Below are 57,671 nucleotides of genomic sequence, written 5' to 3'. Positions count from 1 at the left end.
GCGCGGCGCGGTCGCGCATCTGCCACTCCATGCCGAAACGTTCCGCGATCGCGGCAAAGCCGGTCTGGAGCGCCGCAAGCTCCACCGCGAGATCGGCCGCGGTGAACACCACCCGCATGAAGAACTTCTTTGTCTCGACGTCGTCGAACTGCTGGGCGTCGAGGATGTTCTGTCCATTGTGGGACAGAAAGGTCGACACCGCGGAGACGATGCCGGGGCGATCCGGACAGGACAGGGTCAGGACATATTGATGATCGGGCATGACTGTTGAAAAAATGGCTCTTGATGAAGGTTTGTGCAAAGGCCGCGGAACAACCCGCGATTTGCGCCCTGCTCTATCACCGACCCCACCCTTGCGCCAATCCCGGCGACAGAGTCAGGATGAACGTACGATTGCGATTTTGACTCACCGGAGCACGCCCATGGCCGACCGCTTGAACGGCACCCGCATCCTGATCCTGGAAACGCGCGAGGAGGCGCAATTTTCCAAGCTGCTGGCCGAGCAAGGCGCCGAGGTCGTGCAATGCCCGATGTTCACGATCCAAGATGCGCCGGACCCGTCTCCGGTCGAAGCCTGGATCCGCCGCGCCATCGACAAGCCGTTTGACGATCTCGTGCTGATGACCGGTGAGGGCCTGCGGCGAATGATGAAGCTCGCCATCGCGCGCGGGATCGACCAGGCTTTTGTCGTGGCCCTCGCCAAATCGCGAAAATTCACCCGCGGGCCGAAGCCCGGCAAGGCGCTGCGCGAGGTCTCGCTCGAGGCGCAGCAGACCACGGAAAAGCCGACCACCGAGGGCGTGATCGAGATGCTGGCGAAACTCGATCTCAGGGGACGCCGCCTCGGCCTCCAGCTCTATCCCGACAAGGACCACAGCGCGCTGACCGGCGCGCTCTCCGCGCAAGGTGCCGAGGTCGATTCCGTGCTGCCTTATGTTTACGACTCCAAGGCCGCGGACGCCAACATCGTCGCCGCCATCAACGACATGGCGGAGGGGCGGATCGATTCCATCGCGCTGACCAATCTCGGCCAGGTCCGCCGTCTGATCGAAGCCGCGAAGGCACATGGCAGCGAGGCAAAGCTGCGCACAGGGTTCGAGCGGACGCTGATCGCCTCGGTGGGACCGGCGGTCTCGGGCGAACTCGCCGCGCACGGCTTGCGCACGGACATCGCGCCGGCCGATGAAGCCTATTTCATGCGCCCGCTGATCTCGGCGATGGCGGTGGCGCTGGCAGAGCGCAAGCCGAAGACCGCGGCAAGGTAAGAGCCGAACGCGGGATCGGCCTGCGGCAGTTCCGATTGACACAGGCATCACTGGCGCTACGGTCCTGGATAGAAGAAGAAGCAACAAGGCAGGGAATCGCCGTGACACGCGTCATCGCGTCTTGAGCACAGACGCACGAACTTCCGCGCTCGCACCGTTCCACATCCGCAATTATCGCTTTCAATGGCCATCCGATCTGCTCACATCCTGGGCGTTCGAGGTGGAGACGCTTGTGCTTGGCTGGTACATCCTGGTCGAGACCGGCTCGGTGCTTCTGCTCACAGTGCTTGCGTCGCTGCAATTCGTCGGGACATTGGTCGCGCCGGTGTTCGGCATGATCGGCGACCGCATAGGTCATCGCGATCTCCTCGTGGCGATGCGCCTCACCTATACGGTGCTCTCGTCGACCATCATGATTCTAGCGCTGACCGGTCACCTGTCGCCACTGAGAGTCATGATCATCGTCGCGATCATGGGCCTGATCCGTCCCTCGGATCTCGGCATCCGCGGCGCGCTGCTTGCCGACATCATGCCAGCCAAACAGCTGGTGGGCGCCATCAGCGTTGCGCGCACGACGCAGGACAGCGCGCGCATCGCCGGAGCGTTGACGGGGGCGGGGCTGTTCGCCGTCCTCGGCATTGGCCTCGTCTATGTGGCGATTGCCTGTCTCTACTTCGTCGCCGCGCTTCTCATGCTCTGCCTGACCCGACCGGAGAGGTCCGTAACCACGAGCACTCTTCCGGCGAACGGCCATGCGGTCTCGCGATTGCTGGACGACCTCAAGGAAGGCATCGTCTACGCCTGGAATGGCCCGGGAATGCGCGCAGCGCTGTGCGTCGCCTTCCTGGCCAATCTCACCGCATTTCCTTTTACAGGCGGATTGCTGCCCTACATCGCGCGGGACATCTTTCACACGGACCAGACCGGTCTTGGTTATCTCTCGGCGAGCTTCGCCGTCGGCTCGCTGATCGGCTCGATCACGCTCACCCTCGTCAGCGGACTGCGCATTGCCCGGCTTATGATCGGCGCGACGCTGGCCTGGTACACCATGTTAGTGGTGTTCGTCGAAATCAGGACCATGCCAGTGGCGATGGCCTGTCTGGTTCTCGCCGGCATCGCCCAGAGCATGTCGATGATTTCCGCTGCCGTGATCCTGATGCGGACGGCCAGCGCACACCTTCGCGGCCGCGTGATGGGCGTGCGTATGATGGTGATCTACGGCATGCCGCTGGGGTTACTCGCGGCCGGCAGCCTGATCGACATCATCGGCTATTCCGCGACGGGCTCGCTCTATGCCACCGCGGGCTTCATCGCGATGCTGGCGATCGCGATCCGCTGGCGCACCGACCTCTGGCCGCTGCACGCACCCGCAAATACGCGCTAGAGCGTTTCATGTTTTAATTGAAGCGTATCCGGCGTTGGCGAAGTAGTTTGCGCATTCTGGCGGTTGGATCGCCTCGACGAGGTGACCGATGTGTCGCCATGTGTCCTCGATGGTGCGCTTCTGCGCGTGCCGCATCCAATGTTTGATCTTGGCGAAGGCTTGCTCGATCGGGTTGAGGTCGGGCGAGTAAGGCGGCAAGTACCAAAGCCTGGCTCCCACCGATTGGATCATTTACCTGACGGCTTTCGATTTGTGGCTTCCGAGATTGTCGAGAATGACGATGTCGCCTTCGCGCAGGGTCGGCAGGAGAAGGTGCTCGACATAGGCGCGGAAGCATTCACCGTTGATCGGCCCATCAAAAACGCAAGGCGCCGTGAGCTGATCGTGGCGGAGCGCGCCGAGGAAGGTCAGGGTACGCCAGTGGCCGTGGGGCGCGAAGCCTCGCAGCCGCGAGCCCTTGGGTCCCCATCCCCGCAACGGGGCCATGTTGGTTTTGATCCATGTCTCGTCGATGAAGACGAGCCGGCTCGGATCGAGCCCGGCCTGCCAGGATCGCCAGCGTTGACGCCTGCGGGAGACGTCAGCGCGGGCCTGCTCAAGGGCGAATAGCGTTTTTTTTGAACCGCAGCCCTTCGCGGCGCAGGAACATCCAGACCGCGTGGTGCGAGACCTTGACCCCGCGCGCCGCCAGTTCCGCCTTCAGCCCGTGCAGCGTCAGGTGCGGTGTCTGAGCGATCCGCTCGACGATGAAGGCCCGATGCAGATCCAGCACAGGCTTGCCGTGACCGCCCATTTTGCCTGGCGCAACCGAACCGGTCGCCCGGTGCCGTTGCGACCACTTCACGACCGACGAGACCGCAACGCCAAACCGGTCCGCCACCGACCGGCAGCTCTCGCCGGCCAAAATCGACGCCACTACACGCTCGCGAAGATCGAGGGAAAGAGGTCGGGTCATCCAGTGCTGGCCTCCGATCCAGCCAGCATCTTGAATCACAAATCGACCAAAACCGGAATCCCTTCGATTCAATCAAGTCATGAAATGCTCTAGTCCCCGTACCCACGCAGCCGCTCGACATCGAGGATGGTGACACCGCCGTATTCGAGCCGCAGCAGCCCCTCCTTCTCCAGCCGGTTCAGCGCGCGGTTGGCGTTCTGACGGGACATGCCCGAGAGCGCGCCGATCTCCTCCTGCGTGATCTCCAGATGCGCGGTCGATTCCGGGTAGAGGATCGGGTTGAACAGCGAGGCGATGCCGCGGGCGAGGCGCGCGGTGGCATCGAGCGTGCGGTTGACCTCGAGCATGCCGATGAACTGGCCGAGCCGCTCGTTGAGCTGCCGCACCAGGAAGCGGTTGAAGCCGACGCTGTTCTCGAACAGCCACATGAAGGCGGTGCGTTCCATCAGCGCGACACGACTGTCGCGCAGTGCGACCACGTCATAGCGGCGCGGCTCGTTCTTGAGCACGCTGCCCTCGCCGAACCAGGCACCCGCTGTCAGGCCCGCAAGGCTCGTCTCCTTACCGTCGCGCGAGACCCCACCCATGCGGGCAAGGCCGCTCACCATGCCCGCCCAATAATCGAACTTGTCGCCGCGCATGAACACGGTCTCGCCGGTGCCGTAGGACCGTTCCGTGATTCCCGCGCGGGCGACCTCGATCTCACGCTCGGTAAGCTCACGCGACCAGGCAGCGACGCGCTTCAGTTGATCCTCTGAAATCATGATCCCGAAGCCAGCCGCACCGTTTCGTCACTCCATTGTTCTGCTGCACTGCAACACAGCCGTTTCGGCCGCCATCCGACGAAAGATGGAGGCCGTCTTCGCCCGAAAAACTTTGTCGCAGAATTGTCAGGCCGGAGACATTTCAAAATAGCGCTTTCCCCTATTGAGAACCACCTCGGGCGATGCGGCTTTTGATCCGAAACGGGAACGAGAGCCGCGCGGTCCGGTCGAGACCATCTGCTGCATGGCCTCACCGGCACGACCGTACTAGGATCGACCGACAAGAACGGACGAAGAGCGCCAACCAAGCGCCATCACCGGGAGGGCTTTGTTTGGTGGCTACCAGTCTTGAAGTGCGCGGCGTGTCCTTGCGGTTCGGCGGCGTCCGCGCGCTGACCGATGTCAGCTTCGCCATCAAGGAGGGCGAGCTGTTCTCGATCATCGGCCCCAACGGCGCCGGCAAGACCTCGATCGTGAACTGTATTTCCGGCCGCTACAAGCCGACAGAGGGCCAACTGTTCTACCAGGGCCGCGATATCACCGGCCTCACGCCGAACGCCCGCGCCTCGCTCGGCATCGGCCGCACCTTCCAGAACCTGGCGCTGTTCCACCACATGAGCGTGCTCGACAACATCATGGTCGGCCGCCATCACCTCCTGAAGAACAATTTTTTCACGGGCTCGCTGTACTGGCTCACCGGTGCGCGCAAGGAAGAGCTCGCGCACCGCCGCAAGGTCGAGGAGATCATCGACTTCCTCGACCTCCAGTCGGTGCGACAAGCCCCCGCCGGCACGCTCTCCTACGGCCTGCGCAAGCGCGTGGAGCTGGCGCGCGCCATGGCGCTGGAGCCGCGCCTCATTCTCCTCGACGAGCCGATGGCCGGCATGAACTTCGAGGAGAAGGAGGACATGGCCCGCTACATCGTCGATCTCAACGAGGAGTTCGGGATGACGGTGGTGATGATCGAGCACGATATGGGCGTGGTGATGGACATCTCCCACCGCGTCATGGTGCTGGATTTCGGTCGCAAGATCGCCGAGGGCGATCCGGCCGCCGTGCTGGCTGATCCCCACGTCAGGCGCGCTTATCTCGGTGAGGAAGACGAGGTGCTGGTCGATCCAGACGATGCTCCGCCGGCGCAGGAGAGCGCGGCATGATGGATTACGCAGGCCGCGTCGCGCAGGCCGATACCTATCCGAAGATGCTTCGGCTCAACGCCAAGGAGCATGGCAACGAGATCGCGTTGCGTGAGAAGGATCTCGGGCTGTGGCGCGTGTTCACCTGGAATGATTACAACACCCGCGTGCGCGACTTTGCGCTCGGCCTGATCGAATTGGGCCTGGGGCGCGAGGACGTCGTCGGCATCATCGGCGACAACCGGCCGGACTGGGTCGCGGCGGAGGTGGCGACGCATGCGATCGGTGGATTGAGCCTCGGGCTCTATCGCGATGTGCTGGATGAGGAAGCCTCCTATCTTCTCAATTATGGCGAAGCACAGCTCGTCTTCGCCGAGGACGAGGAACAGGTCGACAAGCTGCTCATGCTTGCAGAGCGCGTGCCGCGGCTGAAGCACATCATCTATTCCGATCCGCGCGGGATGCGGAAATATGACGATCCGCGGCTGATGTCGGCGGAGAAATTCGCCGAGCTCGGCCGTGCACGAGCTACGCGCGAGCCGGAGCTCTACGATCGTCTCGTGGACGCGACCAAGGGCGGGGACGTCGCGATCCTCTGCACCACGTCAGGCACCACCTCACATCCGAAACTCGCGATGCTGGCCGCCGGCCGCGTGCTCAGCCATTGCGCCACCTATCTCGCCTTCGATCCGAAGGGGCCGGACGACGAATATGTCTCTGTGCTGCCGCTGCCCTGGATCATGGAGCAGGTCTATGTGCTCGGCAAAGGCCTCTTGTGCCGGATGAAGATCAACTTCGTCGAAGAGCCGGACACGATGATGAACGATTTGCGCGAGATCGCGCCGACGTTCGTGCTCTTTGCCCCACGCGTCTGGGAATCGATCGCCGCCGACGTCCGCGCCAAGGTGATGGACGCCACTCCGTTCAAGCAGCGCCAGTTTGATATCGGCATGAAGTTGGGCCTTGCCGCGCTCGAACACGGCAAGCGCTCGGGCTTTGCCGACGCGATCCTGTTCCGCGCCCTGCGGGACCGCCTCGGCTTCACGCGGCTGCGGTCAGCCGCAACCGGCGGCGCCGCGCTCGGACCTGACACGTTCAAGTTCTTCCAGGCCATGGGCGTGCCGCTGCGCACGCTCTACGGCCAGACCGAGCTTTTGGGTGCGTACACGCTGCATCCCGAGGGCAAGGTCGACCCTGATACGACCGGCGTGCCGATGGCTGACAGCGTCGAGATCCGCATCGACAACGCCGACATCCATGGCGTCGGCGAAATCGTCGTGCGGCATCCCAACATGTTCCTCGGTTACTACAAGAACCCGGAGGCAAGCGTTGCCGACATCAGGGACGGCTGGATGCTGTCGGGCGATGCCGGCTACTTCAACGATAACAAGCAGCTTGTCGTGATCGACCGCATCAAGGATCTGGCCGAGACTTCGCGCGGTGAGCGCTTCTCGCCGCAGTTCATCGAGAACAAGCTGAAGTTCTCACCCTATGTCGCCGAAGCCGTGGTGCTGGGCTCGGGGCGCGACTCTCTCGCGGCGATGATCTGCATCCGCTACTCCATCATCTCGAAATGGGCGGAGAAGAACCGGCTCTCGTTCACGACCTACAGCGACCTCGCCTCGCGGCCGGAGGTCTATGCCCTGCTCCGCAAGGAGGTCGAGACCGTCAATGCCACGCTGCCGCCGGCGCAGCGCATCTCGCGCTTCCTGCTGCTCTACAAGGAGCTCGACGCCGACGACGGCGAACTCACCCGCACCCGAAAAGTGCGCCGCAGCGTCATCAACGAGAAGTACGAAGGCATCATCAACGCTATCTACCGCGGTGACGCAGACATCCCCGTCGACACAATGATCCGCTTCCAGGACGGCACCACGCAGCGCGTACGCACGACACTGCGGGTGGTGGATCTGGGTGGGCATGGACAGATGGCGGAGGCTGCAGAGTGACATTGCTTCCGATACAGAGCGCACTGCCAATCGATCCACCCCTTCCTGCGCAAGCGGGGAGAGGCGAAGGATAGTATAGCATGAACACCGCCTTCCTCATCCAGCTCCTGGTCAATGGCCTCGTCGTCGGCACGCTTTATGGCGTGGTCGCGATGTCGTTCGTGCTGATCTACAAGGCGACGCAGGTCGTCAACTTCGCGCAAGGCGAGCTGCTGCTGGTCGGCGCCTGGGTGTGCTGGACGCTGCTGGCCAAGTATCAAGTGCCGTTCTGGATCGGCATGCCGATGACGCTGGTGTTCATGTTCGTGTTCGGCATCGCGATCCAGGTCCTGATCCTCAGGCCGATGATCGGCGAGCCCATCATCTCCGTGATCATGGTGACGATCGGCCTGTCGACCGTGCTGCAAGCTACGTTGAAATGGATGTTCGGCGTCAATCCGCAGCCGTTCCCGCGCGTGTTCCAGAGCCAGTCGATCGGTCTGTTCGGGCTCCAGATCCAGACCGTCTATGTCATGAGCCTCGTGGTCTCGGTCGCCATGATGATCGGCATGGCCTGGTTCTTCCGCGCCTCCAAGTACGGCCTTGCGATGCGCGCCACCGCGTTCAACCAGCAGGTGGCGCAGTCGCTCGGCATTTCCGTCAAAAGTGTGTTCGCGATGGCCTGGGCAATCTCGGCGACGGTGTCGGCGGTTGCAGGCGTCGTGGTCGCCGTGGTGAACGGTGTGTCGTCAGGCCTTGCGGCTTACGGCATCAAGGTGTTTCCGGCGGCGATCCTCGGCGGGCTCGATTCCGTCGGCGGCGCCGTGCTCGGCGGCATCATCATCGGCCTGCTCGAGAACATCGCGCAGTATGTCGACAGCGAGTATCTGCACTGGGGCAATCTCTACGAGGTCGCGCCGTTCTACGTCCTCATCATCGTGCTGATGATCAAGCCGTATGGCCTGTTCGGCACCCACGACATCGAGCGGATCTGATCCATGGCCGGCCCTGCCCTCATCCCTGCTGGTGACTTCCGCACCTCTTATGCGGCCGACACCACGATCTTCCCGACCACGACCAGCCGCAACTTTGCGATCGCCGGCGTGCTGCTGCTTTGTCTCATGCCGCAATTCCTCGGCGGCTACTGGCTCAGCATCCTGATCCAGATCGGCATCTTCTCGATCGCGGCGCTGGGGCTGAACATCCTGGTCGGCTTCACTGGCCAGATCTCGATCGGCCACGCCGCCTTCTTCCTGTTCGGCGCCTTCACCTCGGCCTACATCTCCAACAATGCGCCGATCCCGGTGTTCTTCGCCATCCCGCTGGCGGGTGTCGTCACCGCGCTGGTCGGGCTGGTCTTCGGCATTCCGGCGGCACGGCTGAAAGGGCTCTACCTCGTCATCGCGACCCTCGCCGCGCAATACATCCTGCTCGACTTCTTCTCCCGCGCGGAATGGTTCACCGGCGGCTCGGTGCCGGCCAGCGCCGAACCGTTTTCCATCTTCGGCCACGCGCTGCGCGGCGACAGGCAATATTTCTACGTCGTGCTGGCCTATGTGATCGCGAGCTACGTCCTCGTCACCAATCTGATGCGCACGCGCGACGGCCGCGCACTGGTGGCGATCCGCGACCACTATCTCTCCGCCGAGATCATGGGCATCAACCTCACCAAATACCGCACGCTGTCGTTTGGCCTCGCCGCCTTCTTCGCCGGCATCGCGGGCGCGCTCTACGCGCATTACCAGCTCGTGGTCTCGCAGGAAGGTTTTGGTATCGAGCGTTCGATCCTGTTCCTCGCCATGATCATCATCGGCGGCACCGGCTCGATCATGGGCACGCTGATGGGCACCGCCTTCGTGGTGCTGCTGCCGGAAACGATGGAGTTCATCAGCCTCTCCCTGAAGGGCGGCGCGATCGACAAGGCGCTCTCGCTCAACAACAACATCACCTTCCTGCGCGAGATCGCGATCGGGGTGATCATCATCGTGTTTTTGATGTTCGAGCCTGACGGGCTCGCGCATCGCTGGCGGCAGATCAAGGCGTACTGGAAGCTCTACCCGTTCTCGCACTGAGCACGGCAACGTCACTTAAACAATAACAGGAGGAGGCAACCCATGAAGACAAAATCCCTTTTGAGCACCGCATCGCTTGCGCTGGCGATCGCCGCATTCTCGGCAGGCGCACAGGCGCAGATCGCGATCGGGCACCTCGCCGATTATTCCGGCGGCACCTCCGACGTCGGCACGCCCTATGGCCAGGCCGTCGCCGACACGTTTGCGTGGGTCAACAAGAATGGCGGCGTCGGCGGCAAGCAGGTCAGCGTCGACACCAATGACTACGGCTACCAGGTGCCGAAGGCGATCGCGCTGTACAAAAAGTGGTCGGCACCGGACAGCAAGGTCGCGGCAATCATGGGCTGGGGCACGGCGGACACCGAAGCCCTCACCGGCTTCCTCGCCCAGGACAAGATCCCCGACCTCTCCGGATCCTATGCCGCAGCTCTCACCGATCCCGAAGGTGTCAGCGGTAAGGCCAAGCCCGCGCCCTACAATTTCTTCTACGGGCCGAGCTATTCGGACTCGCTGCGCGCAATGCTGATGTGGGCCGCCGACGACTGGAAGGCCAAAGGCAAGCCCGGCAAGCCGAAATTCGTGCACATGGGCGCCAACCATCCCTATCCGAACGCGCCGAAGGCCGCGGGCGAAGCCATGGCGCAGGAGCTCGGCTTCGAGGTGCTGCCGCCGCTGGTGTTTGCGCTCGCGCCGGGTGACTACAGCGCGCAGTGCCTGAGCCTGAAATCCTCCGGCGCCAATTACGCCTATCTCGGCAACACCGCGGCCTCGAACATTTCGGTGATGAAGGCCTGCAAGACCGCCGGCGCCGAGGTGCAGTTCCTCGGCAACGTCTGGGGCATGGACGAGAACGCCGCAAAGACCGCGGGCGACGCTGCCGACGGCGTGATCTTCCCGCTTCGCACCGCAGTGAGCTGGGGCGGCGATGCGCCCGGCATGAAGACGGTGATGGAGATCTCGAAGATGTCCGACCCCACCGGCAAGGTCTATCGCCCGGTGCACTATGTCGCGGGTGTCTGCTCGGCGCTCTACATGAGGGAGGCACTCGACTGGGCCGCCAAGAACGGCGGCGCCACCGGCGACAACGTCGTGAAGGGTTTTTACCAGAAGAAGGATTGGGTGCCGGCCGGCATGGAAGGCGTCTGCAATCCCTCGACCTGGACCGACAAGGACCACCGCGGCACGCTGAAGGTCGACCTCTATCGCACCAAGATATCCGGCGCGACCGATGGCGACCTCAACGACCTCATGACCAAGGGCGCCATCAAGCTCGAGAAGGTCAAGACCGTCGAGCTGCCGCGCAAGCCGGAATTGCTGGGGTGGTGAGCCAAGCTATTCCCTCACACACAACTGTCGTCCCCCGCGAAAGCGGGGGATGACAGCGGAGAATAAAAACGCATGTCGCAAGCCATTGAAGCAACGCGCCCCACTCCCACCGTTGTCGCGGCACCGCCCCTGCTCGCCGTGCGCAACATCGAGGTCGTCTATGACGACGTCATCCTGGTGCTGCGGGGCTTGAGCCTCGACGTGCCCAAGGGCGCGATCGTGGCACTGCTGGGCGCCAACGGCGCCGGCAAGTCGACGACGCTGAAGGCGATCTCGGGACTACTCAAGACCGAGGACGGCGAGGTCACGCGCGGCGAAATCTTGTTCGAAGGCGAGCGGATCAATGGCATCGACCCCGACAAGATCGTCCGCCGCGGCATCTTCCAGGTGATGGAGGGCCGCCGCATCATCGCCGACATGACGTCGCTGGAAAACCTCAAGCTCGGCGCCTTCACCCGCAGGGACCGCGAGGTCGATGCCGATCTCGACATGGTCTTTAATTACTTCCCGCGCCTGAAGGAGCGCACCGGCCTTGCCGGCTATCTCTCCGGCGGCGAGCAGCAGATGCTCGCGATCGGCCGCGCGCTGATGGCGCGCCCGAAGATGATTCTGATGGACGAGCCCTCGATGGGCCTGTCGCCGCTGCTGGTGAAAGAGGTGTTTTCGATCATCCAGAAGATCAACCGCGATCTCGGCGTCACCATCCTGCTGGTCGAGCAGAACGCGCGCGCAGCGCTGTCGGTGGCGAGCCACGGCTACATCATGGAGCAGGGCAAGGTCGTGCTCGACGGCACCGCGGACGAATTGCGCGACAACGAGGACGTCAAGGAATTCTACCTCGGCGGCGCCGGCGACCAACGCAAGAGTTTCAAGAACCTCAAAAGCTTCAAGCGCCGCAAGCGGTGGTTATAGCGTTTTCAAGCGATGTGGGGACCGGTTCGCGTGAAGAAAACGCGTCAAAGCAAAAGAGCTCTAACCCAATACCTGCTCCGCTTCCGTGACTGCGCAGAGAACATGATAGAACGACGACGCAGGAATGGTGTCGATCAGCGATGTGCCGTCGCGATCGAACTGATCGTACCAGCCGCCCCGCACGGGATGGCTGAGATAATGCCGTTCGAGCCTTACCAGCGCCGCGCGCGCTTCGTCGGCCGCGCCCGCCTCGCCGGATTCGGCCTGCGCAATCCACGCCTTCGCAATCTCAGTTTGCGGCCACAGCCGGCGCGTACCGCGGCGGATGTTGCCAATGTCGTCACCCTCGTCGATCAGGCAGCCGGTGGCCGCGTCGCGATAGCGCAGCGCGCTCGCCAGCAGCTCAGTGCGCCGCTGCCCGGTCGGGCAGCCCGTGATGCGTTCAAAACCCTTCAGCAGCCAGACCCATTCCGCCTGATGGCCCGGTTCGACGCTGACCGGCTCGATCTTCGACCAGTCCTCTTCGAAATATTCACCGAGCACGTGCTTCTGCTTGTCGTAGAGATTGCCGAGAAACAGCGCGAAAAACTCGCCGGCGCGATTCTGGAACGACAGATCATGGGTCGCGTCGAAACACGCGATCATCGCCTCGAACAGGTGCATGTGCGGGTTCTGCCGGCGCGGCAACGAGACCGGCAGGCTTTCGTGGACGCCGCCATGCGGCGAACGCAGATGGCCGTCGAGGAAGGCGAGCAGCGCGTCGATCTCGGCGCGGATCTGCGCATCCTTGTCGAGCGCATAGACGGTCGCCAGCGCAAACAGAATGAAGGCATGGTCGTAGGCGTCGCGCCGCGCGTCAAGCACCGCGCCGTCCGGCGTCAGCCGGTGCACATAGCCGGGCCGGCCGTCGGGCGCCTTTGCTTTGGCCAGCAGGTGCTCAAGCCCCTTCAGCGCGATGGCGCGGCCTTCCGGATACCAGCCCATCTGCGCCGCCTTGGCGTAACAATAGATCTGGCGCGCCTGCACCATCACGCGCCGCGGCGCGGCCGCATCCGCCGTGCCGTCGCGATGCAGCCGGTCGATGAAGCCGCCCGCGCTATGGTCCCAGCCGACGGTCGACCACAGCGGTATCGCATCCTCGATCATGCGGCGTTTCAGGCGCGCGACGACATCGGCTGCCTCTTCTGCCGGAATGATCCATTCGTCCGCCATCACGCCCTCTTCAAGCCTCGCCAATGGCCGTCTGATACCCATGCCGGCGGCGGCGTGCAATGGATGCCAACGCGGAAAGATCAGCCATGACCGCTCATTACGACGCCCGCGAGACGCGCGAGCAAGCTGCGCGCGAGGCCGAGCTGTTCTCCCGCCTGCCGGAGGTGCTGCGCAGCGCCATGGCCGCGCCCGCCTATGCCGAGCGTCTCAAGGGCATCGATACGGCCTCCGTGACCTCCAGGGCGGCGCTGGCGCGCCTCCCAGTGCTGCGCAAGTCGGAACTGCCAGCCCTGCACAAGGCCTCGGCCCCCTTCGGCGGCTTCGTGGCGGCAGCACCAGGGTCATTCGCCCGCCTTTTCACCTCCCCCGGCCCGATCTTCGAGCCGGAGGGGCGGCAGGCCGATCCCTGGCACGGCGCGCGGGCGCTGTTCGCGGCCGGGTTCCGCCCCGATGACATCGTGCTCAACACCTTCAGCTACCACCTCACCCCCGGCGGCTTTATCTTTGACTCGTCGGCGCGCGCGCTGGGCTGCGCGGTGATCCCGGCCGGCCCCGGCAATACCGAGCAGCAGTTCGAGCTGATCGAGGCCTACCGGCCGGTCGGCTACAGCGGCACGCCGGACTTCCTGAAGATCCTGCTCGATGGCGCCGCGACCTCGGGGCGCGACGTCTCATCGATCAAGCGCGCGCTGGTTTCGGGTGCCGCCTTCCCGCCCTCGCTCCAGGCCGAGATCAGGGCACGCGGCATCGACGCCTACCAGGCTTTCGGCACCGCGGACCTCGGCATCATCGCCTTCGAGACCGCGGCGCGCGAGGGCATGGTCGTGAACGAGGATTTGATCATGGAGATCGTCAAGCCCGGCACCGGCGATCCCGTGGCGCCGGGCGATGTCGGCGAGATCGTCGTGACCTCCCTCGATCCGCATCATCCCTGGATCCGCCTTGCGCTCGGCGACCTCACCGCGGCACCGCCAGGGCCGAGCAAATGCGGCCGCACCAACATGCGCATCAAGGGCTGGATGGGCCGCGCCGACCAGACCACCAAGGTCAAGGGCATGTTCATCCGCCCCGAGCAGGTCGCGGAGATCGGCAAGCGCCATCCCGCGCTCGGGAGACTGCGCTTGGTCGTCACGCGCCAGGGCGAGACCGACGCGATGACGCTGAAAGTGGAATCCGGGGCGGCGAGCGATGCGCAGCGCGAGGAGGTCGAGGGCACGTTGCGCGCAGTGACGAAACTCGGCGGTAACGTCGAACTGGTGAGCCCGGGCACACTGCCGAACGACGGCAAGGTGATCGCGGACGAGCGCTAGACGCAATCGGGCGTCTCGAGCGTAGCTACGCAACTTTCATGTCACTTAGCTCGATCATCGAAAGGACACTATCGTTAGAGAGCTCCAAGCTCCTCAGAAGTCTGCGAGTTCGTGCATAACGAATGATCGATCCAGCAACTGTTCAATCGTGGCCTAGCCCAATGTCCCACCAAATTGGGTTCGTTTTGCCAAATTTGGTCGTGCTCACCCAAGGCCTTCCATTGGTTCCGTGCCGTGGAGCCGGCTGGCTGCCCGAAGGCGTTCAATGATACGCCCGACGCCTATGCGTGGGCGGCCAAAGCAATTCCTGTGATCGGATCCGTGATCGCAGATGACCAGGTTGAATACTGCAAAACCGGGCGTCGCGTGGCGGGTGGCTCTCACTTGCCATCCGATGCGGTGGCTCTCGATATCGTACACGGAAAGCTACGGGGCTGGATGCTCTTCTATAGGGAAGGCTTTCGCGAACCGATGAGCAAGGAGGTTCTGATTCGCCAGGGCCCAGCTGAAAAGTTCATCGTGAATCTCCGTAGCGGCACGACATGGTGGCGGAACATCAAGCAAGCCTCAGAGCGGCAGATCTTTCACCTCAACTCGCCTTATCTGCAATCAGTCAATGACGTCGAAATCTCATGGGTCTCTGAGATTCTAGCTTTGCAAATTCCGCTGTTCGATCTTCCACCAGGCGTAAGTGGGAAGAAGTAGATGTCGTGCTCAATCAGATTTCCGCGAAGCCAGTCCGAGTTAGTAGAATTGCTGCTGGAGGGTGCCAGGGAGGCAAACAGTCGCGGCCCTGGTGCTAAGGGCCCGGGATCGCGTGCCATCATCTCCGAGACGCTGATGTTGGGGGCGACCAATGCATCAATCCAGTGAGCGTATCGGAGCCATCGCAGCGGCCCTCGCTAGAGCCCAGGCCGAACTGGTCGACCCGGAGAAGACACTGACCGCCGTTATTCGGTCGCCCTTCCCACGAGAGGACGACCGGACCTTCTGGTACGCTTCTCTTGCCTCAGGTCTGGACATCGTCCGCAAAACGTTGAGCCAGCAGGAGATCGCAACCATCCAGACGATACAGATCGACCAGACGACAGGTCAAATCCACCTCACCACGCTGCTCGCGCATGTCTCCGGAGAATGGATATCCTCCGATTTTCCGGTTCACCCAGAGATCAAGACGCAGCACCGGATAGGAGCGGCGCTGACATATGCCCTCCTCGCCATGGTAGGTTTCGTAGCAGAGGACGACGCGGTAGGTTTGTCGGATATAATCCCACACTCGTTGGCTTCTGCCAATTCAACGGATTCCCAAGACCGCAAGGGTACGCCGCGGAAAGCGACGAGCGAGAACGGTTGTACGCCTCTTCCCCTGTACGAAGGATACAGTGGTCTTGCCTTTCCCAAGGAGCCGCCGCGAAAAAGAAGCAAAGGTCACCTCGCCTTCATCCGCGGACAAGGGTGCCTTGTCTGTCAAAGGTCGCCATCCGATGCCCATCACTTGAAATTTGCTCAGCCGAGCACCTTAGGACGGAAAGTCAGCGATGAATTCACCGTTCCACTTTGTCGGCCTCACCACCAAGCTCTGCATCGGCATGGCAACGAACACGCGTGGTGGACCAATTTGCAAATCGAGCCCTTGCAAATTGCAAAGGAACTGTGGGCTACGAGCCCGATCCATTCAGTCTTCGCGGAGATGTCATCTCTTCCAGAGAAGCTGACCGTTGCAGGAGCGCGCAGCAAATGAACCGTGTTTCACGGAAGAGCGAAGCCGGCTCCTAAACGCACGCCCAACAACTCCATCCAGTTCTTCCGTATTAAGGCAGGCCCGATACGAGCAGAAGTTGGACGAGCACTCAGAATCTCTTGGGGAGACCTTTCGAAAACTGGAACATTGCGATACATGGCTCGACGCTGATCGCGCCAAAGTAATCGGCCGCGTCATTCGCATACCCTTTGAATTATTAGGATTTAGCTACGCGCCAGACGCCTAAGGATGGGCGGCAAAGGTACTTCCCGTCGTCGGGTCGATTGCTAGCGACCATCAAGTCATATTCCAGCAGACGAGCCGGTGGGTCGCGGGTGCCGCTCACCTTCCAGCGGGTTCGGTCGCACTGGACGTCAGGCACGGAAAAATGCGCGGTTGGCCACTGGTTTGCCGCCGACGCCGTCGTCGCTCTTGCGCTGGTCCATCACCTGGCGATCGGAAGGAATATCCCGTTCACCTCGTTGCTCGACTGGCTGCTTGGCCTGGCGCCACGGGGCGTCGTCGAGTTCGTTCCAAAGTCTGATCCGATGGTGCAACGGCAGTTCCGCGAGGATGTGTTCGCGGAATATGGCAAGGAGCAGTTCGAGGCAGCTCTGCGCTCGAGAGCCGAGATTGTCCGCGTTCTCGAACTCGCTCCCGAGGGCCGAACGCTCTACGAGTACAGGCGTCGGCCATGATGGCAGGTGAACGACGGACCTTCGCCGGACAGCTCTGGCCGCTTGCCGGAGCACGAACCGCGTCGACAGTTCTGTCGACCGTGGCGCTGGTCGACTTCTACGCGCAGAACGCCGACAAACTGGACGGGCCAACGCGGGTCATTCGTTATGCCAGCATACTCTGTTGATCGTGGCCTTCGTCGCAGTTCTCATCAAGGCCTGCTTCAGGAAGGTTTCCTTATGGCGCGTGATCCTCTTAGCCGGACTGGGCACGTTCACCTTATAGGGGCCTGCGCAAGCTGAAGATCAATGACCGTCTTCGCGATGGGGAAAGGTCGCACGGGTCAGTACCGCCGATGGTAGTTCTCGGGCCGATCCTGGAAGCGATCTGGCACCGTCCCATTGGGGTAGCAGCGACCATCGCGAATATCCACGTCGGCGCCGTCGCCGCATGGCACTGGGCGCCTGCGGGTTCCATAGTAAGGCCTTGGGCGCGCGTAATTTGCGGCCATATCCTCCGGACGCAAATAGCCGCTCGGATAGCACAGGCCATCGCGGGCACTCTGGTCCCAATGGTCTTCGCACGGCGGCGGATGCCTCGGCACGCCGCGATACTGTATTTCAAGGGGGCGTATACCGGCGGTTGCCGGCGCTGTTCCGCCAGAGTGGAGTGCAAGAATTGTCGCGATAGTGGTGATCAACATTGGCGGTTCTCCCAGATCGGAAAAGTAGCCGGACCCCGCTGAACGACGGGTGAACGAGGCGATCATGATGGATGTTGGTGGTCCGCCAGCGTGGATCGGCGGCACCGGCTCGTAACAGGGCACTGCTGGATGGATCGAGGCTCCTAGCCCGATTTCGACAGCCGATAGTTGCCCAGATACAACACGTCCAGCCCCGAGCAGAAATAGGTGTGCAGAGCTTCCAGCGGCGCGTTCACGGTGGGCTGCTCGTTGATGTTGAGGCTGGTGTTGATCAGGACCGGCAACGAGGTCGCTTTCGCGAACTCGCCGATCAGGCGGCTATAGAGCGGATTGCTGTCCGCGTGGACGCTCTGGATGCGCGCGGTGTTGTCGACATGGACCACCGCAGGCATCGTCTCGGCAACTTTCTGATTGACCGGGAACGTCACCACCATGAAGGGCGCGTCGAACGTATCCTCGAAATACTCGGCCTGGCGCTCGTACAGCACCGAAGGGCAGAACGGGCGGAACTCCTCGCGATATTTGATCGTGAGGTTGATGCGGTCCTTCATGTTCGCATGGCGCGGATCGGCCAGAATCGAGCGGTTGCCGAGTGCGCGCGGACCATACTCCATCCGCCCCTGGAACCATCCCACGGTCTTCTGCTCCGCGAGATCCGTGACGCAGCGCGACACGGGATCATCCAGCAGCTCGAACCGCGCGCCGATCTTGTCCAGTGTCTCCCGGATCGTGTCGTTGGAATATTCCGGACCCCAATAAGCGTGCGTCAACGACGCGATTGCATGGCCCGCCTCCGCACATTTCATCATCGCGGCGCCCAGCGCCACACCGGCATCGTGCGGCACCGGCGGAACGTAGAGACGCTTCACGGATGGCTCGGCTGCGATCTCCATATTCATCTTGCAGTTCAGCCCGACGCCGCCGGCGATGCAGACATCGCCGCAGCCGGTCTCGGCTATCGCGGAGCGGATCACCTCGGTGGTGACGATCTCGAGCTGCTTCTGGCCGCTTGCGGCGATGTTGGTCAGGCGCTGGTCGAGCGGCTGGCCGCGCAGCCGGCGCGGCCCCAAAATCTCCTCCATCTTCTCGGTGAAGATGCGTTCCTGCCGCGTCGAGAAATCGCTGGTATAGATGTCCGCGTCGCGCCGGCGCTTGTCGAGCTCGGGATCGAGCTCGTAGCTGATGCCGTTGGGACGCAATAGCTTGGCGAACTTGTCGAGATAATCGGGACTGCCATAGGACGACAGGCCCATGACCTTGTATTCGTCGTTGGTCATCTGGTAGCCGAGATACTGCGTCAGCATCCCGTAATACAGCCCGAGACTGTTGTGGCGGCCGAACCGCGTCAGCACGCGGAAGTCGTTGCCGCGCGCATGCGCGACGAAGCCGGAGCTGGAATCGCCCGAGAAGTCGAAGCAGGCAACCGTCGCCTCGGAGAAGCCGGATCCGTAAAACGAGCTCGCGGCGTGGCAGAGGTGATGGTCGTAGAGCTCGATCTTCGGGCTGTGACCGAACTGGTACTTGAAATACTCGGTGAGGCGTTGCGTGAAATTGGTGTAGGTCTTCAGCGGCGAGCAGATCCAGTCGACGTCGCGCATGGTGATGCCGGCCTGCTTCAGGCAGAACCCGATCGCGCCGCGCGGCAGCTCGCCGCGCGCATGCTTGGCGAGCGTGAAACGCTCCTCCTCGGCGGCTGCGATCAACTCACCGTCTCGAAGCAGGACGGCCGCGCCGTCATGATGACCGTGCTTGATACCGGAGCTGATCCCAATCACATACATTCGTCCATACCTCCGGGGAGGCCTTCTATAGGAACTGAGGGCAATGTAAATCTCGCTTCGCCGGCGATTTTACCATTGCACGTCCCGTCCCGCCGGCCGCCCTCACTCGGACACGACGCCCGAGAACAGCGATCAAGTGCCCTAACGGAACCTTCGATTACAGTGCGGTAAGCGGATCTGGCGCGCGGTCTGTGCGGCCGGGTGTCACGCCGAGAGGCCCCCGCTCAAACGGCCGAAGAAATCCGATTGCCGGATCGTTGCGATTATCGGACGCAGCCTATCGTCCCCGACGTGACCCGTCGGACCCGCGATCTCGGCCGCGTCCAGGATGAGGTCCGTAAGCTCCCGCCTCTCGTTCTCGGTGCGCGGCTCCCGGACATCCAGAAGGGGGGCGATGTTGTCTATGACCCAGGCCGAAACATCGGGATCCCTCATCGAGCCGCCGCACGAAAGGCGCGCCGCTGCGGCCCCCGCCTCTTCCGCGACCAATCGGGCCCGCACGGCTTCGGCCAATTCGACGGCTCCAATGCAGCGGGATGCCGATTGGGGAGACGACCCAGCATCCTGAGAAAGCCGCACAATGTCCAGAAAGCCGGCAAGTTCGACGGCGAGCGGACCGGTCTTACCGTCCTTTACGAAGCTCGATTGCTGAACTCCGTCGACGATGATCGCGCCGGGCTCTTGTGTGAAGTCCAGCTCGGCATACCCTCCATTGCGAAATACGAGTCTGATACGCCGCTTGCGCGCCAGAGCTCTTCGTCCGAACCGCAGAGTTGCGCGGGCTTCGCCCAGACCAGCCTCCACCTCGACGGCGCCCTGCGCAAATGGCTTCACCGTGCACGGTTGCGGCTCTGCGCTGTCGTTGACCAGATGGAGCAGCGACCACAGATGAGGCATGATCTCGTCGACCTTGTGGGTCGTTACGTTGGATGACTTGACGACGCCGTGCCGAATCTCCTGCTCCGGATCCAGCCACTCCAGTTCGATGACAGAGACCGCCCGCCCCTCCAACAGGCGCAGGAAGTGGAGCAAGAATGGGGCCCTCAGCAAATGGAGGCCAACGAGAAGCGGAATACCGCGTTCGGCTGCTAGATCGACGAGGTGTCTTGCCTCGTCCACACTCAGAGCCAGCGGCTTCTCGACCAAGGTCGGCACGCCGCTGCGAAGCAGGACTGCAGCGGTCTCGGCGTGATCGGCCGCGGAAGTCGCGACGATGGCAGCATCAGGACGCAAAGCCAGCGCCGCATCCAGGCTGTCGAGCACCGTGAACCTATTGCCAGTTCCGGGAATGTCGGCCAGGAATGCCTCTAGCGCGACCTTGTTGTAGCGCGACACCCACAGGACACGGCCGACCCGTTCGGAAAGCTGAGCCAGCACCGAGGCGTGCGTTCGCCCCCATCGTCCGCCACCCAACAGGGCGACCGTAAGGCCGCTCATCAACACTCCCTTCGCCTACACATTAAGCGAGCCGGTAGAAGCTCTCGTCCGCTCAGGTGGCGTGACAATCGTCGCCGATCTCACGTAGTCGCAGAGACAGGAGGCTATGGCAAAACATGTCCGCCAACTCCGCGCACGAGGGCTTGCCGTCCGGTACATCGCTCAATCCGGCAATATGCTGACCTCGGGCAAGGGCATGACCAATTTCGACTTCAATCCCCTGGCCCGCAATTGCTCGGCAATTGGCTGGCCGTAGTGCCAAGCGAGCAGCACCACATAGTCCGGCTGCTCGCGGATCAATCGTTCGTTGTCGACGATGGGAATCTGCTTTCCGGGCAGATGCAAGCCGAGCTTGAGCGAGGTCGGCTGCTCGCAGATATACGGCATAAGCGCGCGATCGATGCCGACATAGTTCAGCAAGGTACTGCAACGCCCAGGGCATGAATTGCCGACGAAGCTCAGGCCCTTCTTGTTGCAATGGAGGGCGAGCTGGAGGAGGTCGCGCTTGACCTTTTCGGCTCGCGCACGGAACGCCTCATAACATTCAGGCCGCGAGAGACCAAAATCATCTTCGGCCTTCAATAGCTCCGCGATCGTGGGCTTGACTGGACGCCCCCGGCCCTTCGCCACATACACGCGGATATTGCCGCCATAACGGCTGACGCGTCGCGCGTCGACGCAGGTGAAATCGAAAAATTCGAACAGCTTGACGATCGACTTCAGCGAATAAGTGCGAAGGTGCTCGTGATAGATAGTGTCGAACTGCCCGCCCTCGATGACGTCGAGCAGATAGTGGTTTTCGAGAATGAATACGCCGTCGGGCGCCAGCAGACGCTCCAGGCCGCGGATGAAGCCGCCGAGCTGCGCCACATGCGCAAATACGTTGGTGGCAGTCGCGACCTTTGCATGACCGTGCGTCTCCACCACCTTGCGGGCAGTTTCCTCGTCGAAGAAGGCCTGCAAGGTCTCTATGCCCTGCTCCCGGGCAATGCGCGCAATATTGGTCGGCTCGATGCCGAGAACCCGCATGCCGCGCCGCTTAAAGCCGGAGAGCAGCGTCCCGTCGTTTGATCCGATGTCGACAACGAGCTCGTCCGGTTTGAGCCCGAGGTCTTCGACGGCATCCTGCACGAACGCGTCCTGATAGACCGCGAGCTCCTTGGTGATGCCGGAACGGTAGGGATACTCCGGATGAAATACAACCTCGGGAGGAACAACGTAGTCGATCTGCGAGAGAGAGCAATCGCGACACCAGACCTGACGCAGCGGATAACTCGTCTCGGGGCCATCGAGCTGGGCCTTCGAAGGCAACGAATCGCAAAGGGGTTGATGTCCAAGGTCGATGACAAGCTCAAGCCGCTCGGAGCCGCAGACCTGACAGCGCGTCAGCTTCCCGGTCGGGATGTCATGATGTGAGGCGTTGGGCATTCGGAACCTTAATTGCAACAACGAGATACTGCAGATTTCCGGGAAGGCGACCCTCCCGAGTGGCGGCGCGACATCGAGCGCGCCGGGCGATCCTTACTGGAAAGCCCCCCATTAATCAAGCATATGCCCTTCGGAATGCTACGTAATTTGCCGCGAGCAGGCCCGAGCGGGTTTGCGCGATGCGCCGCATCTGGTACTAGCATTTATCAGCTGACATCAACCCTCGGCCGAATACCGATACACACGGACAGGACAACAAACGAGATGCGCGGAAAGTCTGCTGACACAGAATGCAAGCTCATTTCCATTCTGATTCCTGTCTTCAATGAGGAAGGCAACATCCGCAGGGCCTATGACGCCGTCCTGGATGTTTTCGAACAGATGAGCGATCGCTATACGTTCGAAATCATCTTCACGGACAACCACAGCACCGACAATTCGAGTGCGCTTGTCTCCGAGCTGGCGGCCAGAGACTCTCGCGTGCGCGCGGTACGATTTGCCCGAAACTTTGGATTCCAGAGGTCCGTGCTCACGGCCTATCGTCTGGCTTCCGGAGACGCCGCCATCCAGATCGACTGCGACTTGCAGGATCCACCGACGGTGTTCCCCAAATTTCTGGAGCTGTGGGAGCAGGGTCACGACGTGGTCGTCGGCATCAGACGGTTCCGGCAGGAAAGCAAGCCGCTGCAATGGGCGCGACAATTGTACTACCGGCTCCTGAAAAAGCTGTCCGACGACAATCTGATGCTCGACAGCGGCGACTTCAGGCTGATCGACCGCTCCGTTCTGGACCAGTTGCATCTGATCGATGACGTAGCGCCCTACACGCGCGGCCTGACGTCGCTGCTCGCGACCAAGCAGGCTGGCGTGCCCTACGACCGGCAAACGCGGCAAGCGGGCGTGAGTAAATTTCCTCTTGGCAAGCTGATCGCGCTCGCTATCGATGGGATAATCACACACTCGATCTTCCCGCTTCGCCTCGCCGCGTTCATCGGATTGGGAATTTCGATGCTGACGTGCCTCGCCAGTTTCTTCTACATCTTCTCTCGGCTGTTCTTCGGCATCAACTGGCCGGCAGGATTCGCAACGACGACCGTGCTGCTGCTGTTCGGCGTCAGTCTCAATGCGATTTTTCTCGGAATCATTGGTGAGTATGTGGGGCGCATCTACAATCAGGTGCGGTCGCGGCCAACGACGGTGATCGAGTACAGTGTCAATGTGCCCAGCGCTTCACTGGATCGCCTGGCGCTAGGAGCGGCATCGCCGGCGGAGACCCGTGCGCCAGCCGAAATCCTCCGCCGAACGGGAACGGGACAGGCTTGATGACGGAATTCGACCAATATCGCGACGGATATAGTAGGCAAATCGACAGTGCGATCGCCTTCAGCGGGCAGCCGCAGGATTTCTTCACGCGCGCGAAGGCTCGCTACCTGCTGGACACGTTCGCCAAAATCCGCTCGCAGAACGATATTTCGTCAAGACTTCTCGATGTTCTCGATATCGGCTGCGGACAAGGCCTCATTCATCCCCACCTGAGGCCAGCGCAGTCCGGCATCAAGCTGACCGGAATCGACGTCGCCGGCACGGTCATCGAGGAAGCCAGGGCCGACAATCCGGACGTCCATTACGATGTCTATGAAGGCGTGCGGCTCCCCTACGATGCTCGTACCTTCGACATCGCGTATGCCATTGCCGTCATGCATCATGTGCCGCCCGAAGAATGGAAGTCCTTTCTCGTAGAGGCGGCTCGCGTGGTCCGGCCGGGCGGCCTCGTCGTCATCATCGAGCACAATCCGCTCAATCCGCTGACGCAGAAGATCGTCAGGAGTTGTCCATTCGACCAGAACGCCGTGCTCCTCCGTTCCGATCGGCTCGCCAAGCTTTGCCGCGCCGCTGGCATGGTCGATATCGAGCGGCAGTTCATCATATTCACACCGTTCGACACGCCCTTCTTTCACAAGCTGGACGCGAGCCTCGGCTGGCTCCCGCTCGGGGCGCAGTATTGCATGGCCGCTCATGTGCCCACGTAAGGCTCGTCATCCGAGACCGTGCAGCCGGGAGCCCCTCCGATCATCATCACGGCAAGGTGCGCCGCGTATCGCCTTCTCGGCCCCCCCGTCTGAGGCTTTGGGAAAAGCTGCATGAAGGCAGACGTGCAGGAACCCTGCCGCGAGGTCGCGCATCGATCGGGCGCCTGGCTCGACGACGTAGCACCGTTGCTGTCGAGCGCAGCTTTGACGTTGCTCGGCCTTCTCGTCACGATCGTGCTCGCCGATCTGCTGGAGATCGAACCGCGACTACGGACGATGCTGGTCTTCGTCGCGGGCATTCTGGTACTGCCGGTATCCACGGTGACGCTGCAAGATTGGCTTGATCGCCGCTGGCCCGAGGCCGGTCGTCTGTTCGAGGCCCTGAACGTCTGGGGCGCGGTCTCAGCGCTGGCAAGCCTCGCCGTCGTCGCGGTCGCAGCCTGGGCTGCTCCCGATGGCGTGGATTTCTGGCGCAGAGCCGGACTGCGTGCGGTCGAGATCGTGGTATACGGATATGCCGCGCTGGCCGTGCTGCTGCTCGCCGCGTGCTGGAGCGACGCGTTGCTCGATCGGGCAAGTTCAATCATCGTGCGAGCGAGCTCAAGGTCGACGCAAACGGTCGCGCTGGCGTTCGCTTTTGCGGCTGCCGTGATCGCCTTGTTCAAGATCACGCCGGGATACCGACACTTCGGCCCCATCTTCGGCTTTTTGTTTCCCACCGTACCCGGGGGATTTCCCGATCGATCGAGCTTGTTGCTCGCAGCATTGACGGCAGCCCTCCTCGTGGCAGTCGGCGCATGCCTTCTGATGCTCGAACGACGCCTTGCTACGAGCCATCCCGCCCAACTCCGGTCGGCTCAGCGGGCCGCCCTGGCCGTCGCGCTCGTCGCCAGCACCGTCCTGAGTTTCGATTTCTCGCTCACCGGCGACCCGTTTCACTACATGACTGTGGTGGGTCCTGCCCTGCATCTCCTGCACGGCGGAACGCTGATGGTCGACACCTTCTCGCAGTACGGACCAGGCCCCGTTCTGGCCACCTACTTTGCGTTTCGGCTTGGGCCACCATCCTTCGCCGTCGCCAACATCGCCATCCAGTTCTGCAACCTGCTCTTCTACGCGCTCTTTATCATGGCGCTCTGGCAATCGACCCGGCCCCGGATGAGCGCGGCCTGGTTCGGGCTGGTGTTCATCCTGTTCTGGCTGTCCGCGTGGGACAGCGGTCAGGGCAACGTGAATGCCGCGCCTTCGGTGCTGGGAGCCCGCTATCTCCCCGTCATGCTCATGGCCGTCGGGATCGGCGCTCGAGACGGCGTCAGGCATTCCGCGCTCACCTTCCTGGCGGGCTTTCTGTCGGGCCTGTGGAGCATCGAGGCCTTCGTCGGCGCGTTTGCTCTTTATTCCGCCTCGCTCACCTTGCGCAATCTGCGCGACCGAAGCTTCACCAGACTGGTGAAGGACCTCGCCATCGCTGCGGTGCCCATGATTTCGGGGCTTGCTGCGCTGTCGATCGGCACATTGCTGGCGGCGGGCAGTTGGCCGGCCTTCGACGTCTATCTCGGCTTCCTGTCGAGCTACAATCCACTTGCGCAGTTCTGGTCCATACCGTTCGACGCGACGTTCTGGGGCTGGATTCCGATTTGGGGCGGCGTCGCGATCGCGGTAGCCGGCTGCTGGCTGCTGACGATCGACAACAAGCAGAGCTCGTTGGACGCTGCGAGCGACACCTGGCTGCGCCACGCATTGCCTGCAGCGATCCTGACGGCCATGACGGGCTCCTATTTTGCCGCCAGGTCGGTCGACTACACTATCGCCATTGCTCTCTTGCCGTTCGGGCTGCTGTTCATTCCCGCCGCGCTCTGGTTGGCAGGTCTTGCGCTGCGCGAAGAGCGCGTGGCGGGCATATTGACCGCGCTGGCGGCTGCCGCGGTGTTCTGGGCATCGACTTTCTCATGCCTCCACATGTTTCGTATCGATTCACCCTATTCGCTGCTCTCTGGTGAATGCTGGAATCACGGTCGCTGTACCCCCGCTGCCCTGTCCGCGGCCTTGCGCGAACAAGTGGATCGCGAGCTCGCTCTGCGCTCGACAGGCCATTTCTTGTCCCTGGATGGCTACGACCGCGAGATCGTTGCGGATGCAAAGCACCTGATCGACCGATACGCCGCGAGCTCGCCGAAAGTCACCGTGCTGCTCGGCGAAGGTGCAAATGCTCGCCAGATGCTCAGCGACGTTGCACTCATGTATGCGAACAAATGGCATACCTGGCCGCGATCCTTCACTTTTTCGGATGAGCTTGTACCGGCAATCTATACAAGCATCCTGGCAACCGACGTGACGCTCGCCACCGGCGATCTGGTTGTCAGACGCCGCGACGAAGCAAGCCTCGGCTCGCTCGAAAAGGCCATTCTGGACCAGCTTCGAACCCGCGGTTCCCTCTGCGAACTTCGCGGATCAACGGCCGAAGTGATCGCTTACCGCTTCGAGAAGACGGGAGATCTGCAATCTCCGGAAGCTTGCCATGAGCAACAGGTTGATGGTGAGGCCGCTAAGCGATCCACCGCGCCACTGCAGGATCTTGCGTCATTCATCGACGCTCTTCGAACCGTGGGACGCGTCCTCCCGGATGGGCCGCTGGATTATCCGGACCTGGACCGCGCGGGCGTAGCAGTTCCTCCGAACCTGATCGCGGGGCGGCGGCTGGTCTCCTTCGCAGGGCCCATGCTTCTGCAAAAGCGCGGATCTCTGCTCATCATGGATCTCTATTCCTTTCCCAAGACCACATGCCAACAGCTGCTGCCGGCCATCAGCCAACTCGCGGGCGTCAAGCGAATGGGAATCACTGCGACTTTGGCTGACGAGCAAAACGCCCCGATTTCGCAAGCTCAGGCAAAGCTGTTATGCGCCGTCGAATCGCGATTCTTGCGGATCATCGTCACCCCCTGAGATCACCTGCGACCGAGGCAAGTGGGCTATCCTTAATGTAGCCGTTGTCAGATCCGATCGTACCAAACCGAACACTCGTTAGCAGGACCGGGACTGGACGCTATTGCACGCTCACGATTTCGGAGCGGCGCAGCTTAGCCGGCGACCAACTTGCGGGGTCGAAAGCACCAGAATTGTGCCGAGCCCCGATCGTGCTGCCCGTGCGCAAAGCTGATCGTCGCTCGCAGCTTCCGAGATTGCGTCTTCCGCGTTGTTGTTCCCCAGGTAATACCTGTCCCTCGGACATCCGAACTCGGCGGGGTTGAGCCCCTTGAGCATGGGCATGCCGAGGCTTGCAGGAACAAACAACGGGTCGCCACGACAGTCGATATAGTTCGTCCAGAATGGCCGGTTGTCCGGCGCCACGAACACGGCTGTATTGTGCGTTTGCCCTCCGCTCAAAGAAAGCAACGTCTCGATCGACCGCCCTCCCGGGGTGCGCCTCACATCATCGCCGATCTCTCCACGAAGGCTCCCGCCAGGCGCAAGCAGCGCTGCCGTTGCATGCAAGGCTGACAATGGGGCCGCCTCGCCTTTGCCGGCGAGTGTGTAGGCCCGAGCGCGCAATTCCTGGAACTGCCTTGCCAATTCGATGGGGCTGCGTCTCTTCTCATTGGTAGCGAGTGCCACGACAGCGATGGCGATCAGGATCACAGCGGGCCGGAATGCTCGGGGCTTCCGCTTTTCGAGCATCGGACCGCCGTAGGCTGTCAAAAAGGCGATACAGACGAAAGTCCCGACATTCGCGAAATAATAGGCAGAACCTCCTATGATATCGAGCAGGAGAGCCGGAGCAAGGCTCCCCATCGCAAAGAGTGCCAATGCCTCCGCAAGCCGCATCTCAACCAAAGTGCCGCAGAGCCAAAGGCGCGCCGCCCCATACAGCAGCACCAGGTTGGCCACGATGTTCGGCAGCGAGCCGCGCGGAAACTCTCGCACGAAAGCAAGTGGCTTCAACGAATGGATGTATTCTCCGGCATCGGGAGAACCGATCGCGCTCGCAAGCCAGACCAGCGGTGCGATTGGTGCCGCAATCTTGACTAAGTTCAGGAGAGTAAGCCCCAGGCGTCGCCACAGCAAAAATCCGACGGCGCCCCAGAAAATCACACCGACCGAAATCTTCGCGAAAAGGACCAACGTGCCCGCGACCGCAAGGGCTATCAGAGGAGGTCCGAGCGATGACCTCTTATCGGCAATCTCCCGAAGCAGCGGTAATGCAAACAAGAGCAGGAAGAGGGAGACGAAGTAGCTTTCAGAAACGAGATACGAAGTCCATCCCCAGAGATCGGTGATCATCAGAAGCAGGAGCGGAACCAGCGTCACGAGCGCGCTGTCGCTCAATCCTTCGGCGGAGCGCCGCAGCAGCAGGCCCGCCATGATCAAGCTAAACAACAGCAACGGAATGGCGATGATTTGCGCCGTAAGATAGTAACTCTCGAGAGTGGTGACGCCGAGCCACACGCCGACAGATCCCATCCATATGTGGGACAGCACGTGATACTTCATCGGCATGAAGCCGTCCAACCCGGCACTCAAGTGCCCGAAGTTGACGAGCATGTTGGCAATGGACGCATGAAATAGCGTGTCGAGATGCTGCAGACCCGTTCGCGCCTGTTCCGGCGTGAGCACGGTAGCATACCCTCTGGAGTTGACGACGAAGAAGTAGCCGATCCCGGCACCGCCGCCGCAGACGACGGCCAGTATCAAGGTCCGTGCCTCCATGCGGCGCGCCACCCCAGCGACGCGTTGCACGCCCAGAAACAGCATCCCAAGCAAAACCGGGTAGGCAATGAGGTCGGCAAAGGCACGACTGAACAAGACAAGGCACGGCAGAAAGATGATCGCGATGATCGTGAGGACCACCCCGGCGTGGCTTGTACCGTGGTGCCGCCGAAAGCTCAGTGTCGGCAGACAGGAGACTGCGGCTGCCAGCAGCAGAAACGCTTTCACGAATGCGAACCAGTGCGGGCTTCCCAGCGGCCAGCGCACGACCGCACATGCAATCGCCGACGTCGCCGACATCGCCCATATAAAGATCGCTGCGAAGCAAATGGAATCGGCTTCAACCGAAGCCCGGCTCGCCCCAGAGGTTCGACCCAACACTTCCAGCGGGGGGGAATGCACGCAGGCTAAGTCCTTCTACAGCCGATATCGGAGGCGCTTGAGCAATTCGTCGATACGGGACTGTCGAAATAACCAATTCCGCGCCTTGCGGCCAGTGCGTTGACGGTAAAAACACGGGATTCATGGAACCCACGCCAGCAACCAAGGACCAATCTGGTACTCTTCCAGGCGGTCGAAACTGCGCCACACGGCCACCCGCAGCCTATGCGAACGTGCAACCGAGCGCGCGAGGCGATCTCGCAAAACCAACAACCAGATGAGCTCCAGCGCTTCCGGAAGAGGATGCGCGGCTCCAGCCGCGTCGCCCGACGGAAGGAAACCCTTCGGCTGCCCCAACAGCGACGATTGCCACGGCCAATATCCGGTTGAGTTGCAGATAAGGAAATTCTATAAATCTGCGCGGGTGAGCAGGTGGGCGAGGCAGGCCTTGAGCAAATTGTCGCCCGGGGAGAGTGTCCTTTGAAGAGCGAGGGAAGCGAGGAACTGACCGCGATCCGATCGGACATGGATTATTCGAGAAAATTCCAGACGCTGCGGCCGGTCATCGTCAATCGAAGCGGTCAGCGCTATCTGGACCTTCTGAAAACCTTGAAGCCCTCCTACGTTCGAGTATGGGCCGACATAGCACTTGGATACGCTGCGCTGATCGCGACGGCGCTCGTTACCGCTATTGCTCCGCGTTACGGGTGCCCCCCGTGGATCGCGACACTCGGGGGCGCCATGGCGATCGGATTCTGGGTCGCCTATCTGCAGTTGTTCATTCACGAAGGCGCCCATTTCAATCTGGCGCAGAACAGAGAAAATAGCGACCTGCTTTGCGATCTCTTGATCGCCTGGATGGTCGGCACCTCCGTCAAGTCGTACAGGCCTTTTCATTTCCAGCACCACCGCGCACTAGGCCAAAAAGACGACAGCGAGATGAGCTACTTCTTCCCGCTGAATCTGCTTTTTATCTTTAAGAGCCTATTCGGGCTGCGGTCGATTGAGGTTCTCTCCAAGCGACGAACGAGCACCGGAAAGGCTCGAACGACACGGGAGACGTTCTTGCTGCTGATCGGCATTCTAGTTCACGCGACGATTGTCGGCGCCAGCTTCTGGTTTGGTTTTCCCACGCTCGGCCTCGCATGGATAGTCGGCATCGGCATGATTTTTCCGTTTCTGGGGGCGCTACGCCAGCTGCTGGAACACCGCGATCCCGACGCCGAACCGCACATCGATTATTTCGAGCAGGACCATGGAGCCTACACCCGGATCTTTGGCCCGAGCGTCTTTTCCTCGTTATTCGGCGCCGCTGGGTTTGACCGGCATCTCTTGCACCATTGGGAACCTCAGGTCTCCTATACAAATCTCCATCAGCTCGAGACCTATCTCCTCGATACCGAGATCGCTTCGATCATCGAGATGCGGCGGTCTGGCTATATGGAAACATTCCTCGGCCTTCTTCGGACCAACGTCATCGTCAAGAGAAACAAAATACAATGAGCGCCTCTCCGTGCTGTCCTTTGTGCACGCGAACCGATGTTAGCCACTTCGCGAATGCCAATGACGTCGAGTATTTTACAACGCCGGATACGTTTTCATTTTACCGCTGTACCGGCTGTGACATCGTTTTCATCCACCCGATGCTTTTCGACCGTTTGAACGAAATTTACCCGTCCAACTACTATTCCTTCCATGCTTCGGAAGCAGACTCCATCGCTTTGAAGATCAAGAACTTCCTTGACGACAGGGCCTTCAGATCCATCACCCGTCAGATTCCCGGAAATGCCTTGTCCGCTCTGGACGTCGGCGGCGGCAGCGGGTGGCTTCTCGACGCTCTCAAACGAGCCGACCCGCGCGTTACCCACACGACGGTCGTTGATATCGATGCCGGTGCGGAGGACGCCGCCAGAGCCAAGGGTCACGAATTTCACCTCACGCCTGTGGAGGGCTTCAAGACTGATCGGCAGTTCGATTTGATACTCATGCTCAATCTGCTGGAGCATGTTCCCGACCCTGCGGCACTCCTCGAAAAAGCTCGAGGCCTGCTGAAACCAGGGGGACGGATCTGGATCAAAACGCCGAACTTTGATTCTCTTGATGCGAGGCTGTTCAGGAACCGCTCCTGGGGTGGATTTCACACGCCGCGTCATTTCGTCTTGTTCACAAGGGAAAGTCTCATTCGCCACTGCCAGAACGCCGGCTTCGAAGTCCTGCAGTGCAAGTACACGCAGGGCGCCCCGTTCTGGACCGTCAGCGCCATCAACGAGCTGAAAATGCTGGGACTGGGCGACGTCTCCGCCAGCAGGCCGTCTCTGAAAAATCCACTAACGCCATTTTTGCATCTCGCGTTCGCTGCGTTCGATTTTGCGCGAATGCCGTTCTCGAAAACATCTCAGATGAACATTCATCTGACACTACCCTCGAAATGATGCCAGGCGCGCGCGCGGCGCCTTTCGAGAAAAATCAGATCGTAATCCTGTTGATCTAGCGGCCCCTCGGATTGCTGCACCGGATGATTAGTGTGGCCCGGATTCATGGCAGTGAATGCTGGCCGGAAATCCGAAATCCGCACGCGCTCGCAAACTCGGCCACTTACCACCGGGCCATCGCAGGTGGCCGTTCCGGCCTCTCCGACCAGCGTTCACCTTGCATGATCCCGCCTTGTGCCGTATCTAGCGCTTGCTGATCGAGGTCGACTAAGCAACGGTGGCGAGGAGATAAGGACCGGAAATACCTCCGGTTTCTCGATTTTCGGACCGGCAGACGCAGCATTTTCGGATGGGGCCCTGCCAATTGTCGCCGAGATTGCAAACCGCTTGCCGCGGTGATCCCATCTGGCATGGATGAACGTAGATTCAATGAACGCCCCGCCTGGCAAGCCGAGCTTTGCCGCGTTGGTTCCGCTGCGCGGTGGCTCGAAATCCATCCCCGGCAAGAACATCAAACCGTTTTGCGGCCAGCCGCTCTGCGCCTGGACGCTGCGGGCACTGCTCGACTGCGGAATGATTTCGCGCGTCTTCGTGTCGACCGACAGCGAGGAGATCGCCGCCGTGGCGCGGTCGATCGATTCCCGGATCCTCATCCATCCCCGCCCCACCCATCTGGCGGCCGACAACTCCACCACCGAAGAGGCGATCTACGACCTGATCGACGCCTGCGACATCCCGGAGAAATACCTCATCACCGCGCAGGCGACCAGCCCACAGACGACCCATCATGACGTCTCGGCGGCGATCTCCCATCTCGCCGCGAGCGGCGCGGATTCGCTCGTCACCTGCGTCAGGACGCGGCGATTCTTCTGGAATGACGACGCTACGCCGATCAACTACGATCCAGCGAGGCGCCCGCTGCGCCAGCGATGGAACGGCACGCTGATGGAGAACGGCGCGTTCTACATTTCGACTGTGGACAGGCTGCGCGAGCGTAGCGCGCGCCTTCACGGCAAGATCGCCGTCTATGAAATGGACGAGAGCACCAGCATCGAGCTCGACGAGCTCTCTGATTGGGAAGCTCTCGAGGCCACGTTCCGCAGGAACATTGCAGGATGATCATCGACAGAGACCTTCAGAGCTACCTGGTGTACGAGGACGCCTCCATCCAGGAGGCGGCGGGCAAGGTCGCGGCCAACCGCCGCGAGATCGTGTTCTGCGTCGACGGCAGCGGCCGGCTGCTCGGCAGCCTCTCGAACGGGGACATCATCCGCTGGATCGGCACAGGTGCTGCGTCCGGCGTGCAGGCCGCAGTCGGCGACCTCTGCAACCGGCGCGTCCGCAGCGCCGTTGCCGGCGACCGCGAGACCGCCAATCGGCTGCTGCGCGATGTGCTCTACGTGCCGCTGGTCGACGCCGAACGCCACGTCGTCGGCGTCGCCCGTCAACGCCATCCCGGTGAAGGCATCAGGATCGGCAGCCGCACCGTCGCGGAAGAAAATCCGACGTTCCTGATCGCGGAGATCGGCAACAACCACAATGGCAGCATCGAGACCGCCTTCGCCCTGATCAAGGCGGCGGCAGAGGCCGGCGCCGACGCCGCGAAATTCCAGATGCGCGACATGTCCGGGCTCTACGGCAAGCGGACGAAGGGACAGAGCGAGGACCTCGGCACCGAATACGTGCTCGACCTGCTCGATCGCTTCCAGCTCAGTGACGAGGACCTCTATCGCTGCTTCGACTATTCGGCCTCGCTCGGTATGGAGCCGCTCTGCACCGCCTTCGACGTCAACAGCGCGGACAAATGTCGTGGCTATGGGCTAAAGGCGATCAAGACCGCGTCCGCCGACCTCACCAATCACGAGCTACTCCAGCACATCGTCGACCAGAGAATTCCGATCATCTGCTCCACCGGCATGTCGACCGAGGACGAGATTCGCGAGACGGTGAAACTGCTCCAGACGTCGGGCGCAGAGTACGTCATGCTCCACTGCAACTCGACCTATCCGGCGCCGTTCCGCGACATCAACCTGAAATACATGCTGCGCCTCCAGGAGCTCTGCGAGAGCGTGGTCGGCTATTCCGGGCACGAACGCGACGTCTTCGTGTCGGTCGCGGCGGTCGCGATGGGCGGGCGCCTGATCGAGAAGCACTTCACGCTGGCGCGCGCCCAGGAAGGCAACGACCACAAGGTCAGCCTGCTGCCGCAGGAATTCAAGCGCATGGTCGAAGGCGTGCGCCAGGTCGAGGACTCCCTCGGCAGCGCCCTGCCCCGCATCCTCAGCCAGGGTGAGAAGGCCAACCGCATCAGCCTCGGCAAGTCGATCTTCGCCATCGACGCCATTGCGGCCGGCGCAACGATCACGCGGGAAATGATCGAGATCCGCAGCCCGGGCCAGGGCCTTTCACCGAACCGCATCGACGAGGTGATCGGACGAAAATCGCCGCGCGCGATCCCGGCCCAGACGCCGCTCTATCCATCCGACATCTCCGAACTCGGTGAGCTCACCGCCGGCGGACAAATCAATTTCAGGCGCCCCTGGGGCATTCCGGTGCGCCACCGCGATGCCGACAAGCTGATCACGACGATCAATCCAGATTTCGTCGAGTTTCATCTGAGCTATCGCGACCTCGGCATCAACGACGCCGACTTCCTTGCCGACAGCTATCCATGCGGCTTGATCGTGCATGCGCCGGAGCTGTTCGAGGGCGACCACGTGCTCGATCTGACGATGCCGGACGACGACTATCGCACGCGCTCGATCGTGGAGATGAAGCGCGTCATCGCCAAGACCAAGGCACTGGCGCAGCGCTTTCGGAACGACGGCCCGGTTGGCATCATCTGCAACGTCGGCGGCTTCTCGTCCACGCGCTTCTTGACCGCGGAGGAACGGGCGGTTCGCGAAGCCCATTTGCGCGCCAGCGTCCGCGAGCTCGCCGATCCCGCAGTCGAGCTCTGGCCGCAGACCATGCCGCCTTATCCCTGGCATTTCGGCGGCCAGCGCTATCACAATCTGTTCGTCTCCAGCGACGACATTGCGCGCGGCTGCCGCGAGCTCGGCGTCCGCATCTGCTTCGACACCTCGCATTCCCAGCTTGCATGTACCGAAAACAGCTGGTCGTTCGACGAATTCATGGAGGCGATCGGATCGTTCATCGCCCATGTTCACATGGGTGACGCCCGCGGCGTCGACGGCGAGGGCCTCCAGATCGGTGAAGGCGAGATCGATTTCGGCAACGTGTTCCGGGTGCTGAACACGCAGGCACCACAGGCCTCGTTCATCCCGGAAATCTGGCAAGGACACGAGAACGACGGCGAAGGATTCCGCATCGCGCTGCAGCGGCTGTCGAACTTCGAGGACCGCTAGAATTCACTGAGGCTTCGGCCCAACCGGCTTGAAGTGATAATAGCTTGAATAGCTCCAGAAGTCGCTGAACTTCATGCCCTTGCTGGTCATGTAGCCCGCTGCAGCTATATAGCCCTTTCCATTACGCACCCGCTTCAAACCGGCGCGATTGATCAGGGATTGCATTACGGAAGAAGGAAACAGCGAGATGTGACCAAACTCGCCGGCACGCTCGGTACGGTAGCGATAGCTGTTGCCTGTCAGCAGCCAGCTCACTCTCTGAAAGATATTGGTGCAGTTCGGCACCGTGACGTAGAGCGAACCCGTATCGGTTAGCAGCTCTCGCATCGACCTTATGACTTTTGCCGGGCGCTCAAGATGCTCCAGCGTGTCCGAGCACACGATGAGATCAAATTTTGAATCGACCACGTCTTCCAGCTTCTGTTCGTTGAGATCGACTTGCTGGTAGGAGGAAACGGAATTCGGAATAAGAGACGAAGGATCGCCCCAGTCGACACCATGAATCTCGATGAACCCGACCTCCCTCATCAGCTTGGCAAGATATCCTGGTCCGCAACCGACATCGAGAACTTTACCGACGAAGCCGGGCTGCTCTTCCCTGATAAATTCGACAAGATCTTGATGCCGCCGAAGTTGCGGAAATGCATTCGGGTTGCCCTTTATCCGTTCAATCATGCTCGGCCCGGCCGGTTAACGTCCCCAATATCTATCCAAACTCTCCGTCGGTTGAAAGCTCGATTGAGCTCGGGATCGCCGGAGCAGCCGTCTCCTCATACGGGGATTCCAGCCCATGGTCATCGGAATTGACCATAGACGGCCCTGAATGCATATGGTAACAGCCGCAACTTACCCCAAAATGCATCGCAAGCCGCTGTAAACGCCCATGTTTGACGAAAGATCTGTCCTGATCACCGGAGGAACGGGCTCGTTCGGAAAGCAGTTCGTTGCCGGCCTGCTCAAGAACTTCAAGCCGCGTCGCGTCGTGGTCTATTCGCGCGACGAGTTGAAGCAGTACGAGATGCAGCAAGACTTCGACCAGTCGGTGATGCGCTACTTTATTGGCGATGTGCGCGACGGCGAACGCCTCCGTGCCGCCATGAAGGGGATCGACTTCGTGATCCATGCCGCGGCGCTGAAGCAGGTTCCGGCCGCCGAATACAACCCCATGGAGTGCATCAAGACCAACATCCATGGCGCGGAGAACGTGATCCAGGCGGCGCTCGAGGCCAACGTCGAGAAGGTCATCGCGCTGTCGACCGACAAGGCCGCCCAGCCGATCAACCTCTACGGCGCAACCAAGCTCGCCTCCGACAAGCTGTTCATCGCCGCCAACAACATGGCCGGTGGCCATCGCACCGCATTCAGCGTCGTCCGCTACGGCAACGTGGTCGGTTCGCGCGGCTCGATCGTGCCCCTGTTCAACAAGCTGATCGCAGAGGGCGCGGACCACCTGCCGATCACCGATCCGCGGATGACGCGGTTCTGGATCACCCTGCAACAGGGCGTCGACTTCGTGATCAAGAGTTTTGAACGCATGTCCGGCGGCGAGATCTTCGTGCCGATGATCCCGTCGGTGCGCATCCCCGATCTCGCGGCGGCGATGGCGCCGAACCTGCCGACGCGCGTGGTCGGCATCCGGCCGGGCGAGAAGCTCCACGAGGTCATGTGCCCGACCGACGATTCGCACCTGACGCTGAAGTTCCACGACCACTTCGTCATCAAGCCGACGATCAAATTCTTCCGCCGTGACCTCGACTATCTCACCAACCAGATTGGTGAACGTGGCGAGGCCGTGTCGGATGGCTTCGATTACAATTCAGGCAGGAACGAGCACTTCCTCAATGTGGCCGAGATCAGAGAGTTCAACAAGATAGCGGTCCAATGATCCCCTACGGGCGCCAGGATATTTCCGCCGAGGACATCGACGCGGTCAGGGACGTCTTGACGTCGGACTGGCTGACCCAGGGACAGGCCGGCCCGCGCTTCGAGCAAGCTCTGGCGACATACTGCGGCGCAGCCCACGGCATCGCCGTTTCGAACGCGACCGCGGCGCTTCACGTCGCGTGTCTCGCGCTCGATCTCGGGCCTGGCGACATCCTCTGGACGGTACCGAACACGTTCGTGGCCTCCGCCAATTGCGCGCTCTATTGCGGCGCGAGCGTCGATTTCGTCGACATCGATCCGCGTACCTACAACATGAGCGTCGCGGCACTGGCCGAAAAGCTCGCGCAGGCGGATACAGCGGGCCGCTTGCCGAAGGTCGTGGTGCCCGTGCATTTCGCCGGGCAATCCTGCGAGATGGTGGAAATCCGCGCACTCGCGGACCGCTATGGCTTCCGCATCATCGAGGACGCCTCACACGCGGTCGGCGCCGACTACCGCAGGCGCAAGGTCGGCGATGGCGCCCTCAGCGACGTCACGGTGTTCAGCTTCCATCCGGTCAAGATCATCACGACCGGCGAAGGCGGCATGCTGCTGACCAATGCGCCGAAGCTCGCCGAACGGCTCTCATATCTGCGCACCCACGGCATCGTTCGCCCCGTGCAGTCGCCCGCGCCGGCCGATGAGCTGCGCTCCAACGAGGACCAGCACGGTCCCTGGATGTACGAGCAGATCGAGCTCGGGCTCAACTACCGCATGACGGACATCCAGGCCGCGCTCGGCACCAGCCAGCTCGGCCGCCTCGATGCTTTCGTCGCACGCCGGCGCGAGCTCGCGGCGCGCTACGATACCCTGCTGGCGAAACTGCCGGTGACCTGCCCGTGGCAGCATCCGGACACGAATTCGGCCTGGCATCTTTACGTGATCCGGCTGCGACGCAACGAGATCAAGCTCAGCCGACGCCAGGTGTTCGAGGCGTTGCGGGCCGCGGGCGTCGGTGTCAACGTGCACTACATCCCAGTGCATACCCAGCCCTATTATCAGCGCCTGGGCTTCAAGGTCGGCATGTTCCCGGAGGCCGAGAGCTACTACCAGGACGCCATCACGCTGCCGCTGTTCTCGAAGATGACGGATGCAGAGCAGGACACCGTCGTCGCAGCGCTCACGAAGATCCTCGCGTGAAGATCGCGGTCATCCCGGCGCGGGGCGGCAGCAAGCGCATTCCGCGCAAGAACATCCGTCCGTTCTGCGGCAAGCCCATCATCGCCTATTCAATCGATGCAGCGCGCGACAGCGGCCTGTTCGACAAGATCGTCGTCTCCACGGATGACGAGGAGATCGCCGAGGTGGCCCGACAGTTCGGCGCAACGACACCTTTTGTTCGTCCGCAGGAGATCGCCGACGATCACACCGGGACCGCCGCAGTCGTCAAGCACGCGATCACCTGGTCCATCGAACGCGGTGACGACATCACCCATGTCTGTTGCATCTACGCGACAGCACCGCTGATCCAGGCCCGTTTCGTGCGCGAGGCCTATGACGCCCTCACGGGCTCCGACGCCGCCTTCGCATTTTCGGTGACGAGCTACGCGTTTCCGATCCAGCGCGCCTTGCGCATGACCTCCACAGGCTGCGTCGATCCGTTTCATCCAGAGCATCGCCTCACCCGGTCGCAGGACCTCGAGCCGGCCTATCATGACGCGGGCCAATTCTACTGGGGGACGGCGTCGGCGTTTCTCCAGGACGTGCCGATATTCTCTGAGCGCTCCGTCGGGATCGTGCTGCCGCGGCACCTCGTGCAGGACATCGACACCCTTGAGGACTGGGAGCAGGCGGAATACATGTTCCGCGCGATCAGCCGGAGCTAGCCGCGGGCGGCGAGCAGCGGACGGAGGAACGCAGCAAGGTCGCCTCCCCTAAACAGATGTCCGGGTATTCCCGCGGCAGCGGCCGCCTCGATGTCGCGGGCACTGTCGCCAACAAGCAGACTGCCTTCGATCCGCACCGGCCACGCCGTCATGCAATCGAGAATCATACCAGGAGCCGGTTTTCGCCGGTCGCTCGCGCGTCGGTACGCCTCAACCGTGCCTTCCTCATGATAGGGACAGTACTGGAAGTCATCGATACGGGCGCCGATTGCGGCCAGCTCACTGTTCATCCAGTCGTGCAGATGATGAATATCTCCGACACCAAAGTAGCCACGAGCGACGCCCGATTGATTGGTGACGACGAAGACGTAATAGCCGAGTTCATTGCAGAGCTTGATGGCTTCGCGCGCTCCCTGCGTCCATTCGAAGTCGTCGATCCTGTACACATACGCCTTGTCGACGTTGAGCACACCGTCGCGATCGAAGAACACGGCCGGGCGCGTCAGCCTGGTTGCCAACTCGTTTCCGACAGGCCCAGGATCTGAGGGATTTTGGATGATCAAGAAGCCTCCGCCATAATACCTGATCCCGAGTTGCCCATTCTCGATCAATCACGGGAGAACGTGAAACACGGCATCTGGGATCTGATATCAAGTCAACTATCGAATCCGCGAACTGATCCACAGTTTAAATTGATATCGGCTTCCTCACCATGGCGTAGACGAGCATCAACAGCAGGACGATCCCAGCGGCGAAGATCGCGTGCCGAAACGGATTTGGGGAAATCTGCCGGATAGCGACATCGTCGACTAGCGTTGCCGGGTATGTCTTGGACGGCCCGATCCGCTCCGCCAAAGCGCGTCGTTCGCTCGTCGCGGCCGCCAGCTTTTCCTCGTTGCGTGCAATTAGATCGAGCAACCACACTCGCCGCAGCATCAACGAAGCTGGATCACTCTCAGCCGAAGAGGCGATCGAGCCAGGAGACGCAAGCGATTCCCGGATCCTCGTAAGGCTGGCGATGTTGGAATCAACCAAAGTGATCTGCGTATCGAGCTCCGAGAGCGCGATCGCTCGAATTTTCTCCTGATCAGCATTCAACACTCGCACTGCGGCCTGAATTGCCTCGGTAGCGGTATGCTCGCTCGCTGCACCGACAAACAGGGTCAGCATATCGGAGGTCGCAGGCCGCACAACAAAACTGTCCAGGATCAGCTTGTGCCCCTTGTCCCCGCTATCAACCGATTCGTCCGCGCCCCCGACGGCCCGGCGCTTGAACGACACCGAATTCATCTGAAACACAATGGACGACATCGGCGCTACATCGGCCCCATCGACCCGGCCAACCCGCATCACGGCCTGCGCAGCGTAAACAACAGGACGCATCCAATCCGCGGCGAACACGATCAGCGCCGCGACGAGTACTGCCAGCACAGTTATCTTCAGCCGAGACCTGACCGAACGGACCAGATAGGCGAACATCCCGCCGACGTAGGAGACAGTCGATATGGAAGCCGACTGGTCATTCATGGCGTGACTTCCCTCTTAAGTACAGTCGCTCGATCGGTCTGGAGCGAAGTTGATGCTATCACCCTCGCCCGCCACCTGCCCTCCAGGACGTAAACGAAGATCGCCACCCCCAATTTCGTCATGAACGTGAGTTGGACAAACGAATTCAGCATTCCCGACGCGAGGTTGACCTCGACCGCATACAATATCGGCGTCAGGAAAAAGCAAGTGGCATAACGCTCCTGCACCACACAGCGCGTCAATAAAAACAAGAACTCCGAAAACATGACGGCCGAGAGGACGACCAGAACGAATCCGTCGACCGGCCCACCAAGTTCGAAGAAGATTTCCGGCCAACCGCCCGTATAGGCAACCCCCAAATCGAACAAGGTATGCGCGCGCTCGACCGGCAGACCAAGCTCCATCAGCAGCTGCATCGTCGAATTGCGGTTTGGATTGAAGGGATCGACAAAAAGCTTGAATAAAGCGAGAGCTGTATTCCAGTCCCCGTGCAGAAAAACGCGCTCGTACGTCATCCACCACATCTCGCCCTGCTGCACCAGAAGCCGCTGGGTAAGTTTGGTCTGAAGCAACTCCGATTCCGCACCACGCACGACGGCGTAGGAATATATGAGAGCCCCCAGAACGAGGACACCAAGACCGACCACTGGCAACCAGAGAGCGCGCAGCGTGCGGAAGAATGCCGAACTGTCGAACCCCGCGGCTTTGCTGCGGCCCAAGACAATGCTGCCCAAGGGCATGATGAAGAACGAGAAGTACAGGAAGAACGACGAAAACCTGTGCCCTACAAAGAGTAGATATACCATCAGGCTGCCGAACAGCGCTCCAAATCGGCAATCGAAGCGCATGCCACGCAGGACCGGCGTCGCGAAAAACAATCCCAGCTGGAAAGCCAACATCGGCCCCCAATCCATCAGGCGTCCGTGAAGAAAGCCTCCGTATTGCTTTGAATAGTCCAACCGTTCGAGCTTACTGAAAAGCGGGACCGGCCCCCGGGTCAACATCTCGATCCAGAGAGCAACCTCGAACACGACGACCACCCAGAACACCAAATTGAACAGATCGAGGCGCCCGGCCGCCAGAAGACTCGACGTTCTGAAGTCGGACGCTACCGCGAGCGCCTTCAGACGCAGCGGATGGAAGGAGACCACCAGCATCAGGAGGACGGCGACTTGGCAGGCGCCCAGCGGCACTGCCGCAAGCCCAGGACCGATGCTTCTTTCCAATTGCTCCGAGACGACCGGTCCAAACACATCAATGTAGAAAACCGAGACAAGCCGCCAGGAAAAGTAAATAAGGAAGAAGAAGGCGAGAAGGGCTAACCCGGGCTGGCTCAGCGAAATTCGAGCGATAAGCGCAAATACGAACAATGTAACGATTACGTTCAGGAGCAGCGCGAGCAGCGCCTCTGAGTCCCACAACAGTGCGCCCACTTCACGTCCCCCATCCATGCAATCCGGCGTGGTAAGGCCCGCCCTGGAAGCCTGGCTCGATCAACCGCCCAGTGGCTCCCACGCGTACAAAAGACCGTCGTTGTGCAGTGTGGGAGCGTAGGCCATCCGCTCGCGAGAAAGAATGCGAATCCGCCCTTTGACCTCGAGTTCATCGAGCAAAGCGAAAAGACGGGTTTGGTAATCCACCGATTTCAAGTAGAGCCGACTGGCCAGGTCGCGCGGATCGGACAAGTTCAGCATGTCGATCGCCGGCTCGATGTTCACGACACGCCCCGGCCGCGCTCGGAGGATGTTCTCGATGACCGCGTCCACGGCGTAGGGAATTTGCTCGATGCAGAAGTGAGTAAAGACTGTCGCGCCTGCGAGCTGACCGAACTGGGGATCTTGTGCATCCGTCAGATCTATCCGGTCGAAACTAACGCGCCCATCCAGACCGTAATGGCTTGCGATCTGTCGTCCCGCTTCGATACCGTTCGGCGCGATGTCGAAACCGCGAAGCTGCGTCCAGCGGGGATTCAAGCTGAGTGAAAACAGGTTATAGCCGGTCCCGGAGCCCAACTCGACCAGGGAGGTAGCGTCGCCGACGTGGCGCATCATCAGTTCCGACAGCGCCCGGATGCGATACCTGTAATAGTCCTTCGTGGCGATACGCACGAGCTGACCGTTCACCTTCGCCAGTCGAGGTGAAGGACTTTGCCCGGCGAGAAACTCTTCCAGAGGCACACCGCCGAGCCAACCGCGTTCGTTCAGCACCCGGTCCCAGGCACCGCCATTGTACTCGGAATCGACGACATCACCCGTCCGCTTGACATTCTTGAATGCCAGACGAAGGAGGCTCCGCGCAAAGTCCGCCGCATAAGCACGGGACAACTCCAGCGTCGATGCCGGTGCTATATCAGGCGACAATGTCAATCATGCCTCTAAATTGCTGATCCATGGATACCTCGGCACACTCGCCAATCGCGCTAGCCGGAATCCGGACGTCAACCAAGCCCCAGGATCATCTTGTCCAACTCGGAAGTGCTCGGAGTTGCACGGAACGGCCGGTTTTTACCCCCGGGAAACATACGAGGAAAGGCGATGAAGGTCGCGGTGTACATCAGCCGGCCGTGACCAGGGGCGATCCGGCTGCCCATGTGCAGACAACGGCTGGTATCGATCATGAAGGAAACAAGACGAGGCGCCTTCATCACCTTTACGTCTTGACGCAGCACCTTCTCGAACACCTCGTCATCGCTGAAATGACTTCCGAGCAACGGATAGCCAAATTGATCGGTTGATTGCCGCGACAGGAACGTGAAGGGGCCATCGGCGTCCTCCTGCACGTCGGTGAGATAGGTGTAGAACTTCACAACCCTGACATCATCATGGTCACGATGCCAGAGTTGCGATGACGCGAGCGCCTGCCCGGTGTGCCTCGAATACGACAGCATGACATAGTCGAGCCAAGGAATTTCTCCAAAGGCCGAGGCAACCACATTCACCACACCCGGCTGCAAAGCGTAACGTACAAACAGATTATCCGCCGGGAGTTTGCTGTCATTCATTTCCGAGTCGAGCAAGTGGACGAGGAATTTTTTCCAGTATCCAGCCTGCTGCTTGTCGGCGGCGTCGATTTCCGACAGCTTTGCTTCGCCCGACGTGGCAAGCTGCTGCAGCAGGGAGGGGTCGATCAGTTCACTCACGATGGCATATCCGTCGCGGTTGAGGTCTTTCGCTGTAGACTCCTGCGCCGCGCTGACGTCCAAACCGTTCAACTCCTGCTTGCGCAGCCGTTTGGCGCCGTAATGCCAGGTACTGACACCCGTTTTGACTGCCCATCGCAGCGGCGAACGATTTACCTGCCAAAGCGCCCTGGACATCAATCCCATCTTTGCCGTCCTCAACCCGCCGGAAATAAATATCGTTCTGACCCCTTGACCGGACCGGCCAAGCGATTTGCCCCTTAGCAAATCCGTGCAATACGGGCAACCGAAGAGTGCCCCTCCGGAACCGGACACCCTAGAAGATGTAGAAGCGGATTCCCCTATGGCTGGACCGGGAAGTCGCTTTGCGCATCAGATCGATCGCGCTCAGGTCCGATGAACGACGATCATGGCTGTCATATCGTTGATCCAAAGCCGACCGATGTTGCGCGCGACATTGATCTCCGGCGGTATGCGAATGCAATCGACGCGGGAAACGCCAGGCATGGATTCGTACTCGGCCACGTAATCTCGGACCCAGCGATCCGACAAGAAAGACGAACGCCAGTTTCGTCCGTTTTGCAGTTCCGCCGGAGTCCAGGCATTGTACTCCACGTGAATGATCGCCTTGCGGGCAAGCTTTAGCGCCTGTTGTTTTGCTGCTGCGAAGATATCGTCGTTCACGTGCATCGTGGCACCGCAGCTGAAGATCACGTCCGCACCATCGATGCCGTTGCGCTCAAACACGCCGCCTACGTCGGCCATTGAACCGGCCATCAGCTTCGCGCCGCAGCCATCCGGCATGTGCTGCATGCCCCATTTGACAGCGTGGTCGTTCAGCTCGACGCCGTAGAGCTTGATGTTGCGGTCGGCCCGCCAAATCGCCTGAAGATTTGCCCCGACATTGGGACCGAGCTCGACGACCGATTCCGGCTGCAAGGCGGCGCAATAATTCGCAAGCCAATCCCGCAAGGGAGTATTTTTGGCATAGTCGAGAAACGCTGCTTCGCTGGTTTCGGTCCGCCAGAAATCTTGCCAGACGGCAGACTCCCGCGCCCTCACCAGGACTGGAAGCGGCCCAATATTGGTCGCAGCACGCCAGAGGAGAACCTTGGGGTGGAAACTGGGAAGCCTGAACACGAGATTCTCCGCCTGTCCTAACGCATATGCCGGCTATTCATGGGCACCGCCGGCCCATTCTGCAAGCTGCCGGCGGTTCGGCCGCTTCAGCTCCTCAATTTTAGATGAAGACCAGGCCTGATCAAGGCCCCTAACGCCGGATCCAGCAGGCACCCCTGAACTCGGTTCCAGAATCCTCGCAGCCCAACCGGGTCGAGGAAATCGATGGTCTGCCGGTTGCCGCGGCCGTTCGCTGACCCCGGAACCGGATTAGCGCGACGAGGTCATCGCTGCGTCAGCGCGCGGGCGAATTTGCCGAACATGGCTCGATCGCTCTGCGAAAGGATCAAGACGATGCTTAGCGCCCATGCGGCAACGCACGCAATCGCCCCCACCAGCATCAGCGCTGGAAGGGTATACGGCGTCGTATAGGTCTTAGATGCGATCGTTCCCGCGGCGAGTACAATCGCCACCAATGTTTGCCTGGCCAGTTGCTGCCAGAATAACATCCTTGGCAGGTGCATGAACGAGAGCATGCGGTGCGCTACCAGGGGCGCAAATACGACATACGACAGCAACCACCCCAGTATGAAGGCGCGTTCGCGCAGCCATGTCAGCGTAAGTGCGGTCACCAGATATTGCGCCAGGACCTGCAGATAAAGCAGGTAGGTGTTGAGACGCAGGAAATCCGACCTCACCATCAATGCAGTCTGCCCGGCGCCCAGCATGACGGTCACGGCGGGGACCAAGAGCGATAGCGCCAGCCAGGGCCACTCGCCCGAATGCTCCGGCCCGACCCAAACCCGCAATATGTCCTGGGAGAACAATGCAACGACGACGAGGATCGGAACAACGATGGCGGCAGGCAGAACGAGGCCATTTCGCCCCAACAATTGCAACCGACGAACGTCGGTTCGTTCGTCGAGGTGTGCCGAGATCGGAAGAATTGCCGAATAGAGCGGACTCATCGTTGTCTTGAGAAAGCGCGGAAGGCGCGTCAGCACGTCGTAGGTTCCGACCTCGACGGGGCTATAGAGCGCGCCAATAGCCAGCGGAACGAGTGCTTGCTGGAAGGTTCCTGCAATCCGGTTGTTGAACATGAGCCAGCACCTGTAGGCCACGTCGTGCCGGCTTGCGGGGGTCCAACAGCTGAAACGAAGCGACGTGCGGCGCGCAAAAAGGCAGACGACAAGCGCAAGCACTACGTATTTGGCAACAATCGTCGTGAGATATGCGTAAGCGATCCAGGCAAATGAAAGGTTGCTCCAGACGGCGATGAAGATCGACGCCACGTAGGCGGCGCTTCCTACGACCTCGGTCAGCCGCAGCCAGCTATACTGCTCAAATCCCTTGAGCGCTCCTTCCGCTGCCAGCCCTAGGAATGCGATCGGCATGATCAGCGCAGTAACCTTCAAGATAGCGATGAAATCCCCGGACTGATCGGAGTGAACCTTGAAGATGCCGGCAAGGTCTGCCGCGAAGAGCCACAGCAGCATGCCCGAGATCAGTCCGGTAACTAAGGCAATCAAGGTCAGCAACGAGACCTTCTCGCCAGCCGTGGACCAGTCACCGAGTCTCCCGCGAGCGATCATCTGAGTCGTAATCTCGGAAACGCCGAAATCGATCACGGCGAGGAAGCCGCTGGGTAGAAAGGAGCGCAAGAGCACAATAAGCCCCAACACCGCGAGCCCATACGACTTCGCAATCAGGCCCACGGCGAATAGGCCCAGCACTCCGGCAATGCCGTAGGCAACGGCCGATATCGCTGTATTATGAAGGAACCGGCGCAGCATGGTTCAGTTCACTTCCGCAAGCTGCAGGCTAGCGCCGCTGAACATGTCGCTGCGGACATCCGCGGGCGTCCGGGCGACAAACCGGCGCCGGTCCACTGAAGCGGCATCGATACGCTGCAATATTGTGTTTACCAGCCCATCGCCGAATACCTTGCCTGCACGACGGCGCTCACCTTCGGCCGAGCCGTAGAAGTGACGCAAAGCCTTGCTTGCTCTGTGCCCTAACGCACGACGAGCGACCGCCGCCGTAAGCCCGCGCAGCGACGGGGAGCGCACCCCGTCCGCCGGACGGAGCTGCTGCCCGGCCACGGCCATCGTTGACAACAGGGCGTCCGAAACCCGAACGGAGCTCGCCCCATCCATGGCAAAGTAGAGATCGCTGATGATCTCGCGGCGAAAGACCGCAATCTCGGGAGAGGGGTGCGGCAGCTTCCACTCAAGGCCTTGCCGGACCAACTCGATCAGCTCCGCCTCGGCATGCGCCGGGCGGCTGACTCGGGACGCTGCATCGAGGCGAAGGGCCGGCGTATTGAACCACTCCATGCTCAGCGGCTCCACGTTCAGCATGGTGGCCTCGATGGCAGTGGAGCAATTCTGATGAACCAGCAGGCGCGCGCCGCTGATCCATTCGAGCGAAGTTCCACTCTGGATCACGCTTGCATTCTGCAAATCGGCGAAGGCCCCGTAGGAATCGAGATTTTCAAATGGATGCGGCCGCAACACGAACGGTACGTCGGAAAAATGCTTCGCAAGCTTGATCGCCATGTCGAGCGTGTTGCGATAGGCCCGCCGACCGTCGGTGATGAACTGGCGCGCGAACTCGCGCGTGAAACCGGCTTGCACCATTGCCCCCTCCTCATCGGAGGAACTGCTCGAAAAGCGCGGGTTTACGGTCGGAAAGTTCGTGTTGATCAACACGTATCCCGAAGCGACGGAGGGCTCAGGCAAGGCGGCGCGCCAAGGTGGCGCGCAGAAATCGTAACGGGGGCAGCCCGTCGCGCGAAGGATGTCCGCAGCGACGGTGCCTTGCCGAAGGAAAGCTGCATACTGCGCCTGTCCCCAAACGCAATAGAGATCGACGAGATCGGTGCAGCCGGTCCCTTTCACCATGCCGGCGAATTGATCGGCGTTCTTGCCGCCGATACCTTCGGTATCCAAGACGCCGACCAGAACGCCCGAACGCTTGTAGGATTTGATCAGATCGACATTGTTGGGCCGGATGTAGTTCACGAGCACCATATCGGGCCGCAGCGCCGGGACATCGAACCCCTGCTCGTACATCGGCACGAGCGTGGCCCGTGCACCGCGCGTTGCCAGTTGGCGCGCCAACAACACCAGCCCTTCGAGGTCGCGAAGCGGGTTGTCGACGATCAGACAGACATGCGGCTGGTCAGCCACGGGCTCTCCTCGCCGCGGTCCCCTGCTGCGCCGGCATCGTTTCGTCTGCGGACGACAGCAGGTCCCAGCTCATAGGCGTGCCGCGTCGCACCGCTCGGCCGACGCGCTTACCCATCAAGGTCTCGAAATATTTTGGCGGCAAACCGAGACCGGGACGAATGATGCGTAGATTCTGTTCGGTCAACACGTCGCCAGGCGCGAGGTCTTCGGCCACGTAGAGCGAGCGCCGAAAAATCAGGGAGTCCCGTTCCTTCTCGGTCAAGCCGTAACGAACCTCTCCGAGCGCCATCCAGGCCCGCTCGGTCTCGACCACGAGGGCCTCCATCTCCGAGGGCTCCATGGAGAACGTCGAGTCAACGCCGCCATCGGCGCGCGCAAGCGTGAAGTGTTTCTCAATCACGGTTGCGCCGAGCGCTACGCTCGCAACCGAGGCGCCGATGCCGAACGTGTGGTCCGACAATCCTACCTCACAATCGAACAACGAGCGCAAGTGAGGAATTGTCAGAAGGTTGGTGTCGGAAGGAGCCGCCGGATAGGTGCTGGTACACTTGAGCAGCGCGAGTTGCTTGCAGCCCGCCGCTCGCGCTACGCGCACTGTCTCGTCGAGATCGGCAACCGTCGCCATGCCGGTCGAAATGATCATGGGCTTGCCGGTCTCGGCAACCCTGCGGATGAGCGGCAAATCGGTGTTTTCGAAGGACGCGATCTTGTAACAGGGGACGTCGAGGCTCTCGAGAAAATCGACGGCCGTTGCGTCAAAAGGCGTAGAGAACGGAATTATGCCGAGCGATCGCGCTCGCTCGAAGATCGGCGCATGCCATTCCCAGGGCGTGTAGGCCTCCTGGTAGAGCTTGTGCAGCGACCGCCCCTTCCAAAGGCTTTTGGGATCGTCGATGAAGAATTCATCCGTTGCGAGATCGAGCGTCATCGTATCGGCGGTGTAGGTCTGGAGCTTGAGTGCATGCGCGCCCGACTTCGCCGCAGCCTCGACGATCGCCAATGCCCGTTCCAGCGACTGGTTATGGTTGCCGGACATCTCAGCAATGACGAACGGGCGATGCGCTCGGTCGATCGACCGTCCGGCAATGGATATCGTGTCACTCATCGGTCGCTTCCACCTTCTCAATACGCACCACGTAGCGATGACCGCGGAAATCGAAGAATGCAGGAAAACGATGCGGATCGACGATTCTCAGCAGATCGAACTGGTCGGCGATCGGACGGTTCGGATCCAGCCGCGAATCCTCCGGCCCGCGCCTCCGGTAATAAGTCGGAGAGCGATGATCCTGGGGGACCGGCGCTCTTCGCCCTTCGACGGCTACGGCCTCGCTCATAAGCTCCATCTCGATGGCAAAGAGCTTGACGTTGATCTCATCATAGAGCTCGTGGCCCTCGAGCACCAAGTGGCGCTGAGCCCAAAGGGCACCGGTATCCACCTGATCCTCAGCCTCGAGCAACGAGACGACGATATCATGCTTTCCCTCGAGAATTTGCCAAATATGGGGGGACCAGCCGCGCCCGACCGGGAGATCGCTGGCGTGGATCACCAGGCTCGCACCATATCTCGCGCGGTCTTGCGCCGAGATGATTTCATGACACGAGATCAGGAAAAGGACATCCCCGCCCGAAAGCTCGGCCTTCTTCTGCACGAGCTCGACATCGTGGGAGGCGCGCGTGACTGCCGCCCATTTCTCCAGGTGAGAATAGACCGGATGGGATGCACCTGAGCAGAGGATTGAAATTCTCATTTTTTGATCGGAAAGTGCAACATCGGGTTCCCAAGGACCGCGCCGCCTTTAGCACAGAAAACAGCCTCAATGCCAAATACCTGACGTTCCCGCTGAAGCCGGCTCCGCTGGCCGTCCCAACCCGCTTGCGTGGCCTTTACCAGTGCAAATGGAGTGCCTATCCGAACATGCCCAGCATGCTGGACACGACCCGGTCCGCCCCCTGCCCATCGACCAGCGCCGCCGCGGCCTCCCCGAGCGCCCTTGTCCGGGCAGCATCAATCAGCAACGCATGAATCGCTTCGCTGAGGCCCACCTCGGTGATTGCATCGACCGGCCCGAGATAGACTGCAGCTCGCTCGGCCGCCAACGCCTCGAGGGCACCGACCTGATTGGACGCGATATCCACGGCGATCACGGGCAGACCCAAACAGCAACGTTCCCAACTCATCACGCCGCCTGCGCCGATCGAGAGATCGGCCTGCCTCATCAACTCCGCAATATTGTTCGCTCCCCGCTGCAGCTCGGCAACCGGCAGGCTTCGACAAAGCTGTGCAATCGACTCCGCATGAGGATTGCTCATTCCAACAACGACATTGACCGCAAGCGACGAACGTCCGAGCCTTGCAATTGCTTTGAGTGCCTTGCCCGTCGCGTTAGCCGGGTCGGAGCCGCCAAAGCAGATCAGAATGCGGCGGATTCGGCCGTCGCGTTCTGCGAGCAGGCATCGCTGCACAGCGAACTCCCGACGAAGCAATGCGTAGCGGGGGCCGAGCAGCTGGACGCAGGCGGCTGAGACTCGGTCCTGGTAGCGTGCTTCCATCCGAAGGTTGAGATTCTGATCGAGCAACATCTCGCAATCATGGTCGCGGTCAGCCAAATCGTCGATGACAAGGACACGCAAGCCCTCTCGCCGGCAGGTGCGCTCCCATCGGTGGTCGAGGGCGTAGTGGTCGACGATGAGCCAGTCGGCTGCTCCAACCTCGGCCATGGCGCTGCGCGCCTGATTCGCGTCCTGTTGCCATACTGTCGGCAGCCAATGCGCATGCAAGCCGGCACAATCACCGGTCTCCGATGCCGGCCGGCCCGGGTCAGGCAGAAGCCGCACCGTGTGTCCGTCCCTCTCTGCCAAATGGGCGAAGCCGGCCACGTGGCTGCGCATGATGAAGCAACACTTCACCCCTTTTTCGGCGAGCGCGTTGGCAAGCGTGATACACCGCGTCAGGTGACCCAGCCCCATCTCTACCGACGCATCAACCCGAAAGACCGCCAGCTTATCCATCGTTTCGAGCCAGCATCCTCTGCCTTGCCGCCTGTTTCCCGGCAAACAGGTTCATCCCGCCCCCTGTGACCGGAATAGCTCTCAAATATCATAATTCCAGGGACGGAACCTGCTCAATCCACCCTTGAGCTATCGTTCACGCTTCTATATGCGGAAACCGCAACCGGGCAACCCCACATCGCATGTCAACCGACAAGACCCTTCTGATCACGACGCTCGCGGAATACCAGACCCGGTTCTGGATTCCCGTGGCGCAGCGTCTGCGCGCGGTGGGATACGCAGTCGAACTGCTCGCCTTCGACGATCGCAGCGCCGAGATGTCCGAGGCCGCGGGCGTCCCGGTCACGAACATGTACCGCGAAGGCCTCAAGACCGGGCCCTCGCCCGAGGCACGGCAGGCTTTTGATGCGCGCATCGAAGCCTACGGTCTCGACGGCTCCAATTTCCTGTTCAGCCACGAGCGCTTCACTTTCGGCATCCGCGACACCGCCGCGCTGCGCCGGCGCTTCATGATCTACACCAACGCGATGGAGGCGCTGCTCGACCGCCTGGAGCAGCAAGGCAAACGCGCCGAACTGGTGCAGGAGCTCGGCGGCTTCCTCTCCGTGATCACGAGCTTCTACGCCGCGAAGCGCCGCGGCATCCGCAACTGGTTCATCGAGCCGTCGTTCTTTCGCGGACGGATGTATTTCACCCCCGACAGCTTTGGCGCGCCCGAGATGATGGCGAAGCCGGCCGACACCGTGTCGTCCGACGTGACATCCTATCTCGATGCCACGCTGAACCAGCGCGCGATCGTGATCCCGAAAAAGGACGCGCATCATTACTCGGCAGCCTTCAAGAAGGTGGTAAACCTGCGCAACTCGCGCCGCCTTGCCGAAAAGCTGTGGGACCAGTTCGCACTCGGCAAGCATCAGGAGTTCGGACACAATCTGCGGCACGCCCGGGTGCACGCGATGATGGCCGTCGACGCGGCCCGGCTGCGCAAGCTCTACCGCCCGATCCCCGAGACGCCGTTCGTCTACTATCCTTTCCACGTGCCCGCCGACATGGCGCTGACGCTGCGCGCGCCGGATTATCTCGACCAGGTCGCGACCGTCGACTTCCTGCTGCGGACGATTCCGGATTCGCACCTGCTCGTCGTCAAGGAGCATCCCGCGCAGATCGGCGCAATCTCGGCGGATCGCCTGTTCGAGCTCGCACGGCGTTTCGACAATTTCGTCTTGTTGCCGCCGCAGACCAACAACTACGCCGTTCTCAGCCGGGCCGATGCCGTGATCTCCGTCAACAGCAAGTCGGGCGCCGAAGCGCTGCTGCTGGGCAAGCCGGTCGTGGTGATGGGCGACGCGTTCTATCGCACCTGCCCGCTGGTCTATTCGACCGACCGCCTCGCCGACGTGCCGAAGCGCCTGCGCGAGGCGCTCCATGCCGGGCCGTTCGATCGCACCAGTGGAGCGCCCTATTTCGAAGCCGCGTGGCGGCGCTCGTTTCCCGGCGAGCTCTACATCAGCGATCCCGGGTTGCTCGACACGTTCACGGCCTCGTTGCGGGCCGCACTCGCCGAGCCTGCTTCTCACTAAACGGATCACACGATGCCTCTCGTCTCCATCATCATGCCGTCCTGGAACGTCGAGCGCTTCATCGAGGAAACCATCCATTCGGTGCAAGCCCAGACCTTCGGCGACTGGGAGCTCTTGATCGCCGATGACTGCTCGACGGATCGCACGCCCGCGATCATCGCGGAGATCGGCGCGCGCGATCCCCGCGTCAAGCTGATCCGGCAGGGGAAGAACGGCGGCCCGGCGCTGGCGCGCCAGGCTGCGATCGACCAAGCGCAGGGCCGCTACCTCGCTTTCCTCGACAGCGACGATCTGTGGCTGCCCGCCAAGCTCGAACGCCAGCTCGCCTTTGCCCGCGAGACGCGCGCCGCGCTGAGCTACACCGCGTTCCGCCGCATCGACGAGGCCAACACCATCTCCGGCCGGCTGATCGCGGTGCCGACGTCACTGAGCTACGATCAGCTGCTGAAGAACACCTCGGTCGCGACGGTGACGACGCTTGTCGACCGCGAGATTTCGGGGCCCGTCGCGATGACCAACGAGGGCTATGACGATTTCTGCCTGTGGCTCTCCATCCTCAAGCGCGGCCACATCGCCCACGGCCTCAACGAGGATCTGGCGCGCTACCGCGTCAGGGGCTCGTCCGTCTCCAGCCGCCCGATGCGCTCCGCCAAATGGGTCTGGAACATCTACCGCAACGTCGAGAAGCTGCCGCTGCTCAAATCGGCCTGGTGCTTCGGCCATTGGGGCGCGCGGGCCTGGCTGAAAAGGCGGGAATTCTAGCGGCACGCGAGCTCGCGGCTCCGGCGCGGCCAGCACGGCGCGGTCGCCTGCGGAGGCAGAAATCAACATTGCGACCTGGACCGATTGTCTCTAGTCTGGCCCAGGTTGAGGGGTCTTTGCGTGTACAATCAAGATGTTATGCCATTGACGGCGCGCCCCCTCGCCGAGCGCAGAGCCAGTCTTGCCTGGGCGCTGTGCAGTCTGTTTCCTGGGATCTTTCTGCTGTGTCTGTTTACGCTGATATTTCTGAGCGCACCCGAGCACGATGACTTCTGCTTTGCGGAACTGTACGCAGGACATGGCTTCATCCAGACCATCGCGATCATCTACCATTCGCTCTCGGGCCGGGTCGCGGCCCTGTTCCTGAGCCAGCTTCCGCCGGCGATCTCCGCGGCCGCGAACGTCAGCCTGCTGTGGGCCTATTCACTGACGCTGGCTGTAAGCGCCGGCCTGTTCCTGTTCGGGTCGGCCGTCGCGACGATCCGCGCATGGCCTCGCGCCGGCGCGCTGCAACTGGCTTTCCTTAGTTTGGCCTTTGCAAGCGCTGTGGTCAGCGCAGCGCCGAGCGTGCGGGATCTGCTCTATTGGCTCTCGTCTGTGACCTGTTACGTGCCACCCGCCATGATCGCCATCCTGATTCTCGGAGAATGCGTTCGGGCGCTGGACCGGGAAACCGATTTTTCGTGGCTACTTGTCGTTGGAATGGCTTTCGGCGGATTTGCAGCTGCGCTGTGCAATGAATTCACCGGCTTGTGGCTCCTGCTGATCGTCGCGGCATCGTTGGCCGCACGCTATTTCTTCGACCAGCAGCGCCAAGTCGCGCAGCACTTGCTGATCGCGGCAGCAGTCGCCATCGGCTGGATCATCGTGGTTTCCGCCGGCGGCAATAACGTGCGGATGGGACAGCTCCCGAACGGGGGGCATGTAATCTCGTCAGTGTTTGAAGCACTGCGCTTTTCGCTGATCGGGCTCGGCCGGCTCCTTCGAGAGCCCGCAATCCTGGCATTGCTCGTCGCGACAGGCGCCATCGCTCTGATGGAGCCGGGCTCCTCCACACCGGCGCCTCGCAGAAATAGGCTATTGGCGCTCGGCACGGTCGCGATCTGCCTGGCTTGTTCCTATTTCGAATACTTCGCTCATCAATATGCGACGGGGATGCGACTCGTCGAACGGGCGCAAAACGAAGCGCTGATCCTGCTGCTGTACGGGCTGATGCTGGGTGTCAGACTATTGGTTCGAGCTTACCGCACGCAATTGCGCGAGCGGCTCTCGGCCAGCAGCTACCACGGCCTCCTCGGCCAGGTCGCACTGCCGACGGGCCTTGGGCTTCTCATGATCGCCTCGCTCGGCCTCAGCTCAACGGCATCGCTGCTGCGTAAGCAGTGGCACGATCTCTACCCGTATTGGCAGGAAAGCGTCGAACGGCACGTCCTGCTGACGACAAGCCCCGAGCCGGTGGTCGCCGTTCCCCGGCACAAATGGACACCGTCCCTGTTGATGACCTCCGACGTGACGGCCAATGCCGACAGATTGCCGAACGACTGCATCGCCAGATATTACCGCAAGTCTGCCATCTACGCCGCCGATGCGCCGCGGTGACCTGTTGTCCTTTTTCAAAGGCATGAATGTGAAAACTATCAGCGTGATCACGCCCTGCTATAATGAAGAGCTGAACGTCAGGGATTGCTACGAGGCGATCCGGAAGATCTTCGACAATGAGCTCAAGGGTTATCAGCGCGAGCACATCTTCTGCGACAACGCATCCGACGACCGCACGATGGAGATTCTGCGCGAGATCGCGGCGCAGGATCCCGCGGTGAAGGTCATCGTCAACGCGCGTAATTTCGGGCCGCTGCGCAACACCTACAACGGCGTGATGGCGAGCAGCGGCGATGCCGTTCTCCTGTTCATGCCGGCGGACCTCCAGGACCCGCCTGAACTGCTTCCCGAATTCGTCAAGCTGTGGGAAGCCGGCCACGAGATCGTCTACGGCATCCGCGCGGTGCGCGAGGAAGGACGGCTGATGCGCGGCCTCCGCAACATCTATTACCGCGTGCTGACCCGCTTCTCCGAGGTCACTGTGCCGCCCGGCGTCGGTGACTTCCAGCTCGTCGACCGGCGCGTCGTAGAGGCCATGCGCAGCGTCCGCGACACCTATCCGTTCATGCGGATGATGACCTTCGAATGCGGCGGCCGTGCCATCGGCGTCCCCTACACCTGGCGCCAGCGCAAGAAGGGCTTTTCGAAGAACCGCGCCAGCGCGTTGATCGACCAGGGCCTCAACGGACTCGTATCCTTCACCACGGCACCGGTTCGGTTCGGGCTGTTCGCAGGCTTCCTGATCTCGGCGCTCAGCATCGGCTACGCCATTGTCAATTTTGTGATCGGCCTGCTTCTGTACCGGCAGCTCGCCGATCCCGGCATCGTCACGCTGATCGTCGCCATGTTCTTCTTCGGCGGCGTGCAACTGTTCTTCATGGGCATGATTGGTGAATACGTCCTCGCGATCTATGGCCAGGTGCGCGAGAAACCTGTGGTTTTTGAGCGCGAGCGGGTCAATTTCGACCCTTCACAGCCGTCGTCAGGATCCTGACGCGCGCGCGTCAGCGCTTCGCCAGCGACTCCTCGATACGCGCGACGATGGCCTGAACCGAAAGGCAAGCGGCATCGAGCAGCACTTCGCGCGATCCTGCGTGCGAGATCTTTCCATCCTGCTCGGGAACGCCCATCCCGATGACTGGCGGTCGTTTCGCATCGCCTGCAAATGCATTCGCCACCAGGCTGAACAACCCTCCGCGCAGGACATGCTCTTCGAGCGTCACCACAAAGGCGACGTCGCGCACGGCGTCGCGGATAGCCACATCGTCGAACGGTTTCAGGCAGCAGATACTGACGACACCAACGTCCCTCCCGTGCCCGGCAAGCTCGCCAGCCGCCTCCAGCGCGCGCGCGGCGATCGGGCCCGAGGCGAAGATGACGATCTCCCGTCCCTCACGCAAAATCCGCAGCTTGCGAGGATCGGTTGCGGCAGAGCCGAGATTTGGCTCGCCGGCCCGGCTGAGCCGCAAGTAAGATGGCTTTCCGCTCGTTGCGATCAAACGCGTCGCAGCGCACACTTCCATGGGATCGCAGGGCACGAAGACCTCGATGCCAGGCAGCATCGACATGATTCCCACATCCTCCAGCGAATGGTGTGTATAGCCTTGGCTGCCATAGGCATAGCCGGCGCCGACCGCCACGACCTTGACGTCAGCGCCGTGGTAGCAGACGTCGTTGCGGAGCTGCTCGAGGCAGCGCAACGTCGGGAAATTTCCGATCGAGTAGACAAAGACCGTTTTGCCTGACATCGCGATGCCCGCGGCGATGCCGGCCATGTTTTGCTCAGCGACGCCCACATTGAGATAGCGCTCGGGAAATTTTGTCGCAAAGGGCTCCAGCACGGAATAGCCAACATCGCCGCAGAGCAGCCAGATATCCGGATTCTCGCTCGCCGCCCGCAACAAGCTCTCGACGAACGCCGTCCTCATGCGCTGACCTCAGCCAGCGCCTGCACCAGTAGTTCATCCGAGGGCGAGCGATAGTGCCATTCGAGCTTGTTCTCCATGAAGCTGACGCCCTTGCCCTTTACGGTGTGGGCGATCACGACGGTCGGCTTGTCGGGGTGTCCTGGCAAAGCGCCCAGGACGCGTTCGAGCGCGATCAGATCATGACCGTCAATTTCTTCAACATGCCAACCAAACGACCGCCATTTCTCTGCAAAGGGATCAAGGTTGAGGACCTCAGCCACTGATCCAAAGCTCTGGATCTTGTTGAAGTCGACGATGACGCAGAGATTGTCGAGCTTGTGATGAGGCGCAAACATGATGCCCTCCCAGTTCGAGCCCTCATCGCATTCACCGTCGCTGAGCAGGCAGAACACGCGGGCACCGCGGCCGGCCGAGCGCACGGCGAGCGCCATGCCGATCGCGATCGGCAGGCCATGGCCGAGCGAGCCGGTCGAGACCTCGACGCCGGGAACCGCATGGCTGACGTGACCGGTGAAGATCGATCCATCGCGGCAATAAGTGTCGAGCTCGGACAGGGAGAAGAAGCCGCATTCGGCGAGTGTGGCATACAGCATCGCGGCAGCGTGGCCCTTGCTGAGCACGAAGCGATCGCGGCCGGCGAGCCGCGGGTCGGCGGGGTCGACGCGCAGGATCCGCGTATACAGCACCGCCAGGATGTCTGCCATCGACAGGCAACCACCAATGTGGGAGGCCTTGGCGGCATGGACCATGCGCAGCGCGTGCGCGCGGATCCGCCGGGCGAACTCCCTCGGCTCAGGGCGATTTGCAGGAAGACTTGGTCGCGTCATGCCAATTCACCGTTTCGCGCAGCCCTTCGTCCAACGGCACTTCGGGCCTCCAGCCCAACGCGAACATGCGCGAAACGTCCGCGGCCAGGACCATAACCTGATCGGGCCGGTACGCCAACTCGCCGAAGCCGAGAGATGCGCCGGGGTCGACGAGATCGCGCAACCGTGTCACCGTCTCGCGTAGCGGCGGCGCATCCGGACTGCCGACGTTGAAGATGCCGCGCGCGGCTTCATGCGTGATCGCCAGCCGAAAGGCGGCGGCGGCATCGCGCGCGTGCAAAAAACCCCAGCGCT

The 57,671-nt window shown here is 61.4% G+C and carries 49 protein-coding genes and 1 pseudogene (2 of these 50 running past the window's edge); 27 read left to right on the top strand and 23 right to left on the bottom strand.

From position 1 onward, the window contains the following. Window positions 1-262, bottom strand: the 5' portion of a protein-coding gene (gene purU, locus UB31_RS39600; protein ID WP_045014696.1) for a formyltetrahydrofolate deformylase. It extends 602 nt beyond the left edge of the window; the window shows 262 of its 864 coding nt (coding positions 1-262); its start codon is at window positions 260-262; the stop codon falls past the left edge of the window. 160 nt (window positions 263-422) lie between these two features. On the opposite strand from purU, the gene UB31_RS39595 reads away from it, so the two are divergent. Both UB31_RS39595 and UB31_RS39590 read left to right on the top strand, forming a co-directional pair. Then, window positions 423-1,265, top strand: a complete 843-nt coding sequence (locus tag UB31_RS39595) for a uroporphyrinogen-III synthase (protein WP_045014695.1) — start codon at window positions 423-425, stop codon at window positions 1,263-1,265. A gap of 121 nt (window positions 1,266-1,386) precedes the next feature. Next, complete coding sequence (locus UB31_RS39590) at window positions 1,387-2,649, top strand: MFS transporter (RefSeq protein ID WP_045014694.1); 1,263 nt, start codon at window positions 1,387-1,389, stop codon at window positions 2,647-2,649. A gap of 6 nt (window positions 2,650-2,655) precedes the next feature. Here the strand turns inward: UB31_RS39590 and UB31_RS41080 are convergent. Together UB31_RS41080 and UB31_RS39575 are read right to left on the bottom strand one after the other, a co-directional pair. Beyond that, window positions 2,656-3,604: pseudogene (locus UB31_RS41080) on the bottom strand (IS630 family transposase). 89 nt (window positions 3,605-3,693) lie between these two features. After that, complete coding sequence (locus tag UB31_RS39575) at window positions 3,694-4,368, bottom strand: Crp/Fnr family transcriptional regulator (protein WP_045014692.1); 675 nt, start codon at window positions 4,366-4,368, stop codon at window positions 3,694-3,696. A 335-nt stretch (window positions 4,369-4,703) separates the two neighbouring features. Between UB31_RS39575 and UB31_RS39570 the strand changes: the two genes are divergently transcribed. The 6 genes from UB31_RS39570 (at window position 4,704) to UB31_RS39545 (ending at window position 11,742) form a co-directional block, all read left to right on the top strand. Next, on the top strand, window positions 4,704-5,525 hold the full coding sequence (locus tag UB31_RS39570; RefSeq protein ID WP_045014774.1) for an ABC transporter ATP-binding protein: 822 nt from the start codon (window positions 4,704-4,706) through the stop codon (window positions 5,523-5,525). After that, window positions 5,522-7,453, top strand: a complete 1,932-nt coding sequence (locus UB31_RS39565; protein ID WP_045014691.1) for a long-chain fatty acid--CoA ligase — start codon at window positions 5,522-5,524, stop codon at window positions 7,451-7,453. Before UB31_RS39570 ends, UB31_RS39565 begins: the two co-directional genes overlap by 4 nt. An 80-nt stretch (window positions 7,454-7,533) precedes the next feature. Beyond that, on the top strand, window positions 7,534-8,427 hold the full coding sequence (locus tag UB31_RS39560; protein ID WP_045014690.1) for a branched-chain amino acid ABC transporter permease: 894 nt from the start codon (window positions 7,534-7,536) through the stop codon (window positions 8,425-8,427). Between the two features lie 3 nt (window positions 8,428-8,430). Further along, window positions 8,431-9,504: a branched-chain amino acid ABC transporter permease gene (locus tag UB31_RS39555; protein WP_045014689.1), complete on the top strand. Its 1,074-nt coding sequence runs from the start codon at window positions 8,431-8,433 to the stop codon at window positions 9,502-9,504. Between the two features lie 42 nt (window positions 9,505-9,546). Continuing rightward, the gene (locus UB31_RS39550) at window positions 9,547-10,830 is read left to right on the top strand and encodes an ABC transporter substrate-binding protein (protein WP_045014688.1); all 1,284 of its coding nucleotides are present in this window, start codon (window positions 9,547-9,549) and stop codon (window positions 10,828-10,830) included. A 72-nt stretch (window positions 10,831-10,902) separates the two neighbouring features. Further along, window positions 10,903-11,742 carry an ABC transporter ATP-binding protein gene (locus tag UB31_RS39545; RefSeq protein ID WP_045014687.1) on the top strand — a complete coding sequence of 280 codons (840 nt, stop codon included), beginning with the start codon at window positions 10,903-10,905 and terminating at the stop codon, window positions 11,740-11,742. A 60-nt stretch (window positions 11,743-11,802) separates the two neighbouring features. Here the strand turns inward: UB31_RS39545 and UB31_RS39540 are convergent, their stop codons facing one another. Then, the gene (locus UB31_RS39540) at window positions 11,803-12,954 is read right to left on the bottom strand and encodes an AGE family epimerase/isomerase (protein WP_045014686.1); all 1,152 of its coding nucleotides are present in this window, start codon (window positions 12,952-12,954) and stop codon (window positions 11,803-11,805) included. 86 nt (window positions 12,955-13,040) lie between these two features. On the opposite strand from UB31_RS39540, the gene UB31_RS39535 reads away from it, so the two are divergent. The 5 genes from UB31_RS39535 (at window position 13,041) to UB31_RS41965 (ending at window position 16,870) form a co-directional block, all read left to right on the top strand. Further along, window positions 13,041-14,264: a phenylacetate--CoA ligase family protein gene (locus UB31_RS39535; protein WP_045014773.1), complete on the top strand. Its 1,224-nt coding sequence runs from the start codon at window positions 13,041-13,043 to the stop codon at window positions 14,262-14,264. A 234-nt stretch (window positions 14,265-14,498) separates the two neighbouring features. After that, window positions 14,499-14,969 (top strand): hypothetical protein, encoded by a 471-nt coding sequence (locus tag UB31_RS39530; RefSeq protein ID WP_045014685.1) that lies wholly within the window; start codon window positions 14,499-14,501, stop codon window positions 14,967-14,969. Between the two features lie 151 nt (window positions 14,970-15,120). After that, window positions 15,121-16,005, top strand: coding sequence for a DUF968 domain-containing protein (locus UB31_RS39525; RefSeq protein WP_045014684.1), 885 nt, complete (start codon window positions 15,121-15,123; stop codon window positions 16,003-16,005). Between the two features lie 335 nt (window positions 16,006-16,340). Next, window positions 16,341-16,703 carry a hypothetical protein gene (locus tag UB31_RS39520; protein WP_045014683.1) on the top strand — a complete coding sequence of 121 codons (363 nt, stop codon included), beginning with the start codon at window positions 16,341-16,343 and terminating at the stop codon, window positions 16,701-16,703. Further along, window positions 16,700-16,870 (top strand): hypothetical protein, encoded by a 171-nt coding sequence (locus UB31_RS41965; RefSeq protein ID WP_156175765.1) that lies wholly within the window; start codon window positions 16,700-16,702, stop codon window positions 16,868-16,870. The genes UB31_RS39520 and UB31_RS41965 overlap by 4 nt, the downstream gene beginning before the upstream one ends. Before the next feature lie 659 nt (window positions 16,871-17,529). On the opposite strand, the gene UB31_RS39515 is transcribed toward UB31_RS41965, so the two are convergent. From UB31_RS39515 to UB31_RS39505, 3 genes are all read right to left on the bottom strand, one after another. Further along, a complete protein-coding gene (locus tag UB31_RS39515; RefSeq protein ID WP_045014682.1) occupies window positions 17,530-19,167 on the bottom strand; it encodes a carbamoyltransferase family protein in 1,638 nt (545 codons plus the stop codon). Between the two features lie 204 nt (window positions 19,168-19,371). Then, a complete protein-coding gene (locus UB31_RS40035; protein ID WP_050044955.1) occupies window positions 19,372-20,604 on the bottom strand; it encodes a Gfo/Idh/MocA family protein in 1,233 nt (410 codons plus the stop codon). A gap of 162 nt (window positions 20,605-20,766) precedes the next feature. Further along, on the bottom strand, window positions 20,767-22,032 hold the full coding sequence (locus UB31_RS39505; protein ID WP_050044954.1) for a class I SAM-dependent methyltransferase: 1,266 nt from the start codon (window positions 22,030-22,032) through the stop codon (window positions 20,767-20,769). Between the two features lie 264 nt (window positions 22,033-22,296). Here UB31_RS39505 and UB31_RS39500 point away from each other — a divergent pair, with 264 nt between their 5' ends. From UB31_RS39500 to UB31_RS39490, 3 genes are all read left to right on the top strand, one after another. Further along, window positions 22,297-23,355: a glycosyltransferase family 2 protein gene (locus tag UB31_RS39500; protein WP_045014681.1), complete on the top strand. Its 1,059-nt coding sequence runs from the start codon at window positions 22,297-22,299 to the stop codon at window positions 23,353-23,355. After that, entirely contained in the window at window positions 23,355-24,062 is a 708-nt protein-coding gene (locus UB31_RS39495) for a class I SAM-dependent methyltransferase (RefSeq protein WP_045014680.1), read from the top strand. The genes UB31_RS39500 and UB31_RS39495 overlap by 1 nt, the downstream gene beginning before the upstream one ends. A 111-nt stretch (window positions 24,063-24,173) precedes the next feature. After that, window positions 24,174-27,005 (top strand): hypothetical protein, encoded by a 2,832-nt coding sequence (locus UB31_RS39490; protein ID WP_045014679.1) that lies wholly within the window; start codon window positions 24,174-24,176, stop codon window positions 27,003-27,005. 111 nt (window positions 27,006-27,116) lie between these two features. On the opposite strand, the gene UB31_RS39485 is transcribed toward UB31_RS39490, so the two are convergent. Beyond that, the gene (locus UB31_RS39485) at window positions 27,117-29,066 is read right to left on the bottom strand and encodes a hypothetical protein (protein ID WP_045014678.1); all 1,950 of its coding nucleotides are present in this window, start codon (window positions 29,064-29,066) and stop codon (window positions 27,117-27,119) included. Window positions 29,067-29,627: 561 nt separating this feature from the next. On the opposite strand from UB31_RS39485, the gene UB31_RS39480 reads away from it, so the two are divergent. The 4 genes from UB31_RS39480 (at window position 29,628) to UB31_RS39465 (ending at window position 34,947) form a co-directional block, all read left to right on the top strand. Beyond that, window positions 29,628-30,650 (top strand): fatty acid desaturase family protein, encoded by a 1,023-nt coding sequence (locus UB31_RS39480; protein ID WP_045014770.1) that lies wholly within the window; start codon window positions 29,628-29,630, stop codon window positions 30,648-30,650. Further along, window positions 30,647-31,579, top strand: coding sequence for a class I SAM-dependent methyltransferase (locus tag UB31_RS39475; RefSeq protein WP_045014677.1), 933 nt, complete (start codon window positions 30,647-30,649; stop codon window positions 31,577-31,579). The genes UB31_RS39480 and UB31_RS39475 overlap by 4 nt, the downstream gene beginning before the upstream one ends. 429 nt (window positions 31,580-32,008) lie before the next feature. Then, the gene (locus UB31_RS39470; protein WP_045014676.1) at window positions 32,009-32,698 is read left to right on the top strand and encodes an acylneuraminate cytidylyltransferase family protein; all 690 of its coding nucleotides are present in this window, start codon (window positions 32,009-32,011) and stop codon (window positions 32,696-32,698) included. Beyond that, complete coding sequence (locus UB31_RS39465) at window positions 32,695-34,947, top strand: N-acetylneuraminate synthase family protein (RefSeq protein WP_045014675.1); 2,253 nt, start codon at window positions 32,695-32,697, stop codon at window positions 34,945-34,947. Before UB31_RS39470 ends, UB31_RS39465 begins: the two co-directional genes overlap by 4 nt. A gap of 3 nt (window positions 34,948-34,950) precedes the next feature. Here UB31_RS39465 and UB31_RS39460 read toward each other — a convergent pair whose 3' ends face one another. Next, window positions 34,951-35,622 (bottom strand): class I SAM-dependent methyltransferase, encoded by a 672-nt coding sequence (locus tag UB31_RS39460; RefSeq protein ID WP_082078822.1) that lies wholly within the window; start codon window positions 35,620-35,622, stop codon window positions 34,951-34,953. A gap of 208 nt (window positions 35,623-35,830) precedes the next feature. Between UB31_RS39460 and pseB the strand changes: the two genes are divergently transcribed. Genes pseB through pseF form a run of 3 tightly spaced genes read left to right on the top strand, consistent with a single transcriptional unit; the run spans window position 35,831 to window position 38,696 of the window. Next, window positions 35,831-36,832 (top strand): UDP-N-acetylglucosamine 4,6-dehydratase (inverting), encoded by a 1,002-nt coding sequence (gene pseB / locus UB31_RS39455; protein ID WP_045014673.1) that lies wholly within the window; start codon window positions 35,831-35,833, stop codon window positions 36,830-36,832. Then, window positions 36,829-38,010 carry a UDP-4-amino-4,6-dideoxy-N-acetyl-beta-L-altrosamine transaminase gene (gene pseC, locus UB31_RS39450; protein ID WP_045014672.1) on the top strand — a complete coding sequence of 394 codons (1,182 nt, stop codon included), beginning with the start codon at window positions 36,829-36,831 and terminating at the stop codon, window positions 38,008-38,010. The genes pseB and pseC overlap by 4 nt, the downstream gene beginning before the upstream one ends. Beyond that, complete coding sequence (gene pseF, locus UB31_RS39445) at window positions 38,007-38,696, top strand: pseudaminic acid cytidylyltransferase (protein ID WP_045014671.1); 690 nt, start codon at window positions 38,007-38,009, stop codon at window positions 38,694-38,696. The genes pseC and pseF overlap by 4 nt, the downstream gene beginning before the upstream one ends. Here the strand turns inward: pseF and UB31_RS39440 are convergent. From UB31_RS39440 to pseG, 11 genes are all read right to left on the bottom strand, one after another. After that, window positions 38,693-39,214 (bottom strand): D-glycero-alpha-D-manno-heptose-1,7-bisphosphate 7-phosphatase, encoded by a 522-nt coding sequence (locus UB31_RS39440; RefSeq protein WP_045014670.1) that lies wholly within the window; start codon window positions 39,212-39,214, stop codon window positions 38,693-38,695. The two genes, pseF and UB31_RS39440, sit on opposite strands and share 4 nt — an antisense overlap. A 169-nt stretch (window positions 39,215-39,383) precedes the next feature. Continuing rightward, window positions 39,384-40,223 carry a hypothetical protein gene (locus UB31_RS39435; RefSeq protein WP_045014669.1) on the bottom strand — a complete coding sequence of 280 codons (840 nt, stop codon included), beginning with the start codon at window positions 40,221-40,223 and terminating at the stop codon, window positions 39,384-39,386. After that, window positions 40,220-41,656, bottom strand: a complete 1,437-nt coding sequence (locus UB31_RS39430; protein ID WP_156175764.1) for a DUF6418 domain-containing protein — start codon at window positions 41,654-41,656, stop codon at window positions 40,220-40,222. The genes UB31_RS39435 and UB31_RS39430 overlap by 4 nt, the downstream gene beginning before the upstream one ends. Window positions 41,657-41,716: 60 nt before the next feature. Further along, complete coding sequence (locus UB31_RS39425; RefSeq protein WP_045014667.1) at window positions 41,717-42,589, bottom strand: class I SAM-dependent methyltransferase; 873 nt, start codon at window positions 42,587-42,589, stop codon at window positions 41,717-41,719. Between the two features lie 71 nt (window positions 42,590-42,660). Then, window positions 42,661-43,548 carry a hypothetical protein gene (locus UB31_RS39420; RefSeq protein ID WP_045014666.1) on the bottom strand — a complete coding sequence of 296 codons (888 nt, stop codon included), beginning with the start codon at window positions 43,546-43,548 and terminating at the stop codon, window positions 42,661-42,663. A gap of 201 nt (window positions 43,549-43,749) precedes the next feature. After that, window positions 43,750-44,502: a hypothetical protein gene (locus UB31_RS39415; RefSeq protein WP_156175763.1), complete on the bottom strand. Its 753-nt coding sequence runs from the start codon at window positions 44,500-44,502 to the stop codon at window positions 43,750-43,752. Window positions 44,503-44,765: 263 nt separating this feature from the next. Further along, window positions 44,766-46,274, bottom strand: a complete 1,509-nt coding sequence (locus UB31_RS39410; protein ID WP_045014664.1) for a lipopolysaccharide biosynthesis protein — start codon at window positions 46,272-46,274, stop codon at window positions 44,766-44,768. A 3-nt stretch (window positions 46,275-46,277) separates the two neighbouring features. Further along, window positions 46,278-47,672, bottom strand: coding sequence for a surface carbohydrate biosynthesis protein (locus tag UB31_RS39405; RefSeq protein WP_045014663.1), 1,395 nt, complete (start codon window positions 47,670-47,672; stop codon window positions 46,278-46,280). Then, the gene (gene pseI, locus UB31_RS39400; RefSeq protein ID WP_045014662.1) at window positions 47,665-48,777 is read right to left on the bottom strand and encodes a pseudaminic acid synthase; all 1,113 of its coding nucleotides are present in this window, start codon (window positions 48,775-48,777) and stop codon (window positions 47,665-47,667) included. The genes UB31_RS39405 and pseI overlap by 8 nt, the downstream gene beginning before the upstream one ends. After that, window positions 48,770-49,420 (bottom strand): formyltransferase family protein, encoded by a 651-nt coding sequence (locus tag UB31_RS39395; protein ID WP_045014661.1) that lies wholly within the window; start codon window positions 49,418-49,420, stop codon window positions 48,770-48,772. The genes pseI and UB31_RS39395 overlap by 8 nt, the downstream gene beginning before the upstream one ends. A gap of 157 nt (window positions 49,421-49,577) precedes the next feature. Next, window positions 49,578-50,681 carry a UDP-2,4-diacetamido-2,4,6-trideoxy-beta-L-altropyranose hydrolase gene (pseG, locus tag UB31_RS39390; RefSeq protein ID WP_045014660.1) on the bottom strand — a complete coding sequence of 368 codons (1,104 nt, stop codon included), beginning with the start codon at window positions 50,679-50,681 and terminating at the stop codon, window positions 49,578-49,580. 182 nt (window positions 50,682-50,863) lie between these two features. On the opposite strand from pseG, the gene UB31_RS39385 reads away from it, so the two are divergent. The 4 genes from UB31_RS39385 (at window position 50,864) to UB31_RS39370 (ending at window position 55,616) form a co-directional block, all read left to right on the top strand. Then, window positions 50,864-52,261 carry a capsular polysaccharide export protein, LipB/KpsS family gene (locus tag UB31_RS39385; protein WP_045014659.1) on the top strand — a complete coding sequence of 466 codons (1,398 nt, stop codon included), beginning with the start codon at window positions 50,864-50,866 and terminating at the stop codon, window positions 52,259-52,261. 12 nt (window positions 52,262-52,273) lie between these two features. Next, window positions 52,274-53,023: a glycosyltransferase family 2 protein gene (locus UB31_RS39380; RefSeq protein WP_045014658.1), complete on the top strand. Its 750-nt coding sequence runs from the start codon at window positions 52,274-52,276 to the stop codon at window positions 53,021-53,023. Between the two features lie 120 nt (window positions 53,024-53,143). Then, window positions 53,144-54,622, top strand: coding sequence for a DUF6056 family protein (locus tag UB31_RS39375; protein WP_156175762.1), 1,479 nt, complete (start codon window positions 53,144-53,146; stop codon window positions 54,620-54,622). Between the two features lie 4 nt (window positions 54,623-54,626). After that, window positions 54,627-55,616, top strand: coding sequence for a glycosyltransferase family 2 protein (locus tag UB31_RS39370; RefSeq protein WP_245306151.1), 990 nt, complete (start codon window positions 54,627-54,629; stop codon window positions 55,614-55,616). A gap of 10 nt (window positions 55,617-55,626) precedes the next feature. Here UB31_RS39370 and UB31_RS39365 read toward each other — a convergent pair whose 3' ends face one another. The 3 genes in view from UB31_RS39365 to UB31_RS39355 are tightly spaced (each overlapping or abutting the next) and all read right to left on the bottom strand, a layout consistent with a single transcriptional unit that may run on beyond the window. Further along, window positions 55,627-56,550 (bottom strand): transketolase family protein, encoded by a 924-nt coding sequence (locus UB31_RS39365; RefSeq protein ID WP_045014656.1) that lies wholly within the window; start codon window positions 56,548-56,550, stop codon window positions 55,627-55,629. Then, window positions 56,547-57,377, bottom strand: a complete 831-nt coding sequence (locus UB31_RS39360; RefSeq protein WP_045014655.1) for a transketolase — start codon at window positions 57,375-57,377, stop codon at window positions 56,547-56,549. Before UB31_RS39360 ends, UB31_RS39365 begins: the two co-directional genes overlap by 4 nt. After that, window positions 57,343-57,671 carry the final stretch of an NAD-dependent epimerase/dehydratase family protein gene (locus UB31_RS39355; RefSeq protein WP_045014654.1) on the bottom strand. Its footprint extends 601 nt past the window's final position, so only the last 329 of its 930 coding nucleotides appear in the window; the start codon falls outside the window, past its right edge; it ends in the stop codon at window positions 57,343-57,345. The genes UB31_RS39360 and UB31_RS39355 overlap by 35 nt, the downstream gene beginning before the upstream one ends.

Origin of the sequence: Bradyrhizobium sp. LTSP849 (genome assembly GCF_000938255.1) — a bacterium.
Lineage (GTDB): Bacteria > Pseudomonadota > Alphaproteobacteria > Rhizobiales > Xanthobacteraceae > Bradyrhizobium.
Note: the sequence above shows the minus strand (reverse complement) of the source record. Positions and strands in the feature narration are given on the sequence as shown.

What these genes read in the sequence shown, in the direction of transcription:
- UB31_RS39595 (WP_045014695.1), top strand. Translation starts at nt 423, where the DNA reads ATGGCCGACCGCTTGAACGGCACCCGCATCCTGATCCTGGAAACGCGC.
- UB31_RS39575 (WP_045014692.1), bottom strand. Translation starts at nt 4,368, where the DNA reads ATGATTTCAGAGGATCAACTGAAGCGCGTCGCTGCCTGGTCGCGTGAG.
- UB31_RS39565 (WP_045014691.1), top strand. Translation starts at nt 5,522, where the DNA reads ATGATGGATTACGCAGGCCGCGTCGCGCAGGCCGATACCTATCCGAAG.
- UB31_RS39560 (WP_045014690.1), top strand. Translation starts at nt 7,534, where the DNA reads ATGAACACCGCCTTCCTCATCCAGCTCCTGGTCAATGGCCTCGTCGTC.
- UB31_RS39555 (WP_045014689.1), top strand. Translation starts at nt 8,431, where the DNA reads ATGGCCGGCCCTGCCCTCATCCCTGCTGGTGACTTCCGCACCTCTTAT.
- UB31_RS39550 (WP_045014688.1), top strand. Translation starts at nt 9,547, where the DNA reads ATGAAGACAAAATCCCTTTTGAGCACCGCATCGCTTGCGCTGGCGATC.
- UB31_RS39545 (WP_045014687.1), top strand. Translation starts at nt 10,903, where the DNA reads ATGTCGCAAGCCATTGAAGCAACGCGCCCCACTCCCACCGTTGTCGCG.
- UB31_RS39540 (WP_045014686.1), bottom strand. Translation starts at nt 12,954, where the DNA reads ATGGCGGACGAATGGATCATTCCGGCAGAAGAGGCAGCCGATGTCGTC.
- UB31_RS39535 (WP_045014773.1), top strand. Translation starts at nt 13,041, where the DNA reads ATGACCGCTCATTACGACGCCCGCGAGACGCGCGAGCAAGCTGCGCGC.
- UB31_RS39525 (WP_045014684.1), top strand. Translation starts at nt 15,121, where the DNA reads ATGCATCAATCCAGTGAGCGTATCGGAGCCATCGCAGCGGCCCTCGCT.
- UB31_RS41965 (WP_156175765.1), top strand. Translation starts at nt 16,700, where the DNA reads ATGATGGCAGGTGAACGACGGACCTTCGCCGGACAGCTCTGGCCGCTT.
- UB31_RS39515 (WP_045014682.1), bottom strand. Translation starts at nt 19,167, where the DNA reads ATGTATGTGATTGGGATCAGCTCCGGTATCAAGCACGGTCATCATGAC.
- UB31_RS40035 (WP_050044955.1), bottom strand. Translation starts at nt 20,604, where the DNA reads ATGAGCGGCCTTACGGTCGCCCTGTTGGGTGGCGGACGATGGGGGCGA.
- UB31_RS39505 (WP_050044954.1), bottom strand. Translation starts at nt 22,032, where the DNA reads ATGCCCAACGCCTCACATCATGACATCCCGACCGGGAAGCTGACGCGC.
- UB31_RS39500 (WP_045014681.1), top strand. Translation starts at nt 22,297, where the DNA reads ATGCGCGGAAAGTCTGCTGACACAGAATGCAAGCTCATTTCCATTCTG.
- UB31_RS39495 (WP_045014680.1), top strand. Translation starts at nt 23,355, where the DNA reads ATGACGGAATTCGACCAATATCGCGACGGATATAGTAGGCAAATCGAC.
- UB31_RS39490 (WP_045014679.1), top strand. Translation starts at nt 24,174, where the DNA reads ATGAAGGCAGACGTGCAGGAACCCTGCCGCGAGGTCGCGCATCGATCG.
- UB31_RS39485 (WP_045014678.1), bottom strand. Translation starts at nt 29,066, where the DNA reads ATGTCGGCGACGTCGGCGATTGCATGTGCGGTCGTGCGCTGGCCGCTG.
- UB31_RS39475 (WP_045014677.1), top strand. Translation starts at nt 30,647, where the DNA reads ATGAGCGCCTCTCCGTGCTGTCCTTTGTGCACGCGAACCGATGTTAGC.
- UB31_RS39470 (WP_045014676.1), top strand. Translation starts at nt 32,009, where the DNA reads ATGAACGCCCCGCCTGGCAAGCCGAGCTTTGCCGCGTTGGTTCCGCTG.
- UB31_RS39465 (WP_045014675.1), top strand. Translation starts at nt 32,695, where the DNA reads ATGATCATCGACAGAGACCTTCAGAGCTACCTGGTGTACGAGGACGCC.
- UB31_RS39460 (WP_082078822.1), bottom strand. Translation starts at nt 35,622, where the DNA reads ATGATTGAACGGATAAAGGGCAACCCGAATGCATTTCCGCAACTTCGG.
- pseB (WP_045014673.1), top strand. Translation starts at nt 35,831, where the DNA reads ATGTTTGACGAAAGATCTGTCCTGATCACCGGAGGAACGGGCTCGTTC.
- pseC (WP_045014672.1), top strand. Translation starts at nt 36,829, where the DNA reads ATGATCCCCTACGGGCGCCAGGATATTTCCGCCGAGGACATCGACGCG.
- UB31_RS39435 (WP_045014669.1), bottom strand. Translation starts at nt 40,223, where the DNA reads ATGAATGACCAGTCGGCTTCCATATCGACTGTCTCCTACGTCGGCGGG.
- UB31_RS39420 (WP_045014666.1), bottom strand. Translation starts at nt 43,548, where the DNA reads ATGGGATTGATGTCCAGGGCGCTTTGGCAGGTAAATCGTTCGCCGCTG.
- UB31_RS39410 (WP_045014664.1), bottom strand. Translation starts at nt 46,274, where the DNA reads ATGCTGCGCCGGTTCCTTCATAATACAGCGATATCGGCCGTTGCCTAC.
- pseI (WP_045014662.1), bottom strand. Translation starts at nt 48,777, where the DNA reads ATGAGTGACACGATATCCATTGCCGGACGGTCGATCGACCGAGCGCAT.
- UB31_RS39395 (WP_045014661.1), bottom strand. Translation starts at nt 49,420, where the DNA reads ATGAGAATTTCAATCCTCTGCTCAGGTGCATCCCATCCGGTCTATTCT.
- pseG (WP_045014660.1), bottom strand. Translation starts at nt 50,681, where the DNA reads ATGGATAAGCTGGCGGTCTTTCGGGTTGATGCGTCGGTAGAGATGGGG.
- UB31_RS39385 (WP_045014659.1), top strand. Translation starts at nt 50,864, where the DNA reads ATGTCAACCGACAAGACCCTTCTGATCACGACGCTCGCGGAATACCAG.
- UB31_RS39380 (WP_045014658.1), top strand. Translation starts at nt 52,274, where the DNA reads ATGCCTCTCGTCTCCATCATCATGCCGTCCTGGAACGTCGAGCGCTTC.
- UB31_RS39365 (WP_045014656.1), bottom strand. Translation starts at nt 56,550, where the DNA reads ATGAGGACGGCGTTCGTCGAGAGCTTGTTGCGGGCGGCGAGCGAGAAT.
- UB31_RS39360 (WP_045014655.1), bottom strand. Translation starts at nt 57,377, where the DNA reads ATGACGCGACCAAGTCTTCCTGCAAATCGCCCTGAGCCGAGGGAGTTC.